43 protein-coding genes (1 of these 43 cut by a window edge) are annotated in these 57,671 nt (G+C 74.7%); 26 read left to right on the forward strand and 17 right to left on the reverse strand.

Going from position 1 to position 57,671, the window contains the following annotated elements:
• On the forward strand, positions 1–1,004 hold the final stretch of the coding sequence (locus ACFVUY_RS22370; protein WP_387732397.1) for an amino acid adenylation domain-containing protein. 4,558 nt of this gene lie to the left of the window's left edge; 1,004 of the gene's 5,562 nt are visible here — the last part of the coding sequence; its start codon lies off the left edge, out of view; the stop codon is at positions 1,002–1,004.
• On the forward strand, positions 1,001–4,153 hold the full coding sequence (locus ACFVUY_RS22375) for an amino acid adenylation domain-containing protein (RefSeq protein WP_387732399.1): 3,153 nt from the start codon (positions 1,001–1,003) through the stop codon (positions 4,151–4,153). Before ACFVUY_RS22370 ends, ACFVUY_RS22375 begins: the two co-directional genes overlap by 4 nt.
• A gap of 137 nt (positions 4,154–4,290) precedes the next feature.
• Here the strand turns inward: ACFVUY_RS22375 and ACFVUY_RS22380 are convergent, their stop codons facing one another.
• The 3 genes from ACFVUY_RS22380 to ACFVUY_RS22390 all read right to left on the reverse strand — a co-directional run bounded on the left by ACFVUY_RS22380 (position 4,291) and on the right by ACFVUY_RS22390 (position 8,774).
• Positions 4,291–7,437, reverse strand: coding sequence for an AMP-binding protein (locus ACFVUY_RS22380; protein ID WP_387732584.1), 3,147 nt, complete (start codon positions 7,435–7,437; stop codon positions 4,291–4,293).
• Positions 7,438–7,536: 99 nt separating this feature from the next.
• Positions 7,537–8,247, reverse strand: a complete 711-nt coding sequence (locus ACFVUY_RS22385; protein ID WP_387732402.1) for a phosphotransferase — start codon at positions 8,245–8,247, stop codon at positions 7,537–7,539.
• Positions 8,244–8,774, reverse strand: coding sequence for a GNAT family N-acetyltransferase (locus ACFVUY_RS22390; protein ID WP_387690173.1), 531 nt, complete (start codon positions 8,772–8,774; stop codon positions 8,244–8,246). Before ACFVUY_RS22390 ends, ACFVUY_RS22385 begins: the two co-directional genes overlap by 4 nt.
• 268 nt (positions 8,775–9,042) lie before the next feature.
• On the opposite strand from ACFVUY_RS22390, the gene ACFVUY_RS22395 reads away from it, so the two are divergent.
• Positions 9,043–10,320, forward strand: a complete 1,278-nt coding sequence (locus ACFVUY_RS22395; protein ID WP_387732404.1) for a hypothetical protein — start codon at positions 9,043–9,045, stop codon at positions 10,318–10,320.
• A gap of 180 nt (positions 10,321–10,500) precedes the next feature.
• On the opposite strand, the gene ACFVUY_RS22400 is transcribed toward ACFVUY_RS22395, so the two are convergent.
• Positions 10,501–10,839, reverse strand: coding sequence for a hypothetical protein (locus ACFVUY_RS22400; RefSeq protein WP_387732406.1), 339 nt, complete (start codon positions 10,837–10,839; stop codon positions 10,501–10,503).
• A 176-nt stretch (positions 10,840–11,015) separates the two neighbouring features.
• Here ACFVUY_RS22400 and ACFVUY_RS22405 point away from each other — a divergent pair, with 176 nt between their 5' ends.
• From ACFVUY_RS22405 to ACFVUY_RS22415, 3 genes are all read left to right on the forward strand, one after another.
• Positions 11,016–11,321, forward strand: a complete 306-nt coding sequence (locus ACFVUY_RS22405; protein WP_387732408.1) for a hypothetical protein — start codon at positions 11,016–11,018, stop codon at positions 11,319–11,321.
• A 135-nt stretch (positions 11,322–11,456) separates the two neighbouring features.
• A complete protein-coding gene (locus ACFVUY_RS22410) occupies positions 11,457–11,840 on the forward strand; it encodes a hypothetical protein (RefSeq protein ID WP_387732410.1) in 384 nt (127 codons plus the stop codon).
• A 69-nt stretch (positions 11,841–11,909) separates the two neighbouring features.
• Positions 11,910–13,379: a flavin-containing monooxygenase gene (locus tag ACFVUY_RS22415; protein WP_387732412.1), complete on the forward strand. Its 1,470-nt coding sequence runs from the start codon at positions 11,910–11,912 to the stop codon at positions 13,377–13,379.
• 78 nt (positions 13,380–13,457) lie between these two features.
• Here ACFVUY_RS22415 and ACFVUY_RS22420 read toward each other — a convergent pair whose 3' ends face one another.
• From ACFVUY_RS22420 to ACFVUY_RS22440, 5 genes are all read right to left on the reverse strand, one after another.
• The gene (locus ACFVUY_RS22420; protein WP_387732415.1) at positions 13,458–14,963 is read right to left on the reverse strand and encodes a condensation domain-containing protein; all 1,506 of its coding nucleotides are present in this window, start codon (positions 14,961–14,963) and stop codon (positions 13,458–13,460) included.
• Entirely contained in the window at positions 14,960–28,129 is a 13,170-nt protein-coding gene (locus tag ACFVUY_RS22425; RefSeq protein WP_387732417.1) for a MupA/Atu3671 family FMN-dependent luciferase-like monooxygenase, read from the reverse strand. Before ACFVUY_RS22425 ends, ACFVUY_RS22420 begins: the two co-directional genes overlap by 4 nt.
• Positions 28,130–28,400: 271 nt before the next feature.
• Positions 28,401–29,648, reverse strand: coding sequence for an MFS transporter (locus ACFVUY_RS22430; protein WP_387690188.1), 1,248 nt, complete (start codon positions 29,646–29,648; stop codon positions 28,401–28,403).
• A 216-nt stretch (positions 29,649–29,864) separates the two neighbouring features.
• Positions 29,865–30,032, reverse strand: a complete 168-nt coding sequence (locus ACFVUY_RS22435) for a hypothetical protein (RefSeq protein WP_387690190.1) — start codon at positions 30,030–30,032, stop codon at positions 29,865–29,867.
• Between the two features lie 198 nt (positions 30,033–30,230).
• On the reverse strand, positions 30,231–30,689 hold the full coding sequence (locus tag ACFVUY_RS22440) for a PaaI family thioesterase (protein ID WP_380548341.1): 459 nt from the start codon (positions 30,687–30,689) through the stop codon (positions 30,231–30,233).
• A gap of 397 nt (positions 30,690–31,086) precedes the next feature.
• On the opposite strand from ACFVUY_RS22440, the gene ACFVUY_RS22445 reads away from it, so the two are divergent.
• The 8 genes from ACFVUY_RS22445 to ACFVUY_RS22480 all read left to right on the forward strand — a co-directional run bounded on the left by ACFVUY_RS22445 (position 31,087) and on the right by ACFVUY_RS22480 (position 38,951).
• Positions 31,087–31,806 (forward strand): Phenylacetic acid catabolic protein, encoded by a 720-nt coding sequence (locus tag ACFVUY_RS22445; RefSeq protein WP_387690192.1) that lies wholly within the window; start codon positions 31,087–31,089, stop codon positions 31,804–31,806.
• Positions 31,807–31,854: 48 nt separating this feature from the next.
• A complete protein-coding gene (locus ACFVUY_RS22450; protein ID WP_387690194.1) occupies positions 31,855–32,973 on the forward strand; it encodes a radical SAM protein in 1,119 nt (372 codons plus the stop codon).
• A 100-nt stretch (positions 32,974–33,073) separates the two neighbouring features.
• Positions 33,074–33,328 carry an acyl carrier protein gene (locus tag ACFVUY_RS22455; RefSeq protein ID WP_387690196.1) on the forward strand — a complete coding sequence of 85 codons (255 nt, stop codon included), beginning with the start codon at positions 33,074–33,076 and terminating at the stop codon, positions 33,326–33,328.
• Positions 33,325–34,566 (forward strand): beta-ketoacyl-[acyl-carrier-protein] synthase family protein, encoded by a 1,242-nt coding sequence (locus tag ACFVUY_RS22460; protein WP_380636599.1) that lies wholly within the window; start codon positions 33,325–33,327, stop codon positions 34,564–34,566. The genes ACFVUY_RS22455 and ACFVUY_RS22460 overlap by 4 nt, the downstream gene beginning before the upstream one ends.
• Positions 34,566–35,378, forward strand: coding sequence for an enoyl-ACP reductase FabI (gene fabI, locus ACFVUY_RS22465; RefSeq protein ID WP_387732419.1), 813 nt, complete (start codon positions 34,566–34,568; stop codon positions 35,376–35,378). The genes ACFVUY_RS22460 and fabI overlap by 1 nt, the downstream gene beginning before the upstream one ends.
• Positions 35,375–36,340, forward strand: coding sequence for a beta-ketoacyl-ACP synthase 3 (locus tag ACFVUY_RS22470; RefSeq protein ID WP_387690201.1), 966 nt, complete (start codon positions 35,375–35,377; stop codon positions 36,338–36,340). The genes fabI and ACFVUY_RS22470 overlap by 4 nt, the downstream gene beginning before the upstream one ends.
• Positions 36,337–37,314, forward strand: coding sequence for an alpha/beta fold hydrolase (locus ACFVUY_RS22475; protein WP_387732421.1), 978 nt, complete (start codon positions 36,337–36,339; stop codon positions 37,312–37,314). Before ACFVUY_RS22470 ends, ACFVUY_RS22475 begins: the two co-directional genes overlap by 4 nt.
• 38 nt (positions 37,315–37,352) lie before the next feature.
• Positions 37,353–38,951, forward strand: a complete 1,599-nt coding sequence (locus ACFVUY_RS22480) for a long-chain fatty acid--CoA ligase (protein ID WP_387732424.1) — start codon at positions 37,353–37,355, stop codon at positions 38,949–38,951.
• A gap of 63 nt (positions 38,952–39,014) precedes the next feature.
• Here ACFVUY_RS22480 and ACFVUY_RS22485 read toward each other — a convergent pair whose 3' ends face one another.
• Positions 39,015–40,103 (reverse strand): branched-chain amino acid aminotransferase, encoded by a 1,089-nt coding sequence (locus tag ACFVUY_RS22485; RefSeq protein WP_387732427.1) that lies wholly within the window; start codon positions 40,101–40,103, stop codon positions 39,015–39,017.
• 172 nt (positions 40,104–40,275) lie between these two features.
• Positions 40,276–41,058, reverse strand: coding sequence for an NAD(P)-binding domain-containing protein (locus ACFVUY_RS22490; protein WP_387732430.1), 783 nt, complete (start codon positions 41,056–41,058; stop codon positions 40,276–40,278).
• Positions 41,059–41,290: 232 nt separating this feature from the next.
• On the opposite strand from ACFVUY_RS22490, the gene ACFVUY_RS22495 reads away from it, so the two are divergent.
• The 3 genes from ACFVUY_RS22495 to ACFVUY_RS22505 all read left to right on the forward strand — a co-directional run bounded on the left by ACFVUY_RS22495 (position 41,291) and on the right by ACFVUY_RS22505 (position 43,111).
• Entirely contained in the window at positions 41,291–41,587 is a 297-nt protein-coding gene (locus ACFVUY_RS22495; RefSeq protein ID WP_387732433.1) for a hypothetical protein, read from the forward strand.
• Positions 41,584–41,934: a DUF6300 family protein gene (locus ACFVUY_RS22500; protein WP_387732436.1), complete on the forward strand. Its 351-nt coding sequence runs from the start codon at positions 41,584–41,586 to the stop codon at positions 41,932–41,934. Before ACFVUY_RS22495 ends, ACFVUY_RS22500 begins: the two co-directional genes overlap by 4 nt.
• 193 nt (positions 41,935–42,127) lie before the next feature.
• Positions 42,128–43,111 carry an alpha/beta fold hydrolase gene (locus ACFVUY_RS22505; RefSeq protein ID WP_387732439.1) on the forward strand — a complete coding sequence of 328 codons (984 nt, stop codon included), beginning with the start codon at positions 42,128–42,130 and terminating at the stop codon, positions 43,109–43,111.
• Positions 43,112–43,198: 87 nt separating this feature from the next.
• Here the strand turns inward: ACFVUY_RS22505 and ACFVUY_RS22510 are convergent, their stop codons facing one another.
• Positions 43,199–44,065, reverse strand: coding sequence for an alpha/beta fold hydrolase (locus tag ACFVUY_RS22510; RefSeq protein WP_387732441.1), 867 nt, complete (start codon positions 44,063–44,065; stop codon positions 43,199–43,201).
• Between the two features lie 52 nt (positions 44,066–44,117).
• Between ACFVUY_RS22510 and ACFVUY_RS22515 the strand changes: the two genes are divergently transcribed.
• Positions 44,118–44,630, forward strand: coding sequence for a MarR family winged helix-turn-helix transcriptional regulator (locus ACFVUY_RS22515; RefSeq protein WP_387732443.1), 513 nt, complete (start codon positions 44,118–44,120; stop codon positions 44,628–44,630).
• A gap of 92 nt (positions 44,631–44,722) precedes the next feature.
• Here ACFVUY_RS22515 and ACFVUY_RS22520 read toward each other — a convergent pair whose 3' ends face one another.
• Positions 44,723–45,565: a universal stress protein gene (locus ACFVUY_RS22520; protein WP_387732445.1), complete on the reverse strand. Its 843-nt coding sequence runs from the start codon at positions 45,563–45,565 to the stop codon at positions 44,723–44,725.
• 10 nt (positions 45,566–45,575) lie between these two features.
• Entirely contained in the window at positions 45,576–45,968 is a 393-nt protein-coding gene (locus ACFVUY_RS22525) for a DUF302 domain-containing protein (protein ID WP_387690221.1), read from the reverse strand.
• A gap of 315 nt (positions 45,969–46,283) precedes the next feature.
• On the opposite strand from ACFVUY_RS22525, the gene ACFVUY_RS22530 reads away from it, so the two are divergent.
• The 5 genes from ACFVUY_RS22530 to ACFVUY_RS22550 all read left to right on the forward strand — a co-directional run bounded on the left by ACFVUY_RS22530 (position 46,284) and on the right by ACFVUY_RS22550 (position 52,584).
• A complete protein-coding gene (locus ACFVUY_RS22530) occupies positions 46,284–47,240 on the forward strand; it encodes an ATP-binding cassette domain-containing protein (RefSeq protein WP_387690223.1) in 957 nt (318 codons plus the stop codon).
• On the forward strand, positions 47,237–48,085 hold the full coding sequence (locus ACFVUY_RS22535) for an ABC transporter permease (protein ID WP_387690225.1): 849 nt from the start codon (positions 47,237–47,239) through the stop codon (positions 48,083–48,085). Before ACFVUY_RS22530 ends, ACFVUY_RS22535 begins: the two co-directional genes overlap by 4 nt.
• Before the next feature lie 248 nt (positions 48,086–48,333).
• Positions 48,334–49,722, forward strand: coding sequence for a sensor histidine kinase (locus ACFVUY_RS22540; RefSeq protein ID WP_387732586.1), 1,389 nt, complete (start codon positions 48,334–48,336; stop codon positions 49,720–49,722).
• Complete coding sequence (locus tag ACFVUY_RS22545; RefSeq protein ID WP_359898427.1) at positions 49,719–50,396, forward strand: response regulator transcription factor; 678 nt, start codon at positions 49,719–49,721, stop codon at positions 50,394–50,396. The genes ACFVUY_RS22540 and ACFVUY_RS22545 overlap by 4 nt, the downstream gene beginning before the upstream one ends.
• Before the next feature lie 130 nt (positions 50,397–50,526).
• Positions 50,527–52,584, forward strand: a complete 2,058-nt coding sequence (locus tag ACFVUY_RS22550) for a histidine kinase (RefSeq protein ID WP_387690227.1) — start codon at positions 50,527–50,529, stop codon at positions 52,582–52,584.
• A gap of 159 nt (positions 52,585–52,743) precedes the next feature.
• Here ACFVUY_RS22550 and ACFVUY_RS22555 read toward each other — a convergent pair whose 3' ends face one another.
• A complete protein-coding gene (locus ACFVUY_RS22555; RefSeq protein WP_387732448.1) occupies positions 52,744–52,950 on the reverse strand; it encodes a hypothetical protein in 207 nt (68 codons plus the stop codon).
• 399 nt (positions 52,951–53,349) lie between these two features.
• Here ACFVUY_RS22555 and ACFVUY_RS22560 point away from each other — a divergent pair, with 399 nt between their 5' ends.
• From ACFVUY_RS22560 to ACFVUY_RS22570, 3 genes are all read left to right on the forward strand, one after another.
• The gene (locus ACFVUY_RS22560; protein WP_387732450.1) at positions 53,350–53,967 is read left to right on the forward strand and encodes a TetR-like C-terminal domain-containing protein; all 618 of its coding nucleotides are present in this window, start codon (positions 53,350–53,352) and stop codon (positions 53,965–53,967) included.
• A 153-nt stretch (positions 53,968–54,120) separates the two neighbouring features.
• Positions 54,121–54,693: a hypothetical protein gene (locus ACFVUY_RS22565; protein ID WP_387732453.1), complete on the forward strand. Its 573-nt coding sequence runs from the start codon at positions 54,121–54,123 to the stop codon at positions 54,691–54,693.
• Positions 54,694–54,697: 4 nt separating this feature from the next.
• Positions 54,698–55,264 (forward strand): DUF6529 family protein, encoded by a 567-nt coding sequence (locus ACFVUY_RS22570; protein WP_387732455.1) that lies wholly within the window; start codon positions 54,698–54,700, stop codon positions 55,262–55,264.
• A 146-nt stretch (positions 55,265–55,410) separates the two neighbouring features.
• On the opposite strand, the gene ACFVUY_RS22575 is transcribed toward ACFVUY_RS22570, so the two are convergent.
• Both ACFVUY_RS22575 and ACFVUY_RS22580 read right to left on the reverse strand, forming a co-directional pair.
• Entirely contained in the window at positions 55,411–56,775 is a 1,365-nt protein-coding gene (locus tag ACFVUY_RS22575) for an FAD-dependent oxidoreductase (RefSeq protein WP_387690237.1), read from the reverse strand.
• Positions 56,776–56,891: 116 nt separating this feature from the next.
• Positions 56,892–57,662 (reverse strand): slipin family protein, encoded by a 771-nt coding sequence (locus ACFVUY_RS22580; RefSeq protein ID WP_387690239.1) that lies wholly within the window; start codon positions 57,660–57,662, stop codon positions 56,892–56,894.
• Positions 57,663–57,671 lie beyond the last annotated feature (9 nt).

The following is a 57,671-nucleotide window of genomic DNA, read 5'->3' on the forward strand; positions in this document are numbered from 1 at the left end:
CCAACGGCGTGGTCCAGATGGCCTTCGGCCTCGCCCAGTTCCTCGTCCCGCTGTTCGCCGTCGGCCTGCTCGCCGCCATCGGGCTCGGCGGCATCCTCGCCCTCGACGTGGCCGGCTACGCGGTCGCCATCGGCGTCACCCTGGCCGTGCGCTTCCCGGACGTGATGGGCTCCACCCGGCGGGAGAGCATTCCCGCCGAGATCCGCGAAGGCTTCCGACGGGCCCTCGGCAGCAGCCACTTCCGCGCGATGCTGCTGTACTTCGCGGTCCTGAACGTCTTCCTCTCCCCGCTGTTCCTGCTCACCACCCCGCTCGTGCTCTCCTTCGCCCCGCTCTCCGCGGCCGGCTGGGTGTCCACGGCGGCCGGCCTCGGCGCCGTGCTCGGCGGGATCACCCTGGTGGCCTGGGGCGGACCGCGCCGACGGAAGCTGCGCGGGGTGCTGCTCGCCACCCTGGCGGTCGCCGGGGCCTGCCTGCTCACCGGGCTGCGCCCGTCGATCTGGACGGTCGCCCTCGGCGCGTTCGGCATGACCTTCGCGCTCGCCCTGCTCAACGGCGCCTACGCGACCATCGTGCAGACCAAGGTGCCGCTGCGCTTCCACGGCCGGGTGATCGCGGTCAACACCATGGTCGCCTGGTCGACCCTGCCGGTCGGGTTCGCCGTCGTCGCCCCCTTCGGCCCCGGACTCCTCCAGCCGCTGATGGACCGCGGCGGCGCCCTCGCCTCCACCGTCGGCCGGCTCATCGGCACCGGCGACGGCCGCGGCATCGGACTGCTCTACCTGCTGTTCGGCCTCGCCATGGCCGCCCTCGCGCTGGTCTGCCTGGCCGTCCCGGTGCTGCGGCACTTCGACCGGGACGTCCCCGACGCCGAGCCCGACGACCTGGTCGGCCTCAAGGCCATCCAGGACCGGGCCGCCGGCACCGCCCGGCCGTCCGGCGACGCCGACGCCGACGCGCCCACCCTCCCGCACCGCTCCGAGACCGAGGTGACCGTCCGGTGACCACCACCGCCACCCACCCGTTGACCGCCGAACAGCGCCGGCTCTGGTTCCTCCAGCAGCTCCACCCGGACGACGCCGGCTTCAACATGTACCTCAACCGGCGCTGGACCGGGCCGATCGATCCGCGGGCCCTGCGCACCGCCCTCGGCCGGCTGGCCGAACGGCACGAGATCCTCCGCACCCGCTTCGGGTACGACGACCCCGAGGCCGCGGAGCCCGTCCAGCTGGTCCAGCCCCCCGCCGCGATCGACCTGATTACCCTCCGCCTGCCCGAGGGAGCCACCGAGGCGGACTTCACCGACGCCTGCCGCCCGTACGTCAACGCGCCGTTCGACCTCGCCGCCGCGCCGCCCCTGCGCGCGACCCTGATCAGCGCGGGGGAGCGGGAACACGCGGTCAGCGTCGTCGTCCACCACATCGTCGCCGACGGCTGGTCCTTCCGCACGATGTGGCGCGAACTGCTGGCCCTCTACCGCGAGGCGATCGGCGAGGCACCGGCCGAGCTGCCCGAACTCCCCTTGCAGTACGGCGACTTCGCCCGCGCCGAACAGGCCAGGACCGGCGGGGAGGCGGGCGAGGAAGCGTTCCGGTTCTGGGCGGACCGGCTCGCCGGCACCGGAGCGCTGCGCCTCCCGTTCGACCGGCCGAGACCGTCGGACCCCACCAGACCCGCCGGCTTCGTCACCGTCGACCTCGGCCCCGAGCTGACCGCCGCCCTCGACCGGCTGGCCCGCCAGGAGCGGTGCACCCCGTTCATGGTGCTGCTCACCGGCTACCAGTGCGTGCTCGCCCGCTGGACCGGCTGCCGGGACTTCGTGGTCGGCACCCCGCTGGCGGGCCGCACCGAGGCGGCGCACGAAGCGCTGCTCGGCTACTTCAACCGCACCGCGGTGATCAGGTCGGACCTGACCGGGGACCCCGACTTCCGCGGGGTGCTGAAGCGGACCAGGTCCGCCGCGCTCGCCGCCCTGAGCCGTCCCGACGCCCCGGCCGAGCGGCTCGCCGCCCACCTCGGCCTGCCCGCGGACACCGGAGCCGGACCGCTCTACCAGGCCGTCTTCGTCCACCAGAGCCAGAACGACCTCGCGGACGGCTCCGGCGAACCCGCGCTGCCCGCGGGCGTCCGCACCACGAGCATGGACTCCGGCTTCGAGCAGGCCAAGACCGACCTGCTGCTCGACAGCTGGCGCACCGCCGACGGCGGCATCACGCTCTCCTTCTGCTACGACCGCGAGCTCTTCGACCGGGAGACCGTCGAGGCGCTCGGCGGCCGGTGCCGCGAGCTGTACACGCGGATCGTCGAGGACCCGGAACTCCCCCTGCACGGCGACTGGTTCGTCGGAGCGCGGGAGCGGGCGGCACTGCTCGCCCTGGGCGCGGGGCCGACCGCTCCCGCCACCGTGCGAACGGTGCTGGAGCGGTTCGCGGACCAGGTCGCCGCGCGGCCGGACGCGCCCGCCCTGGACTGCGACGGCCGGACGCTGTCCTACGCCGAACTCGACCGGCGGTCCACCGAACTGGCGCACCGGCTCGGGCCGGTGGCGGGCCGGGTGGTCGCGGTGTCGATGGCGCCCTCCTTCGACCTGGTCGTCGCCCTGACCGCGGTCTGGAAGGCCGGCGCCGCCTACCTCCCGCTCGACCCGGCCCACCCCGAGGACCGCCGCGCCCTGATGGTCCGCGAGGCCGACGCCGTCCTCACCCTCACCGGCGCGGACCTGCCCGGCGCCGGTACCGCCGACCTGCCCGGCGCCGGGACCGCCGACCTCGCCCCGCCCGACCCGCGGGGCCCGGCCTACGTCCTCTACACCTCCGGATCCACCGGCACACCGAAGGCCGTCGCCGTCGACCACCCGGCGGTGTCCGCCCGGATCGACTGGATGACGGGCCCGGACGGCTACGCGCTGGGCCCCGCCGACCGGATCGTCCAGTTCGCCTCCCTCGGCTTCGACACCCACGTGGAGGAGCTCTGGCCGGCCCTGGCGGCCGGGGCGTGCGTCGTGCTGCTGCCCGGCGGCGGCCGGACCCTGCCCGACCTGCTGGACGGCCCGTCCGGCCGGTCCGTCACCGTGCTCGACCTGCCGACCGCCTACTGGGAGGAACTCGTCGGCCTCGGCGAGCAGACCCGCTGGCCGGAGGCACTGCGCCTGGTGGTCATCGGCGGTTCCGAGGCGCGCGCCGACACGGTCGCCCGGTGGCGCCGACGGCACGGGGACGCCGTCCGACTCGTGAACACCTACGGCCCCACCGAGGCCACCGTGATCGTCACCGCGGCCGAGCTGACGGCCGCCGACACCGAGCGCCGGCCCTCGCTGGGCCGCCCGCTGCCCGGGGTCGCGCTGCACGTGCTGGACGAGCGCGGCGGGCTGCTGCCCCGGGGAGCCGAGGGCGAGCTGTACATCGGCGGCAGCGGCCTGGCCCGGGGCTACCTGGGCCGGCCCGACCTCACCGCGACCGCCTTCGTGCCCGATCCGTTCCTCGGCGGCGTGATGTACCGCACCGGGGACCGCGCCCGGTGGCGGGCGGACGGCCGGCTGGAGTTCCTGGGGCGCGGCGACGCCCAGCTGAAGCTGCGCGGCTACCGGATCGAGCCCGCGGAGATCGAGTCCGCGCTGACCGCGCACCCGGCCGTCGCCCAGGCCGCCGTGCTGGTCCGCGACGGCCGGAGACTGCTGGCGTACGCCGTCCCGTGCCCGGGCGCCGAGCCCGGACCGGCCGAGCTGCGCGAGCACCTCGCCCTGCGGCTTCCCGCCTACATGGTCCCGGACACCGTGCTCACCCTGGCCCGGCTGCCGCTGACCCCGAACGGCAAACCCGACCTCGCGGCCCTGCCCGACCCCGGGCCGGCCGCCGGAGCGGGCTACGTCGCGCCGCGCACCGACGCCGAGCAGCTGGTCACCGACCTGTGGCAGGAGGTCCTCGGAGTCCCGCGGGTCGGGGTGTTCGACGACTTCCTCGCGCTCGGCGGGGACTCCCTCCTGGTCACCCGGGTCGCCGCGCGGATCCGGGCCGGGATCGGACTCGACATCCCCATCCGCGACGTGTTCGAGAGCAGCACACCGGCCGCCCTCGCGGCCCGGATCGAGGCGCTGCTGATCGCCGAGATCGACGCGCTCACCGAGGAGGAGGCGGCCGGGCGCCTCTCCGGCTGAACGGGCGGAGCCCGGCTTCCGCGCGCAGGGGAAGCCGGGCCCGAGGGCGTTCCGGGGGCGTTTCGAGGGAGTTCCGGGGGCGTTCCGGGGCGTTCCGGGGGTGCGGCCGTGATGGCCGCACCCCCGCTTTCCTCGTGTCAGATACCGGCCGCCCCGGCCAGCGCCGCGGCGAGGTCCTCGGCCAGCGCCGACACCGCCGCCGCCTCGAAGGCGTGCTCGTTGTACCGCAGCCAGCACCGCAGCGCGCCGTCCGGCTGCTCGGTGACCGCCAGCTCCGGGACGTGCCGGTCACCGCCCGGCAGCGGGTACGGCACCGTGGCGTTGCGGGGCAGCTCCCAGGCCGCGCAGGCCACCCCCGGCAGCTGGGCCGGCGCACTCCAGCTCTCGTACCTCAGCCAGGCCGCGAACGGCACCAGCGGGCTGAACTCCGCGAACGGGTAGAGCTGGTGGTCGAGCGCGGCGGTGGCGGCGGACCGGACCCGGTCGAGCAGTTCGGCGAAGCCCGGCGCGCCCGACACGTCCACCCGCACCAGCAGCGACTGCACGAAGCAGCCGACCGCCCGCTCCGCCTCCGGCCTGGTCCGGCCGGGCACCGGCGTCATGAGGACGAGGTCCGGCTGTCCGCTGCGGGCGGCCAGCAGGCCGCTCCAGACCGCCGCCACCGCCAGGAACGGCGTGGCCCCCAGCTCCGCCGCCCTGGCCCGCAGCGCGTCCGCCGCCTCCGGGAGCACCGTGAACGCGTGGGCGGCGCTCAGCACCACCTCGGTGTGCCGGCGCCCCGGGAAGGGGTCGATCGCGGCGGGCGCGTCCGCGAGCGCCGCCGCGAAGTGCGTCCGGGACGCCGGCCAGTGGGCGTTCGACCACTCCACCAGCTCGCGGTACTCCGGGCCGGGCCGGGCGGCCGGCACCCGGCGCCCGTGGCGCAGCGCCGAGTACGCCACCCCCAGCTCGCGCAGGAGCACGCCCAGCGACCAGCCGTCGCTGACGAGGTGGTGGACGGCCAGCAGGACGACGTGGTCCTCCGGTCCGCGGCTCACCACGGCCAGCCTGGTCATCGGCCCCGCGGCGACGTCCGTCAGCCGGTCGCGCACGGCGACCAGCCGCGCCGACACCTCGTCGTCGCTCGCGCCGGGTGCCTCCACCAGCACCACGTCCGCGTGCGGTTCGTCGTCCAGGACGGCCCGCAGCACCCCCGGTTCGGCGCCGGGCACCGGGACGAACCTGGTCCGCAGCGCGGGATGGCGGCGGATCGCCTCGTGCAGGGCGTCGGCCAGGACGTCCGTCCGCAGGGCCTCCGTCACCCGGAACATCACCGCCACCGCGCCGACGTTGCGGCCCGGGGCCTCGGCCATCCAGCGCAGGAAGTTCTCCTGCTGGGAGGTGAGCGGCAGATCGTGCGGCTGTGCGCGCAGCGAGCGGAGGAAGTCCGACACCTCGGCCCCGGACCGCTCCACCGGCCCGGCCGCCGAGGCTTCGGCCCGCTCCAGCCAGGCCGCCTGGGCGCGGAGCGAGGGGCGCTCGAAGACCAGCGCCGTGCGAGCCGCCACGCCGAACTCGGCGGAGATCGCGGCGGCCAGCTGGACCGCGCGGAACGAGTCCCCGCCGAGGGCGAAGAACTCCTCCTCCACCGCCCGGACCGGCCGTCCCAGCACCGTCCGCCACAGGCCGGCCAGGGCGAGCTCCCGCTCCGTCTCCGGGGCCCTTCCCGTCACCGGGGCGGGCTCGTCGAACGCGGTCCGCAGCTCGTGCTTGACCACCTTGCCGCTCGGGTTGCGGGGCAGGGAGTCCACCACCAGGATGCGCACCGGCAGTTCGGGCCTGGCGAGCCGCTCGCTCAGGAACAGCCGCAGACCGTCCGGATCGATTCCGCCCGGCAGCGGGACCACCGCGGCGACCGGCACCTGGCCCATCACCGGATGCGGCAGACCGAGCGCGGCCGCGTCGGCGACCTGCGGGTGCTCGTGCAGCACGGCCTCGATCCGCAGCGTCGAGACCTTCAGCGCACCGGACTTGACGATGTCGCTCTCCCGGTCGACCAGATGGAGGAAACCGTCCCCGTCCAGCCTGCCGAGGTCGCCCATGCGCACCCAGCCGTCCCGGAAGACGGTGTCGGAGGCCGCCCCGGCGTATCCGCGCGGCGGCCCGGGCTGACGCAGCCAGATCTCGCCGGTCCCGCCGGGCGGCACCGGCTCCCCGGCCTCGTCCAGGATCCGCAGGTCGGCCGGGTCGGTCGGGCGGCCCACCGAGCCGGGGCGGCCGGGGTCCACGATCGCGGAGATCTGGGCGGGGGAGGCCTCGGCCGAGGTGTAGGTGTTGACGACCGTCGCCTTCGGCAGCGCGGCGCTCAGCCCGGCGGCGACGGCCGGCGGCAGCGCGGCGGCGGTGGAACCGACCAGCAGGACGCTGCCGAGGTCCCGGCGGCCGGCCGTCCCGGAGTTCAGCAGTTCCACCGCCATCGACGGCACCAGGAAGACCGTGCCCGCGCCGAACTCCTCGACCACCCGCCCGAATTCCTCCGCGTCGAAGCGCGGCAGGCAGATCGTCGTGGGCTGCGCGGTCAGCGCGTTCACCAGAACCGCCTGGGCGGCGTTGGTGCCGATCGGGAAGGCGTGCACCGCGTGCAGTGAGTGCGCGTACGGGCGGGGCCGGGGGTTGAGGACCAGACCGGCGGTCAGGCTCGCGTGCGCGGCCCGGACGCCCTTCGGGGTGCCGGTCGTGCCGGAGGTCCCGATGATCTGGGCCAGGTCGCCGGGGGCGACCCGGTGCGGCGGCTCGATCCGGTCCGGGGCGCCGTCCGTCGGGTCGAGACCGTCGAGCCCGGCTTCCAAGCCGTCGAGCGCGAAGGTGGGCAGCGTGGTGCGCGGGCCGTTCCCGGCGATCGCCCAGCGCGCCCCGGCCGCCTCGACGAGCCGCTCCACATCGGCCGGGGCCAGGTCCTCGCGGATCACCAGCCCGGCCGCGCCCGCGTAGTGGGCGGCCAGGAACGCCACGGCGTACGCGTCCCACTCCCGGTTGGTGAACAGCAGCGCCACCGTGTCCCCGGGCCGCACGCCCGCCCGGGCCAGCCCGTGCGCGGCCCGCACCGCCCGCTCGCGCCACCGGCCGTAGGTGAGGCTCCCGCCGCCGGGCACGAGCAGCGCGGTGCGTTCGGGATGGAGCGCCGCCCGGTGGTCCAGGAGCGCCGGAAGCGTGAGCGGGACGGGGACGGGCTGGGCGCTGATGACGACTCCCGGGGGGCTTTCGGAGCGCGGCGGACCGATGCCGGAGGAAGATCGGCCGCTGATTGGTCCAGACCGTATCGGAACGGTGAAGGCGGGCGCCAGATCCGTTCACAGTTCGTCACGACCCTTGGCACGCGGGCCCGGAACGTTGCCCCACCGGGGTCAGGAGGGCGGCCCCGGCTGCTCCGGCCAGCCCGCCGTCAGGCGCCCGCGCTCCTGCCACTGGCGCACCCCCGGCCCGTCCGGGTCACCCCGGCGGCAGAACTCCTCCAGCCCGGCGCACCGGGCGAGCATGGCCGCCCGGCGCCGCGGCCAGGGCGGCACCGGCTGCCCGTACGCGTCGAAGAGGTGGTGCAGGGCGCCCGCCCGGGCCGGGTGGTGCATGCGGACGATCCACTCGCACCAGGCCAGGTCCTCCACCGGCTCGCCGAGACGGGCGAACTCCCAGTCCAGCAGGCCGGTGACGGCGAAGGTCGCCGGGTCCAGCAGCAGGTTGTTGGGCCCGAAGTCCCCGTGCACCAGCACCGACCCCGGGGGCGCCGGACCGTCGCCGGCCACGCCGGGGTCGACGGCCAGGAGCCGTCGCAGCACCCGCCCGCAGGCGGCCAGGACCTGAGCGCCGTGCCCGGCGTCCAGCAGGTCCTGCGCGGGCACTCCGGGCAGGTGGCCGAGCGTGATGGCGCCCGGCTCGGTGCCGAGCACCGGGGGAACCGGCAGCAGCCCGTGCAGCAGGGTCAGCAGCCGGTGCTCGCGCCGGCGCCGCTCCTCGGCGTCCGGACCTTCGTAGCGTTTCACCACAACGGTGCCGTCGCCCGCGGTGCGGTTGGTCCAGCCGTGCGGGAGGGCCCGCAGCCCGGACGGGCCCTCGCTCACCCGCGCCACTCCTCGGCCAGCAGTCCGAGCACCATCTGGTCCACGAACTCCCCGTACGCCCAGGCGGCTTGGCGCAGCCGCCCCTCGACGGTGAAGCCGACGCCGGTGGCGGCCCGGAGCATCGGGGCGTTGTCCGCCAGCGTCTCCAGCTGCAGGCGCCGCAGGCCGAGCACCGGGAAGGCGTAGTCGCAGAGCACCCGCAGGACGTCCGGTGCGAGCCCGCGCCCCCGGTGTCCCGGCAGCAGGGCGAGGCCCACGTGGGCGCTGCGGTTGTGGGCGTCGATGCCCCACAGCAGCGCCTCGCCGGCCAGCTCCCCGGAGGCCGTCTCGACCACGGAGAAGCACGCCGCCTCGTCGGACGGCCCGGCGACCACGTACGGGGAGTCCGCCGAGCCCGGGGAGATGGGCCGCCAGGGGCGGGAGTCGGCCCGCGAGCGGGTCGCCACGTCGTCGTACAGCTCGGCCAGGAGCACCGGGAGGTCGGCGTCGTGACGGGCCCGGAGGGTGATGCGAGTGCCTTGTAACATGTCACATATTTACCACTGATGGGGCTGCCGTGACCAACGGGTTTTCCGGTGCCAGTCGGCTTTCCGGGGCCGACAACTTCTCCGGGGTCGCGGCGCCGGGCCGACGGCCGGTCGGGTGGTCCGAGCGGCTGGGGTCGCCAACCCCCGTGCTCTCGGGGCGGGTTGATGCTCGTCACTCGACGGTGGCGTGCTCCCGCCCCGCGCGGTTCACCCGGACGGCACCGTGTGTTGACCCCCGGGGGGAACGCGGCTCGATTACAAGATTCGTATGAGAAACATCCACTACGGAGCCGGTGGAATCGCCGCCTCGGCCGCCTTGGCGGCCCTTCTCGTCTGCGCCCCGCGACAGGCGTCGGCGGCCCCCGGAATCCACACATTCGACTACAAGGGCGCGCCCGAGCAGTACGCGGTCCCCGACGGGATCTGCGAGCTGGTGGTGCGGGCCTCCGGCGGAGCGGGAGGGGACGCCGTCTACGGGTCGCCCGGCGGGAAGGGCGGTCAGGTCCGAGCCACGGTCCGGGTCACGAGCGGTCAGGTGCTGACCGTCGACGTGGGGCAGGCGGGCAGCGGAGGCGACCTCTCCGTCCCCAGCAGCATGGCCTACGGCGGGTACGGCGGTGGCGGCCAGGGCGGCTCCTACAACGCGGAGCACCGGCCCGGCAACGGCGCCATCGGTGCCGGCGGCGGAGGCGCCACCACCGTGACGACGGGTGGCAGCGCACTGATCATCGCGGGCGGCGGCGGCGGAGGCGCCGGCAGCTTCACCAACGACGGAACCGCGCGGGGCGGCGACGGCGGGCAGGCCGGAACCGACGGGGCCGACACCGGGCAGAGCGCGGCGGGCAAGGGCGGCAAGTCCGGCGGCAGCGGGGGAGCGGGTGGCGCGGGCGGAACCGCCACCACCGGGTCCGACCGTGACGGCTTCGCCGGCGGCAGCGCCACCGGCACCAAGGGCGGCGACGCGGCCATCAACGTCGGCGACCCCCACATGGGCACCGGCGGCGGAGGCGGCGGCGGGGCCCACGGGGGCGGCGCGGGCGGCTCCTCCACGGAGGGCACGCTCGACGGCGGCGGGGGAGGCGGCGGCTCCAGCCTCGGTCCGGCCTCCGCGACCTTCACCACCGGAGCGCGCGGCGGCAACGGGGAGGTCGTGATCGAGGAGGTCGCCTGCGCCACCCCCTCGCCGTCCCCGTCCCCGTCCTCCACCGCGACCTCCTCGCCCAGCCACTCGCCGTCACCGACGGCTTCTCCCACCCATTCGCCGTCCCCGACCTCCTCGCCCAGCCACTCGCCGTCACCGACGGCTTCTCCCACCCACTCGCAGTCCCCGACCACCGGCCCGAGCCACACGGCGTCCGGCGGCCCGTCGCCCACGGGTGGCCCGAGCCACCACCACTCGCCCGGTCCGGTGCCCGGCCACGGTGGGGGCCAGCTTCCCGAGACCGGGAGCAGCACACCGGCCCTCCTGATGAGTGCACTGCTCTGCGTGGGCGTCGGTGCCGCCGTGTTCCGTCTCGCCCGCCGGAACGGTCGCCGGCGCTCCTGACGGCGGCGTGGCCCACGGAGTCCACCCGCTGCACGGGAAGTCGGCCGGTCCGACTTTCCGTGCGGCGGAAGCCCCTTGTGCTGATCGCGGTCCTCCGCGTCCGTCGCCTCAGGTCGCCGGGCCGAGGCCCTCCGGGAGGCGGTCAACGCCTGTGCCCTCGTCGCGTGTGCGCCTCGCCCATCACGCCGTTCGCGTGGACCGGGCGGTGCAATGGTGGCAGTAGACGACATCGACCGGCCCACCGGAGCGAGCCCGTGCCACGGCCCGCGCGCACGACACGGCGGACAGCACGCCGAGGGCGAGCAGCACCACGCCGACAGCGTGCCCACCGAGCAGCGGTTTCGCGGCCAGGACGAGGAGCACCACCGCCGCCAGGAACCGCACGACACCCCGGCCCCGGAGCACGGGCCGGTACCGCTCGCGGAACACGGTGATCTCTGTCGTCTCCTCGCACCGAGGGCAGCCCGCCCCGTCGGTCCCGCCAACCTGCGTCGTTTCCAACAACAGCTCATCCGTCACACGGCAACCCTACGGCTTAGGTCCAGGGCGGCTCGACCCCGTCGCTCAAGTCGGGCCGTCGAACCGGATGTCACCTGCCGGGGCCGGGCGACTGCCCTCGGCGGAGCCCGCCCCCGGCCGAGGCGGCCGGGCGGAACTGTGCTGTGATGGGGGTCTGATCAGCCAAGGAGGACGTCGTGACCGTCGAGTCGCACAAGGACTGCGGTCCGGTGTACACCCTCAGCCCGGACGAGCCGGTGTTCGTGTCGAAGCGAGTGCGTCGCGGGCAGCCCGTCATGAGTGTCCACCTCGACGAGGACGGTGACTGGCAGGCGTTCTCGGGGACCGAGCCGCGCTGGTGGAAGGGCGGCCCCAGGCTGGTGCATGCCGCGCACCTGCTGGAGAGCGACCCCTCGATGGCCGCCCTGCCGGCGCTTCCGCTCAATCACTGGGCGACGCGCGAGGACGCCTCGTCGATGGCGTGGCAGGTCTTCCGGGGCTGACCGGGCCCCGCGGCGGCCCCGGAGCGGTCGCCCGGCCCGCGCCGGCGCGCCGACGGCCTGTGAGCGGACATCTGATCTCCCTGTCCGGTGTGACAAGTCGTATCTCGTTCGGGCTCGTCGACGTAGAGTGGGCGGGTGTCAGCTGATCTTGGAGACCGACCGAAGCCCAAGCCGTTCGATGAGTGGCGGGACATCTATGACGTCCTTGAACAGGTGCGGCAGCGGCCCGGCATGTTCGTGCGCAACGGCTCGCTGGACGACTTGGGCCTGCTCTTCTCGGGGTACGGCCTCGCCCTGCGGATTCACGGGGTCGACGAGCAGTTCGATTTCGATCCGGTCGGCCCGTTCCAGCAGTGGCTGTGCTGGACGCGCGGTTGGCCGATGAGCCTCAGCTGGTACCAGTTCATCGAGCGGAACGCCGGCGCGGTTCCGCCGCTGGAGGCGTTCTTTCAGCTGCTTGACGAGTGGCGGGCGAGCGTGGCCGCCGAGAACTCGGAAGCAGCGGAAACGGCTTCCTGACAGGCCGTTGAACGGACACGGTCGGGGAAAGACGGTACCCGCGCCCGCGCGGTGGGCGACAGTGGATGCATGACCGCGAACCACGCCACCGTCCTCATCATCGGTGCCGGCCTCTCCGGCATCGGCGTCGCCTGCCGCCTGCGCCGGGAGCTTCCGGACCGGGACTTCGCGATCCTGGAGCGCCGCGACGGCATCGGCGGCACCTGGGACCTCTTCCGCTACCCCGGCGTCCGCTCGGACTCGGACATGTTCTCCTTCGGCTACGAGTTCCGCCCGTGGGACGGGCTCCAGGTGCTCGCCGACGGCGCGTCGATCCGCACCTACGTCGCGGCCACCGCCAGGGAGTACGGCGTCGACGAGTCGATCCACTACGGGCTCCGGGTCCTGGCCGCCGACTGGTCGGGCGAGCGGCAGCAGTGGACGGTGACCGCGCTGCACGAGGCGAGCGGCGAGCGGCAGACCTGGACCTGCTCGTTCCTCGTCACCTGCACCGGCTACTACGACTACGACCGGGGCCACCTGCCCGAGTTCCCCGGCGTCGGGCAGTTCGAGGGCGTGCGGATCCACCCGCAGCACTGGCCCCGGGACTTCGACTACGCGGGGAAGAAGGTCGTCGTCATCGGCAGCGGCGCCACGGCCGTGACCCTCGTTCCGGCGATGGCGGGCACGGCGGAGCACGTGACGATGCTGCAGCGCTCCCCGTCTTACGTCTTCTCGCTGCCGTCGACCGACCGGATCACCGCGTGGCAGCGGAAGGTCCTGGCGGCGCCCCTGGTCCACCGGATGACGCGCAGGCGCAACATCAGGCTGCAGCGCCTCCTCTTCAACGCCTCCCGGCGCTTCCCCCGGGCCGTGCGCGGGCTGCTGCTGGCGGGCGTGCGCCGCGGGGTCGGCAAGGGCTTCGACATGACCCACTTCAGCCCGAGGTACGACCCGTGGGACGAGCGGCTGTGCGCGGTACCGGACGGCGACCTCTTCACGGTGCTCCGCGAGGGCAGGGCCTCCGTGGTCACGGACACCATCGAGACCTTCACCGCCACGGGCATCAGGCTCGCGTCCGGCCGGGAGCTGGCGGCGGACGTCGTCGTCACGGCCACCGGCCTGAACCTGCAGGCCCTCGGCGGCGCGTCGATCAGTGTCGACGGCGAGGTGCGCGGCCTGCACGACGTCTGCACGTACAAGAGCGTCATGCTGGAGGGGATCCCCAACCTGGCGTGGGTCTTCGGCTACACCAACGCCTCGTGGACCCTGAAGGTCGACGTCGCCGCCGCCTACCTGGTGCGGCTGCTGAAGCACATGGACGCCACCGGCCGGACCGTCGCCGTGCCCGTCGACCGTGCGGCCAACGCGACCGGGGACGGCGTCGTCGACGAGCTCTCGTCGGGTTACATCCGGCGCGCGAAGGACGCGATGCCGCGCCAGGGACGGGACTTCCCGTGGCGGATGGTCATGGACTACCGGCACGACCGGAAGGTCCTGCTCTCCGACCCGATCGAGGACGGCGTCCTCCGGTTCACCGGTGCCCCGGACGGCAGTTGATCCGCCACTGGGTTCCCGGGAGTCCCGGACGGGTGGGCCCCGGCGGACGGCGTACCGTCCACCGGGGCCCACCGGGTGTCACGCGAGCGGGACCTCCAACTGCCGGGCCAGGTCCGCGACCAGGGCGTCCAGCCAGCCCCGGACGGTGCCCGGGTCGAACAGGTCGGCGTCGTACTCGACCTGCCCCAGGTAGCCGTCGGCGTCCGGGGTGAGCGAGAACGCGCAGTCGGCGCGGGCGGAGTGGCCGGGGATGTCCTCGATCTCGGCGGTCAGGCCGGGGAGGTCGAGGGCGATGGGCGGGGTGCTCTGCACGGCGAGCACGATCTGCGGGTACCCGACGGGCATGGGGACGCCGCGCTCCCGCAGCGGTTCGACCAGCAGGCCGAACGGCATCAGGGAGTGGTCGAGGGCGGAGGCGATCGCCTCGGCGGCGCGGTCCACCAGGCCCGCGAACCCGCTCTCGCCCCGGGTCGGCACCAGGATCGGCATGCTGCTGGTGAGCAGGCCGACCACCTGCTCGTCGACCGGCCGCCGGCGGTTGGCGTTGGAGAGCAGGATCAGCACCTCCGGCGCGCCGCTGAGCGAGCCGAGCAGCCGGGCGAACGCGGCGACCACGACGGCCGAGGCGGTGGCGGAGCGCGCGGCGGCGTAGCGCCCGATCTCCTCGGCCACGGCTGCCGGGATCCGGAACTCGGCCGTCTCACCGTGCCCGGAGCGCCGTTCGGGACGGGGCCGGTCGGTGGGCACGTCCACCGAGAGCGAGGCGCCGCCGAGGGCCTTGGCCCAGTGGTCGGCGGCCGCCGCCATGGAGGCCCGGTTGACGACCGTCCGCTCCCAGCAGGCGTGGTCGGTCATCCGGCCGGCCTCTCCCGGCAGCGGCCCGCCCGTGCGGTAGAGCGCGCTCAGGTCGGCCAGCACGGTGGCCAGCGACCAGCCGTCGAGCGCGATGTGGTGGATGGTCAGCAGCAGCACCCACTCCTGCGCCGCCGGGCGCAGCAGTCGGGCGCGCAGCAGCGGGGGCGCAGTCAGGTCGAACGGGCGGCCGACCTCGGCCTCCAGGGCCGCGGCGAGGGCCGCGTCCCGTTCGGCGGGGGCGAGCCCGCGCAGGTCCTCGACCGGGACGTCCAGCGGGGTGTTCGGCAGCACCTGCTGGAGCCCGCCGAGCTCGGTGTCCACGAACCGGGTCCGCAGGCTCTCGTGCCGCTCGGTGACCGCCGTCAGCGCGGCGGCCAGCCGCCCGGGCTCCAGCGGCCCGCGCAGGGTGATCCGCTGGAGGATGTTCCACACCGCGGGGTCGGCCGCGTCGCCGTGGGCCTTGTGCAGTCGCCACTGGGTCACCCCGGCCGGTGCGGCGGACAGGGCCTCCCCGGCGCCGCTCAGGGTGGTCAGCAGCCGGTCGCGGTGGGCCCGGACGAGGCCGGTGACCTCCTCGTCCATCGCTCCGGCGGGGGCCAGGTAGCCGAGCCGCTCGCCGGTGGTGCGCAGCACGATCTCGCGTTCGTCGAGCAGGCGCAGCAGCCGCGCCCAGCCGTCCTCCGCCGTGCTCGCCGCGTCCTCTCCTCGAACGTCCTCCGCCGTGCTCACAGGGTCCCCTCCTCGAAGGCCGGGGCCGGGTGCTGCTCGGCGGCCGGCTCGTGGGCGGCCATCGCGCGGACGGTCGGGCGGCGGAAGAAGTCCAGCACGCCGATCCGCAGCCCGGTCTCCTCGCGGACCCGGTTCAGCAGCCGGGTGGCGGCCAGCGAGTGCCCGCCCAGGTCGAAGAAGGAGGTCTCCACCCCGACGGGGCGGCCGAGCTCCTCCTCCCAGAGTCGCTGTACGGTCCGTTCCAGCTCGGTGGCCGGCGCGGCCTCGGGCTCGTCCGCGCCGAGCGGGCGCGGCTCCGGCAGGGCGGCGGTGTCGAGCTTGCCGTGGGCGTTGAACGGCAGGGCGTCGACGGTGGCCCAGAGCCCGGGCACCATGTAGTCGGGCAGCAGGTCGGCCAGCCGGTCGGCGACCCGGGGCAGGTCGGCGGCCGAGCATCCGACGTACCCGGCGAGCACGGTGCCCGCCGCGGTGCGGCGCGCCGTCACGGCGGAGGCGTGCACGCCGGGAACGCCGCGCAGCACGGTCTCGATCTCGCCCGGCTCGACCCGGTAGCCGCGCACCTTGACCTGGCGGTCGGCCCGGCCGAGGTACTCCAGCCGGCCGTCCGGGCGCCAGCGGCCGAGGTCGCCGGTGCGGTAGCTCGGGCCGTCGGGGGTGTCGGTGAAGACGGCGGCGCTCTCCTCGTCGCGGCCGATGTAGCCGATGCCGACCTGGACGCCGAGGGCGTGGATCTCGCCGACCGCTCCGGCCGGCACCCGGCGTCCGGCGGGGTCGCGCAGCACGATCCGGCTGCCCGGGGTCGGGCGGCCGATCGGCGCGTACTCCGGGCCGTCCGGGTCGATCTCGCCGGCCGTCAGCGCGTGGGTCTCGGTCGGGCCGTAGTGGTTGATCAGCCGGCAGCCGGGGTTGCGGCTGAGGAAGGCCCGCAGCCCGGGGGTGACCAGCACCTGCTCGCCGCCCGAGATCAGCTCCCGTAGGTGCGGCACGGGCTCCTCGCCGAGCGCGTCGGCCAGGGCGGCCAGCGGCGTGTACGGCAGGTGGAGCCGCTCGGCGCGGGTGGAGCGGACCACGGCGGCCAGCGCCGTCACGTCGTATCGGGTCTCCTCCTCGATCAGCAGCAGGGTGCCGCCGCCGGCCAGCGTGGTGAGGATCTCCTGGACGCTGACGTCGAAGCCGCAGGAGGCGTACTGGAGGGTGCGGGCCGCGGGGTGGTCGGCGACGTTCCAGGCCACGAAGTGGGCCAGGGCGAGGGAGTGCATCAGCACGCCCTTGGGGCGGCCGGTGGAGCCGGAGGTGTAGAGCAGGTAGGCGGGGGCCTGCGCCGAGGGGGCGGGCAGCGGGGGCAGTTCGGCGGCGGCGTCGCCGGGGGCGGTGGCGGTGAGCACCGTCGGCACGGTCAGGCCGAGCTCCGCGGGGGCGTCGTCGGTGGTGGTGAGCAGGACGACCGGTGCGCTGTCCTCGACGATCAGCCGGCAGCGCTCGGGGCCCTGCAGCACGTCGACGGGTACGTGGACGGCGCCGAGGCGCAGGATGGCCAGCAGTCCGGCCACCAGGTCGACCGAGCGGGGCAGCAGGACGCCCACCCGGCTGCCCTCGCGGACGCCGGCCGCCAGCAGCCGGCCGGCCAGGTCGTCCGCCCGGGCCAGCAGCGTCCGGTAGTCCGTCCCGGTGCCGTCGGCGGCGACCACCGCGGTCTGCTCGGGCCGTCCGGCCGCGGTCGCGGCGATGGTGGCCAGCGGGTGCTCGGGTTCCCGGACGGCCGGGGGGCCGCACTCCAGGGCGGTGTCGGCCTCGGTGGCGGACACGGCGGTGAGTTCGGCGAGGGGGCGCTCCGGGTCGGCGACCGCGGCGGTGAGCAGCCGCTCGAAGGCGCCGAGCAGCCGGTCGACGGTGGCCCGGTCGAAGAGGGTGTCGGCGTACTCGACGTGGCAGCGGATGCCGTCGGGCAGGCTGGTCAGGAAGAGCGTCAGGTCGAAGGCGGAGCGGTCCGCGACGTGGTCCAGCGGACGGGCCGTCACCCCGGGCAGGTCCAGTTCGAAGACCATGTGGTTCTCGAACTCGACCATGACCTGGAACAGCGGGTTGCGGCTGGTGTCGCGCTGCGGGTTCAGCTCCTGCACCAGCACCTCGAAGGGCAGCTGCTGGTGCTCGTAGGCGTCCAGTGCGGTGGAGCGGACCCGGCCGAGCGCCTCGGCGAAGGCCGGCTCACCGGAGAGGTCCAGGCGCAGCGCCAGGGTGTTGACGAAGAACCCGACCAGGTCCTCGGTGCCGTCGGCCCGGTTGGCCACCGGGGTGCCCAGCACGATCTCGTCCTGGCTGGCGTACCGCTGCAGGACACCGGCGAAGCCGGTCAGCAGCACCATGAACAGGGTGGAGCGCTTGGACCGGGCCAACTCCCGCAGGCTGTCGGAGAGTTCGGCGGGCAGGTGGTGGACGAAGGAGCGGCCGCGGCCGTCCGGCACCGCCGGGCGCGGCCGGTCGGTGGGCAGGGACAGCACCGGCAGGTCGCCGCCGCCGAACACCTTGCGCCAGTGGGCGAGGCTCTCCTCGTACTCGCCGGCGGCCACCCGGGCCCGCTCGCGGGCGGCCTCGGTGGCCGGGCCGGTGGTGAGCACCGGGAGCCGGGCGGCCCGGTCCTCCCGGGCGGCCAGGTAGAGCTCGCCCAGCTCGCGGGTGATCACCACGGTGGACAGGGTGTCGATCACGATGTGGTGCATCGAGAGGACCAGGACGTGCCGGTCGGCGTCCCGCTCCAGCAGCAGGGCCCGGAACAGCGGGCCCTCGGCGAGGTCGAAGCGGTGGGCGCCCTCGGCGGTGACCAGGTCGGCCACCGGGTCCGGGCTGCCGCCGTCGGCCGTGATCCGCCGCAGCACCGGGCCGGCGGGCGGCGCCAGCACCTGCTGGAACGGTTCGCCGTCCTGCTCCCGGAAGACGGTGCGCAGCGCGACGTGGCGTTCGACCAGCCGGCGCAGCGCGGTGTCCAGGGCCTGCGGGTCGAGCGGGCCGTCCAGGGCGATCGCCTTGACCTCGTTGTACTGCCCGCCGTCGGGCAGCATCCGGTGCAGGAACCACATCCGCTGCTGGGCGTAGGACAGCGGCGCGCCGCGCAGGGTGTCCCGGCGCAGGACGTCGAGCTGGGGCAGGCCGGCCGCCACCAGGTCGGGGGAGAGCCCGAAGTCCACGAAGGCGGCGATCTCGTCGGCGCCGGCCGCCCGCAGCTCGGACAGCACCCCCTGGACGCTCTCCGGGGTGCCGATCAGCGCGCGGGAGGCGCAGTAGCGCTCGTACGCGCGCTCCAGCACGAACTCCAGGTCGTCCTCGCGGGCGCTCTTGAAGTCCAGGGTCAGGCCCAGGCTGTTGGCCATCTGCCCGAACAGCGAGAGCGAGGAGCGCAGGTAGTTGCAGAACGGCCGGTAGGCCTGCTCGCGGGCGGTGGCCAGGTCGGTGCCCAGGTAGGTGTGGACCAGCACGACCACCCGGCCGGCCTCCGGGTCGAGCCCGTGCTCGGCCCGGGTGCGCCGGTAGACCTCGATGTTCTCGGCGAGCTGGGAGATGTCCTGGGTCATCAGGTTGGTGATGACGCCGAGGTCGTGCCGGGCGGCCTCGCGGAAGCTGTCCGGGTTGCCGACGATCGCGGTGAACATGGGCGGCAGGTCCTGCAGGGGCCGCGGGTGCAGGGTCACCTCGATCGGCTCGCCGTTGCCGTTGCGGCCCTGGTACGGCTCGCCGCGCCACAGTGCCCGGACGGTGTCGATCTGCCGGTGCATCAGCTCCTTGTGGCCGCCGTAGTTCTCGGGGAAGAACAGGAAGTCGTTGGGGTGCCAGCCGCTGGCGCAGCCCAGGCCGACCCGGCCGCCGGACAGGTTGTCGACCACCGACCACTCCTCGGCCACCCGCACCGGGTGGTGCAGCGGCAGCACGGCGCAGCCCGCGTTCAGCCGGATCCGGCTGGTCTCCCGGGCCAGGGCGGCGGCCAGCACCGAGGGGTTGGGGAAGATGCCGCCGAAGGAGTGGAAGTGGCGCTCCGGCAGCCAGACCGAGTGGAAGTCGTGCCGGTCGGCGAAGCGGGCGCTCTCCAGGACGATGCGGTACTTCTCGTCCTCCGGGGAGTCCAGCGGGTAGTCGCCGAAGAAGTAGAGGCTGAAGTCCACCGGCCGCTGCGGGTCGCTGACCGGCTGGTACGGGATCGGCTCCGCCTGGCCGCGCACGGTCTCGGCGGGGGCGGGGAGTTCGGCGGCGGGCCGGGGGGCCGGCAGCCGGACGCCGGGCGAGGCCGGGAAGAAGCCGCCGCGCCGCAGGTCGCGCAGCGACTCGCGGACCGCGTCGATCACGAACTCCAGGTCGCCGTCGGTGTGGGCGGTGGAGAGGAAGAAGTTGCGCCACTCCCACACGTAGACCCCGCGGGTCAGCAGGTGCGGGAAGAGCAGCTCCATGTCGGCCCGGGGCTCGAAGCGGAAGAGCGAGCCGAAGTGGGCCAGGCGCAGCGGGAACTCCTCCTCCTCGAAGAAGCCGTTCAGGGTGGCCGCCAGCTCGTCGGTGCGGGCGTTCAGCCGCTCCTGGAGGCCGGGGCCGGCCGCCTTGAGGTGGCGCAGCACCGCTCCCGCGGCGGTCATCGCCAGCGGGTGCTGGATGTAGGTGCCGCCGAAGAAGGTGGTGTCCTTGGGCGGGTAGCTGTCGTCCCCGTAGTCCCAGTGGCCGCCGTCGATCCCGTCCATGATGTCGGCCCGCCCGGCGATCGCGCCGATCGGGTAGCCGCCGCCCAGTACCTTGCCGTAGGTGGACATGTCGGGGGTGACGCCCCAGAAGCCCTCGGCGCCGCGCAGGTGGGGCCGGAAGCCGGTGAGCATCTGGTCGAAGACCAGCACGATGCCGAGCCGGGTGGTCAGTTCGCGCAGCGAGCGGACGAAGTCGGCGGGCTGGCGGCCGGGGTGGCGGCTCTGCACCGGCTCGACCAGGACGGCGGCGATCCGGTCGCCGTGCTCCTCGATGGCCTTGAGGCTCTCCGGGTCGCCGTACCGCAGCACCAGCAGGTCGGCGACCGCGCTGCCGGGGATGCCGATGGACACCGGGACGGTCTCCCGGTCGGCGCCGCGGCCCAGCGTCCGGCCCAGGGTCTGGTCGGAGTGGCCGTGGTAGGAGCCCTCGAACATGACGATCTTGTCCCGGCCGGTGTGCGCGCGGGCCAGCCGGATCGCCCCGGCGTTCGCCTCGGTGCCGGAGTTGGCGAAGGCGACCCGCTCGGTGCCGGTCAGCTCGGCCAGCAGCTCGGCGGCCTCGCCGGTCTCCGGACCGCGCGGGCCCAGCCGCAGGCCCGAGGACAGGTGCTCGCGGACGGCCTCGGAGACGAACTCCGGGTCGTGGCCGAAGAGCAGGACGCCGAAGCCCATGGTGATGTCGACGTACGCGTTGCCGTCGACGTCCTCCAACCGGGAGCCCCGGGCCCGCCGGGCGGCGAGCGGGTAGAGCATCTCCTTGGTGCCGGAGCGGAAGCCGACCACGGCACGGCTGTCCGCCAGGGTGCGGCGGTGGCGGCGGGTGATCGCCTTGGAGGCGGTGGTGCGGGCGGTGAAGCGGGCGACCAGCTCGTCCACGTGGGCGCGCTGCTGGTCGGTCAGGCCGCCGGAGGCCATGCCGGACTCGCGGGAGACGGTCACCCGGGGGCCGTGCACCTGCGGGGCGGCCGCCTCGACGGCGGGGGCCTCGACGGCGGGTGCGGGGGCGGCCGGTGCGGGGGCGGGCGCCGCGACGGCGGGTGTCGGGGCCGGGGCGGTGACGGGTACGGCCGCCGCCGGGGGCAGGGCCGCGGGCACGGGCGCCGGGGGGAGTGCGGGGGCGCCGCCGGCCAGCAGGCCGAGCTGGTCGCGCATCAGGTCGGAGAACTGGCCGAGGAGCGCGAGCTGGCGCTCGATCAGGCCGGTGCCGTCGGTCACCGGCCGCAGCGCGGCGGGCACCGCCTGCGGGGCGGTGGGCGCGACGGGCACGGGCTGGGGAACCGGCACCGCGGCCGGTGCCTGGGCGGGCGGGGCCTGGACGGGCGGGGCCGGGTGGACGGCAGGAGCGCTCTGGGCCACCGGGGCGGCCTGGACGGCAACAGCAACGGCATCGGGTGCGGCAGCGGGAACGGCGGCCGGAGCGGGCACGGGCTCGGGCTCCGCCACGGGCTCCGGCTCGGCGGCCGGCAGCAGCGTGGCCAGCACCGCCGGCTCCAGCCGGGAGGCGATCAGCCCGGCCAGCCGGGCCGGGGTGTCGGCCGCCTCGAAGAGTTCGCGCATCGACACCCGGACCCGGAACGCGCGCTCCAGGTCGCGGATCATGTTGATCATCGAGAGCGAGTCGGCGCCCAGGTCGAAGAACGGCTCGTCCGTCCCGACCGAGGCCTCGTCGTAGCCGAGCTGGCGGGCCGTCTGCTCGACGACCTGGCGCAGGACGGCCTGCTCGGCGAGCTCATCGGGGCTCGGCGTCGGTGCGGCGGCCGGCGTCGCGGCCGGCGCGCTCTGCTGGGGTGGGTCCTGGTGCATGGCGGGGTCCTCGGTGGTGGGCCGGGCAGGGGCGGTGAACCAGTGGCGGCGGCGTTGGAAGACGGTGGTGGGCAGCGGGACGCGGCGGGCAGGCCCGTCCGGCCAGTCCCGGGCGGCGGCGAAGCGGGCCCAGTCGAGCGGCACGCCGTGCGACCACAGCGCAGCCGCGGCGGCGTCGAACTGCTGCTCCGGCGAGGCGCCGCGCCGGCCGCCGGCGACGAAGTGGCGGTGCGGCAGCTCCCGGCGGCCCATGCCGGTCAGCGTCGGGTGCGGGCCGAGCTCCAGGAACAGCTCGTGGTCCAGTCCGTCCAGCGCGGCGAGCACCTGGTCGAACCGGGCGGTCTCCCGGGTCTGCCGCAGGAAGTACTCGGGCGTCGGGACGGTCCCGGTGGCCAGCACCTCGCCGCCGAGGTTGCTGACCAGCGGGACGGCCAGCGGCCGCAGGCGCAGCCGGGCCAGCTGGTCGCGGAACGGGTCGAGCATCGGGTCGAGCAGGCGGGAGTGGAACGCCCGGTCGGCGGCCAGGCGTTCGGTGGTCACCCCGTCGGCGGCCAGTACGGCCTCGGCGGCGGCGATCTCGCGCGGCGGGCCGGCCAGCACGCACTGGCCCTTGCCGTTGACCACGGCCAGGTCCACCCCGGGCAGCCAGTCGCCGAGCCCGGCCAGCCGGTCCGGGCCGGCCGAGACCACCGTCATGGCTCCCGGTTCGGTCAGCCGGTGCATCAGCCGGCCGCGCAGCGCCGTCAGGAACATCCCGTCGGCCAGGTCGAGCGCGCCGGCCGCGTGGAAGGCCGCGTACTCCCCGGCGCTGTGCCCGGCGACCGCGGCGGGACGCACGCCGAGCTCCTGCCAGAGCCGCAGGGTGGCCGCCTGGAGGGCGAACAGCGCGGGCTGCGCCGCCTCGGTGGTCCAGGTGTCCTCGGTGCCCTGCGCGGCGGGGTCGAGCAGCAGCGGCAGCAGCGGCTCGTCCCAGGCCTCGCGGTGCAGCCGGTCGCACTCCTCCAGGACGGCGCGGAAGACCGGGAAGGCCGCGTGCAGTTCGGCGGCCATGCCCCGGTACTGGGAGCCCTGGCCGGTGAAGAGCAGCACCGGGCGGACCTCGCCGCGCCCGGTCTCGCGGTGGGCCGCGCCGGCGGTGGGCCGGCCCGCCAGGAAGGCGTCCAGTCCCTTGCGCAGGGCGGCCGGGTCGGGGCCGGCGACGGCCAGCCGGTGGCGCAGCGCGCGCCGGCCGGCGCCGAGGGTGAGCGGCAGGTCGCCGGGGGCGAGGGCGGGTTCGGCGTCCAGCCGGTCGCGGAGCAGTCCGGCCAGCTCGGTGAGGCCCTGGGCGGTGCGGGCCGACAGCGGCAGCACGGTCGGGGCCGGCCGCGGCGCGGGCACCGCGGCGGCGGCCGGGGCCTGCTCCAGCACCAGGTGGGCGTTGGTGCCGCCGACGCCCAGGGCGCTGACCCCGGCCCGGCGCGGGGTGGGGCCGTCCGGCCAGTCCCGGCGCTCGGCGGCGAGCCGGAACGGGCTGCCGGCCAGCTCCAGCGCGGGGTTGGGGCTGGTGAAGTTCACCAGCGGCGGGACGGTGCCGTGCCGCAGCACCAGCAGCGCCTTGATCAGGCCCGCCATTCCGGCGCAGGTGTCCAGGTGGCCGATGTTGGGCTTGACCGAGCCGAGCGAGCAGAACCCGGCGGCCTCGGTCCGGGCCCGGAACGCCTGGGCCAGCGCCCGGAACTCGATCGGGTCGCCGAGCGGGGTGCCGGTGCCGTGGGCCTCGATGTAGCCGATGCTCTCGGCCGGTACGCCCGCGAGGTCCAGGGCCCGGCCTACCACGGCCGCCTGCCCGTCCACGCTGGGCGCGGTGTAGCCGACCTTCCGGCCGCCGTCGTTGTTGACGGCCGAGCCGAGGATCACCCCGTGCACGGTGTCGCCGTCGGCGAGCGCCCGGTCGAGGCGCTTGAGCAGGACGGCGGCGACGCCGTTGCCGCCGACGGTGCCGCCCGCCTCGGCGTCGAAGGCCCGGCAGGCGCCGTCGGGGGAGAGGATCGACCCCTCCTCGTAGCGGTAGCCGGCGGCCTGCGGGATGTGCAGGGCGGCGGCCCCGGCGAGAGCGAGCTCGCAGTCGCCCGCCAGCAGGGACTGCACGGCCAGGTGCACCGCGACCAGCGAGGTGGAGCAGGCCGTCTGCACGCCGATCGCCGGTCCGGTGAGGCCCAGCCGGTAGGCGACCCGGGTGGCGGCGAAGTCCGCCTGGTTGCCGATCGCGGTCTGCAGGGCGGCCACCGGTTCGGCCGGGTCGGCGGTGGCGGCCAGGGTGTGCTGGTAGTAGTTGCGCAGCGCGTACAGGGTCATCCCGGTGCCGGCGAAGACCCCGACCCGGCGCTCCGGGTCCGGCGCGTCGTAGCCGCCGTCCTCCAGGGCCTGGCGGCAGATCTCCAGCAGCAGGCGCTGCTGCGGGTCCATCAGCGCGGCCTCGGTGCCGCTGATGCCGAACGCCTCGGCGTCGAAACGGTCGACGTCGGTGAGCGCCCCGGTGACCGGGACGAAGTCGGGGTGGCGGTACTCCTCCGGGCGCAGTCCGGCGGCCGCCAGCTCCTCCTCGGTGAACCGGGTGGTGCTGCGGACGCCCTCGACGATGTTCCGCCAGTACTGCTCGGGGGTGTCGGCGCCCGGCAGGCGCAGCGCCAGGCCGACGATCGCCACCCGGCGGTCGTCGCCCGGCCCGGCGTCGGCGGCGGAGGCGGGGGAGCGGAGCGGAGCGGTGGGTGCGGCCGGTTCGGCGGCCAGGTGCTCGATCAGGGCGTCCACGGTGGGGTGGCGGAACAGCTCGGTGGGCGCCGGGGGCGTGGGCAGCACGGCGCCGAGCGCGCCGTGCACCCGCATCAACTGGAGGGAGCCGATGCCGAGTTCGGCGAGCGGGCGGCCCGGGTCCAGCGGGGTGTCCAGGACGGACTCGAAGGCGTCCAGGACGAGTCGGCGCAGCCCGGACGGTGCGGTCCGGCCGGCTGCTGCGGTGCCCGGTGCCGTGGCGGACGGTGCCGCGGTGCCCGGAGCCGTCGTGGACGGCGCCGGGGCGGCGGCGGTCACCGGGCGGGGCGCGGTGGCGCGCAGCCGGCGCCGGGCGGCGGGGGAGCTCGGGTCAGGACCGGCGTACCGGTGGCCCGGGGCGCCGGCCAGCAGCAGGGCGGCCAGTCGGCGCCCGTGGGCGGCGCTCAGCACGGCGATGCCCCGGCCGGTGGCGGCCTGCTCGTTCTCCGTGTCGCGGTTCATGCCGATCCCGCGCCACAGGCCCCAGGAGATCGTCCAGGCCGGGGTGCCGCTCTCCCGGCGCAGCCGCTCGACGGTGCTCTCCAGGTAGCGGTTGGCGGCGGCGTAGCCGGTGGAGCCGACCGCCTCCTGGAGGCCGATCATCGAGGAGAAGGCGACGAACTGTGCTCCGGGTCGTTCCTTGACCAGCTCGATGAGGTGGTCGGTGCCCTCGGCCTTGGTCCGGACGGCCTCCCGCCAGTCCTCGGTGCCGGTGTCGGCGAGGAGCGCGAGCCGGTAGCCGCCGGCCAGGTGGAGCACGCCGTCCAGCGGTGCCTGCCACTCCCGCTCGGCCTCGGCGACGGCCTCCGCCAACTGCTGACGGTTCGTCACATCGGCCTGGCGGTAGCCGACCTGACCGCCCTGGGCGGCCAGTCGGCGCAGTGCGGCCCGGCGTTCGGCCGCCTCGGCGGTCGGGGCGTCCAGGTCGCTGCGGCCGACGATCAGCAGTCGGGAGCCGTACTCGCGCAGCAGCCCGGGCAGCAGCTCGGCGGCTATCCCGCCGAGGCCGCCGGTGACGAGGTAGCGGGCGCCGGGGGTGAGCAGCGAGCAGCCCGCCCCGGCCGGCCCGGAGGCGGCCTCGGCCGTCTCCAGCCGGGGGACCCAGGGGCGGCCGGCGCGCCAGGCGGATTCGGGTTCGGGCCGGGGGTCGGTGAGCAGGGCGAGCAGGGCGGCGGCCTGGTCCGCGGCCGGTGCCTCGCCCGGCAGGTCGAGGTGCCGGGCGGCGGGCACCAGTTGTTCGGCGCGCGCCCCGGCGGTCAGCGCCGCGGTCAACGCGGCCGTGGGCCTGGGGAGTTCTCCGGGGAGTACGGCGTGCAGCCCGGTGCTGACCGAGACCAGCTCGCTGAGCGGCGGCCGGGCCGGGAGCGCCCGGAGCAGGGCGAGCAGCGACTCGTCCGGCCGGTCGGGTCCGTCGGCGGTCGCGCTCCAGAGGTAGACCAGCCGGTCGGCCGTCCGGTCCCCGAGGGCCCGCAGCCAGTCCTCGGGGTCGGTGGTCGGCGGCCGGTCCACCACCAGGGCGTTCGGCAGGGCGGCGGCCAGGGCCTCGGTGAGGGTGCCGGGGCCGGACGGGCCGAGCAGCAGGATCGTTTCCTCCGCCAGCGGAGCGGCCACGGCCTCCGGAACCGGGCGGGGTTCCCAGCCGAGTCGCCGCACGCAGTCCGGCAGCGTCCGGGAGTTGGCCTCGGCCAGGTCCAGCGCCACGACGTGGTCGTCGAGTTCGCCGTCCAGCAGCCGGCGGCGCAGCGCGGTGCGCTGGATCTTGCCGCTGGTGGTGCGGGGGAAATCGGCCGCCGGGACGGGGAGCACCAGGGCGGGCGCGGGCTGTCGGCGGGCCGCCAGCAGCTGCCGCACCTCGGCGGCGACGGGCGGCGCGGGGGCCTGCGGGTCGCTCTGGACGTAGGCGATCACCAGCTGCTCGGTGCCGGTGCGTTCGTCCGGTACCCCGAAGGCCGCGACGTGGCCGGAGCGCACCCCCGCCACGGAGGCCACCACGTCCTCCAGCTCGTGGCAGAAGTAGTGCACGCCGTTGACGATGATGATCTCCTTGCGACGGCCGGTGAGCACCACCTCGCCGTCGGTCAGGAAGGCGAGGTCCCCGGTGTCGAACCAGTCGTCGCCGACGAAGGCCTCCTGGTTGGCGGCCGGGTTGTTCAGGTACCCCGGCGTCACCCGGCCGGAACGGACCTGGAGCCGGCCGACCCAGTGCTCGGGCAGCGCCCGCCCGTTGTCGTCGGTGACCCGCATCCGAGTGCCGGGCGCGGGCCGTCCCATGCTGAGGAAGCCGGTGCCGCGCTCGGCCGAGTCCGGGTCGGCGGGCTCCAGCCGGCCGCTGAGCGAGTCGGTGCGCACCAGCCGGCGGGAGCCGTCCTCGTGGTAGCGCTTGTAGGTGATCGCCGTGCAGGTCTCGGCCATGCCCCAGCCCAGCAGCAGGTGCTCGGGGCGGACGCCGAACGGGGCGGTGGCGGCCAGGAACTCGTCCAGCACCGCCTCGGTGCACTGCTCGCCGGCGTTGATCAGCGACTTGACCGCGGACAGGTCCCAGTGGCGTCCGGGCCCGGCGGCCCGGACGGCCTCGGCGACCAGCCGGTAGCCGAAGTTGGGCGACCAGGAGTGCGCGCCCCGGTAGCGCTCCAGCGCGTCCAGCCAGACCAGCGGGTCGGCGAGGACGAGTTCGGTGGGAACCTGCACCTGGTCGGCGGCCAGTACCACGTCGCGCAGGTGGAACATCAGCAGTCCGGCGACGTGGTCCAGGGGCAGCCAGTTGACCGTGGTGTCGGCCGGGTCGCAGCCGTTCGCGACGGCTCCGGCGGTGTACTCCAGGATGCCGCGGTGGGTGATCTGTACCGCCTTGGACCGCCCGGTGCTGCCGGAGGACAGCTGGAGGATCGCGACGTCGCCGGGGGCGGGGGCGTGTTCGGCGGCCGCCGGCCGGTCGCCGTCGACGGGCCGGTCGACGGGTCGGTCGACGGCGATCACCCGCAGGCCCGGCGCCGGGTACAGCTCCCCGAGCCGCTCCAGGCCGTCCACCGCAGGCCCGCAGGCGAGCACCGGCGGCTCCTCCAGGGTCTGCCAGGCGTGCCAGAGCTTCTCCAGGACGGGGTTGCGCTCGTGGTAGTCCGGCGGGCGGGCCACCGTCACCGGCTGCACCCCGCCCAGCAGGCAGGCCCACAGGGTGGGGAAGTAGAGCTCCGGTTCCGGGACCTGGAGGATCACCCGGTCCCCGGCCCGCACTCCGGCGGAGGCCAGGATGGCGAGGATCTCGCGCGATCGGGCGAGGAGTTGACGGTAGGTCAGCCGGGTGGCCGCGCCGCCCGCCCGGACCAGGTGCAGCCCCCGGTCGGGGTGCAGGGCGGCGGCGCGCAGCAGCGCCTCGGGCAGCGTCCGGGGCGCGTCCGGCGCGGGGGCGGGCAGTGGGGCGCCGACGGCCTCCGTCCCGGGGCCCGCGGGCGTGGCCGCCGGCTCCGCCGGGGCGGAGCCGGCCGTCGCCGACGCCTCCCCGAACGGCCGCCAGTGGTCGGTGAGTTCACGCAGGTGGCGGAGGGCGGGACCGGGCGAGGCCGGGGCCCGGGTGAGTGCGGCGGCCAGGGCGGCGGCGTCGGGTTCGCCCTCGGGGGTGCGGACGATGCCGTCCAGGAGGTGCACCTCGGCGCTCGGATCGGCGTCCAGCAGGGCCGCGGCGGCCCGGCGGCGCAGGGCCTCGGGATCGCCGTCGACGGCGGGCACCAAGTAGGCCAGCAGGCCTGGGCGGCCGTTCCCGCGCTCGACGGGCAGCAGCGCGCAGTCGGCGATCTCGGGGCGCAGCAGCAGTCGGGCTTCCAGGGTTCGCAGCCGGCCGTGGTCGGGACCGGTGGGGCTCATGACGTTCGGCACCTTTCGGATCGGTGCCGGGGCGCGGGTGTGGGCCGCCCCGGGTCAGGGAGGGGAGCGGAGACGGGTGGCGCTTACGGCGCGGGGGCGCCGGGGCGGTACGGGGGAAAGCTCGGTGTCGCGTACGGCGCGGGCGCCGGAGGGCGGTGCGAAGGAGCGGTGTCGCGTACGGCGTGGGGGTGCCGCGGTTGTGGTGCGTCGGGCCGGTGCCGGGTACGGCGCGGGGCGCCGGGGTGGTGGCGGGGGCCGGTGGGCGGGCCGCTCAGCGGCGGCGGGTGCGGGCGACCAGGACGAGGAAGGCGAGCGCCAGCACGATCGGGACGGCGTGCGAGACGCCGACCACGGTCAGCGGGCTGACCACCGCCAGCAGTGAGCCGCTCAGCAGCATCCCGGTGCCCATGCCGACGTTCTCGGCGGACGCGAGGATGCCGAAGGCCTCGCCGCGCCGCTCGTCGGCGAGGGCCTGGATCCGGGTGGTGTAGGAGATCTCGGTGAAGCCGTCGCCGAGGCCGGCGCCGATCGCGACCAGCAGGAAGAGCGGGGTCGGGAGGTCGGTGAAGACCAGGATGAAGCAGGCGGACATCAGGCAGGTGCCCAGCGCGAAGCCGCGCTCGCCGGGCTCGATGCCCCGGCGCAGCATGAACCGGGAGACCAGCTGCTGGGCGCCGAGGTTGCCGATCGCCCAGGTGGCCCAGAAGGTGCCGAGCAGTGCGGCCGGGTTGTCGGGGGAGGACAGGTTGGCGAAGACCGGCAGGCTGATGTTGTGGGCGGCGGAGCCGAAGGCGTCCAGCAGTCGGATCCCCGCCATGGCGCCCACCACCGGAGCGGCCCGCAGGACGACCAGTGCCTGCCACCGGGGGCCGCGCTTCCCGGCCGCCGGCGCGGGTTCCTCCGGCCGGGCCGCGGGTTCCTCCGCCGGGGCGGCCCGGGTGGGCAGGGGCAGTCGGATCACCAGTGCCCCGAACAGGACGAAGCTGGCCGCGTCGATGAGCAGCGCGGCCCGGAATCCGGCCCAGGCCACCACCACGCCCGCGGAGGCGAAGCCGAGCACCATCGCCGTCGAACGGCAGCTCGCCATCAGGCTGTTGGCCCGGGCGCGGCGCTCGGCGCCGACCATCTCGGGGATGCTGGTCCGCAGCGCGACCGAGGCCACCGCGGCGGCGCCGCCGAGGACCAGGGCGAGCGGGTAGAGCACGGGGATGCGCATCGAGGCCGGGACGAGGGCGACGACGACCAGTGCCAGCGCCTGGGCGAGGGCGCAGCCCGTCATCAGCCGCCGTCGCTCCAGCCGTGCCACCAGTCGTCCGGCGACCAGCCCGCCGGCGAGGCCGCCGCCCAGTCGCAGGACCAGGTACCCGGCCGTGCCGAGGGCGTTGCCGGCCGCCTCGTAGGCGAACAGGCTCAGCGCGACCAGGTCGAGCTGGCTCCCGTACATGTTCAGGGCGTCGCCTGCGGCCAGCCGGTAGAAGACCCGGGGCAGCTTGCTCGTGGTCTGGTGCGTTGCTTCCAATGCAGTGTCCGGCACCGTGGTCCCCCCGGGCACGCCATATATGGCGGTTCAGTGTGACATTGCACCGCAACCTAGAGGGTGAACAGGTTCCAGATCAATGCTTAGATCATTTCCTGTCCAAAAGATCGCGCACTCGGCCGACTTACTGTCATCTTTCGCGCCACTCTGGCCAGTTGTTGGCGTACGGACAGACGGGCGGGATGGTCGACGCGGGGGTCAGCGGCGGCCGAAGAGCCGGCCGAACCAGCCCTTGCCCGCGCTGCCCCGGGTGGCGCAGTCGCAGCGGGCGGACGCGGGCACCCCGGCCAGGACCTGCTCCACGTGCATGCCGCACCCGGCGAAGGTCGGCTTCCCGCAGGTGCGGCAGGCGACTCGTCGGCACATCTCGTTCTCCGTTCTCCGGGCCCCCAGGGGTGGGGCCGTCCTGCCAATATACCCCACCCCGTATTCGTAATGTCGGATTCGTCCGGCCGCCGGGGCCGGAACGGCGGCAGGGCGAAGCCGGTGCGCGGAGAACCGGCGTGCAGGGATCCGGTGCGCGGAGAAGGGGTGCGCAGAGAAGGGGTGCCGAGGAGGGGGCGGTCAGGCCGTCCCGGGCCGGGCCTGCGGAATCGCGTAGGTCAGCGTGGCGCTGGCCACCAGGACGCCGTCGGCGTCCAGCAGCTCGGCCAGGACCACGCACAGCCGGCGCCCGAACTTGGCCGTCCTGGCGTGCACGCGCAGCGCCCCGGGGCGCGGCCGGTTGAGGAAGCTGATCTGCAGCGAGCTGGTCAGCGCCATCAGGGTGGGCCCGAGCCGGGCGTTGATCAGGAGGAACGCGGCCAGGTCGCACAGCCCGGCCTGCTCCGGGCCCGAGACGGTGCCGCCCGGGCGGGTGCGCAGCCGGTCGCCGTCCACCGCCATGGTCAGGGCGTGGCCGTCCACGTCGGTCACCCGGCAGGCGGCGTAGTCGGGGAACTGGTCGGTGATCAGCTCATTGAGCCGGTCGGGGCCCAGGAGGACGTCGACGGTGGCGACCGCCGTGTTCGAGTCGGTGGTCATGGGGGCCAGCGTAACCGTCGGCCCGGCGGTACGCCGGGAGCGGTCCAGGCCTGCTTCCGGCCAGCTTCGTTCTCCGTGGTCAACCGCCAAGATCCGTTACAGGAACGATAATTGCGCATGTCGTGCCGGTGTCGCGGTGGCCGGAACCAGTCCCTCCGGCAGTGTCGGGTGGCCGAATCCGTTCGGCACGATTCGTGAGGGACCTTGTTCGGCCCAAAAAGCAGCACCTACGCTCCGAGGAAGTTCAGCGGAGCCGCCAAGCGCTCCGCCGGCCGCTGGGGGGCGGCGCCCTTTTCCTTGTGGTCGTCATCGAGAGCCTCGGTGGAAACCGCCCCGGCCGCTCCCGCCCGACCATGTCCTGCTTCGGATTCCTGCTTCAGAGACGGGGTGTTGTGCCATGGGGATTTCCATTCTGGACGACGAGGCGGTGGTGGTCCGCACGCCCGACGAGTTCCTCGCGATGCCGGAGGAGTACCGGGAGATCGCGATCCGCGGCATGGTGGTCAACACCGAGGGCGAGCTCTCCGGCGGCGACGACTACGTGCAGGTCTTCCTGCCGCTGGCCCCCGACGCGGAGGAGCGGCAGGTCTGCGCCGAGCGCGCCGCCGAGGAGTACGACCACTACAAGATCGGCAAGCGGGTCCTCGCCGAGATCGGCGTGGACACCGGCTACATGGAGAAGCAGACCCTGGCCGAGCGGAACCTGTTCCGGGCCCAGGAGTTCCACAACTGCACCACCTGGGCCGAGCGCGGGATCTTCTCCTACATCGGGGAGGAGACGGCCATGGTGATGATCTCCGAGTTCGCGCAGAGCAGCTACCGCCCCTGGGCCGACGCGGTGCGCACCATCATCCTCGACGAGAAGGTGCACATCGCCCACGGCGCCCGGGTGTGCCGCAACCTCGCCGCCACCGACGACGGCCGCGAGCAGCTCCAGCAGGCCCTGGACCGGCTGTGGCCGACCTTCATCCGGATCTTCGGCAGCCCGCGCTCCGAGCGCGCCAGGCTGGCCGTCCGCTTCGGCCTGCGACAGACCACCAACGGCGAGGCCTGCGACCTGTGGCGGGAGAAGGTCACCCCGCGCATCAAGAACCTGGGTCTGCGCCTCCCGGAGTAGCAGTCGCAGCAGCACGCCGATCCCGCGACTCCCGAGGAGCCCATCGCCATGGCAACACCCGTCACCATCGAACAGCGCCCGCTGAGCCGGCGCGAGGCCAAGGCGCGAACCGCCGAACTCCTCGCCGACCGGCCCGACCTGGCCGAACGCCTGCACCGGCTGCGCCGGCTGGGGCGCGAGGTCCGGTCCTGCGAGGTCCACCTCACCAACACCTGCAACATCCGCTGCAAGGGCTGCTGGTACTTCGAGGGCGGCTTCGACACGGCCGTCAAGGAACTCTCCGACCTGGACCGCATCCGGGCCTTCGCCCGCAAGCTGGCCGACGACGGCGTCAACCAGGCCACCCTGATCGGCGGCGAGCCCACCCTCGTCCCGCGCCGGGTCGAGGCCTTCGTCGAACAGCTGCCGTACATCACCATCTCCACCAACGGCCTGCGCCCGATGCCCAAGCAGGGCTTCGAGAAGATCGCCATCGCGGTCAGCATCTTCGGCGGCGGCCCGCTCGACGACGACCTGCGCGCGATCCGGGTCAACGGCTCCAAGTTCACCGGCCTGTTCGACACCGCGCTCAAGCACTACCGCGACGACCAGCGGGTGCTGTTCATCTACGCGCTCTCCGAGGCCGGGGTCGAGCACATCGAGCCCACCGTGCGGAAGATCGCCGAGAACGGCAACATCGTCACCTTCAACTTCTACAGCGAGCACGGCACCGAGACCCCGCTGAAGATCGCCAACGAGCAGCGGGTGCTGGACGAGGCGCAGCGGGTCAAGGACCTCTACCCGCACGCGGTGGTGAGCCACCCGTACTTCATCCGGACCCTGGTGACCGGCCGGACGCACTGGGGCGGCCGCTTCGGCTACGACGTCTGCCCCAGCCTCAGCGTCGACGCCCCCGAGCACGAGGACCGCGTCGCCAACGGCAACCCGGTCATCCCCGGCTTCAACGTCTGGGGCGCCGACTACGAGTCGCTCCAGTTCTGCTGCACCTCCGGCGACTGCGGCGGCTGCCGGGACAGCCAGGCCGTCTACAGCTGGCTGGTGGTCAGCGCCAACCGCTTCCTGGACGACGCGGCCCGGCTGGAGCAGTGGCTGGACATCGCCGAGAGCTACTGGCGCCAGTGGCACTGGGCCCCGTACCACGCGAGCAAGGCCGGCACCACGGCCTGAGCCCACCGCCCCCCGCGCGCCGTCCCCGGCCACCGCCCCCGCGGCACCGCCCGTACGTCCCCCGCACCGCCACCGCCGCCCCGCGCGGCCGAGGAGAGCCATGCCCGACACACTGGACCGCACCGCCATCGAGAACTTCGTCGTCGACGCCCTGGTCGACCTCGGCGTCGAACGCGAGGGCATCGTCGAGGACGCCGCCCTGGACGAGCTGGAGATCGACTCGCTCGACATGGTCGAGCTCAGCCAGTCCATCCGCAAGCAGCTGGGCATCCCGGTGAAGCCCAAGGACTTCGACCGGCTGTACACCGTCGGCGAGGTGCTCGCCCTGTGCCGCCACAAGGCCGGGCTGGAGTGACGCCCCGGGCCGTCGTCACGGGCCTGGGCGCGGTGACCCCGCTGGGCGTGGGCGCCGACGAGCTGCACCGGCGCGCGGTGGCCGGCGAGAGCGGGCTCGCCGACGGGCTCGGGCTGTGCCGGGACTTCCGGCCCGCCGACCACCTGTCGCGCCAGCAGATCCGCCGCACCGACCGCTTCACCCAGCTCGCGCTCGTGGCCGCCGCCGAGGCCCTGGCCCAGGCCGGATGGACGGACGGCCCGCCGCCCTACCCCGCCGAGCGGGTCGCCTGCGTGGTCGGCTGCGCGCTCGGCGGGACGGCGAGCTTCGAGAGCCAGGCCGAGGTGCTCCGGCAGCAGGGCGGGGACTTCGTCTCCCCGCTCATGGTGCCCGCCATGATGGCCAACGCCGGGGCCTCGCAGATCGCCCAGCGGTACGGCTTCCGGGGCGAGGCGCTCTGCCTGGCCTCGGCCTGCAGCAGCGCGACCCAGGCGATCGGCACCGCCCTGCTGCTGCTCGCCGCCGGCGCCGCCGACGCGGTGGTGGTCGGCGGCGCCGAGGCCTCCACCTCCGACCTGGTGCGGGCCGCCTTCCGGACCGCCGGCGCGCTGTCCGAGAGCGGCCGCTCGGTGCCCTTCGACCGCGACCGGGACGGCCTGCTGATCGGCGAGGGCGCCGGAATCCTGGTGCTGGAGACGGCCGCGGGCGCCGCCGCCCGCGGCGCCACCGTGCTCGGCGAGGTGCTCGGCTACGGCGCCACCTGCGACGCCCACCACCTCACCGCCCCGGACCCGACCGGCGAGCCCGCGGCCCGCGCCGTCACCCTGGCGCTCGACGCGGCCGGGGTCACCCCCGGACAGCTCGGCTACCTCAACGCCCACGGCACCGGCACCGTCCTCAACGACCGCTCGGAGTGCGAGGCGCTGCGGCTGGCCCTCGGACCGGCCCTGGAAGGGATCCCGCTGTCCTCCACCAAGTCCTGCACCGGCCACCTCTTCGGCGCGGCCGGCGCGGTCGAGGCCATCGCCACCCTGCAGGCGCTGCGCCACGCCACCGCCCCGCCCACCGTCGGGCTTCGTGAGCCCGACGAGAAGCTCGGCCCGCTGAACCTGATCCACCGCGCCACCGCGCTCGCCGCCCCCACCCTGCCCGGCGGCCGCCGGGCGGGGCTCTCCACCTCCTTCGGGTTCGGCGGACACAACGCGGCCCTGGTGCTGGCGGCAGCCGACGCGATCGGTACGACGAAAGGCCAGGAGTGATGCTCGGCTTCCACGGACGCCGCTATCTGATCACCGGGGTGCTCAACCAGGACTCCATCGCCTGGCACACCGCCAGGGCGCTCCAGGAGGCGGGCGCGGAGGTCCTGCTCACCGGCTTCGGCCGGGCCCGGCGGATCACCGAGAAGGCGGCGGACGTCCTGCCCCGCCCCACCGAGGTGCTGGAACTGGACGTCACCCGGCCCGAGGACTTCGCCCGGCTGGTCAAGGAACTGGAGCAGCGCTGGGGCGGGGTCGACGGTGTGCTGCACGCCGTCGCCGCCGCCCGGCAGACGGCGCTGAGCGGCAACTTCCTCACCACCCCGCCCGAGGCCGCCGGACAGGCGCTGCACACCGCCGCCGTCTCCCTGCACTCGCTGACCACCGCGCTCGCCCCGCTGCTCACCGCCGACGGACGGCGCGGCAGCGTCGTCGGGCTGGACTTCGACGCCAGCGGCGCCTGGGCCGGCTACGACTGGATGGGCGTGAGCAAGGCGGCCCTCGGCGCGGTCTGCCGCTACCTGGCGATGTACCTCGGGCCGTCCGGCATCCGGGTCAACCTGGTGGCGGCCGGCCCGGTGGAGACCGTCGCCGGGCAGGCGATCAGCACCTTCGACCGGATCGCCGACCGCTGGCAGGCCGAGGCCCCGCTCGGCTGGGACCGCGGCGACCCGGCCGTGGTGGTCGGACCGGTGCTGTTCCTGCTCTCCGACCTCGCGGCCACCGTCAGCGGGGAGATCCTGCACGCGGACGGCGGGATGCACGCCGTCCGGATGGGCACCGGCCCGGCCTTCGCGGACGGGGGCACGGCATGACGGCCGCCATCGTGGGCGTGGGCGCGGCACTGCCCGAACGCGTCGTCCCCAACGCGTACTTCGAGCGGATCGGCGCCTCCCCGGAGTGGATCGTCAAACGGACCGGCATCGAGGAGCGCCGCTTCCTCGCGCCGGACGGCCGGCTCGCCGACCTCGTGGTGGCCGCCGCCGAGCAGGCGCTGCGCAGCGCCGGGCGCACCGCCGCGAGCATCCGGCACGTCGTGGTCGCCACCATCACCCCCGACCGGGTCACCCCCGGGGTGTCGGTGGAGGTCGCCGCCCGGCTCGGGATGCCGCAGGCCACCGCCTTCGACCTGCACGCGGCCTGCGCCGGGTTCGTCTACGGCCTGGACCACGCCGCCGCGCTGATCGAGACCGGCCGGGCCGGGGCGGTGCTGGTCTGCGGCGCCGACGCGCTGACCCGGATCACCGACCACGAGGACCGCGGCACCGCGGTGCTGCTGGCCGACGGCGCCGGCGCCGCCGTGATCGCCGACGTGCCCGGCGCGCCCGAACCGTGCTTCTCGCTCGGCAGCGACGGCGAGCAGATCCCGCTGCTCTACGCCGACCGGGACGACCGCAAGCTGCGGATGGACGGCCGGGAGGTGTTCGACCACGCGGTGGAGAAGATGTCCGCCGCCACCCGGGAGGTGCTCGACCGGCGCGGCCTGACCTGCGAGGACCTCGACCTGTTCGTCGCCCACCAGGCCAACGCCCGGATCGTGCGCGCGGTCGGCAAGGAGGTGGGGCTGCCCCCGGAGCGGCTCTACCTGAACGTCCACCGGGTCGCCAACACCTCGGCGGCCTCGATCCCGCTGGGCCTCACCCACGCCCGCGAGGAGGGCCTGCTGGACGGCCCGAAACTGCTCGGCCTCGCCGCCTTCGGCGCGGGCATCACCTGGGGCGCCGGGGTGATCGGCTGGCGGCCGGGCGCCGGCGCCGACCGGGAGGCGCGGGCGTGAAGACCCCCCGGTTCCCCGTGATCGCCGAGATCGCCGCGCCCGACGGGGCCCGGCTCACCGTCCGGGCACTGGCCCGGCCCGAACCGGCCGCCCCGGTGGTGATCGTCCTGCCGGCGATGGGAACGGCCGCCCGGCACTACACCCCGCTGGTCCGCGCCCTGCACGCGGCCGGTCTGAGCGTGGCCACCTGCGACCTGCGCGGCCACGGCGAGAGCCGGCCGGTGCCGCGGCACGGGGTCGCCTTCGGCTTCCGCGAGCTGGTCGAGCACGACTTCGGGGCGGTGCTCGACGCCGTCGCCGGGGCGTTCCCCGGCGCGCCGCGCCTCCTGCTCGGGCACAGCCTGGGCGGGCAGCTGGGCCTGGTGCACTGCGGCGTCCTCCGGCCCCGGCTCGCCGGCGCGGTGCTGGTGGCCAGCGGATCGGCCTGGTACCGGACCTTCGGCCCGCGGGCGGGCCTGCGACGGCTGGCACTGAGCCAGTTCTCGGTCGTCGCCTCGGCGGTGGTCGGGTACTGGCCGGGCGAGCGGTTCGGCTTCGGCGGCCGCGAGTCGGCCCGGCTGATGCGGGACTGGGCGCGGCAGATGCGCACCGGCCGCTACCGGGTGCGCGGCGCGGTCACCGACTACGAACGGGCGCTGGCCCGGGTCGACCTGCCGGTGCTGGCCGTGGACGTGCAGGGCGACGAGCTCGCGCCGCCGCGGGCCGTCGACCACCTGTGCGCCAAGCTGCCGTCGGCCCGGGTGGAACGCTGGAGCTACACCGCCGAACAGGCGGACGGCCGCCCGCTGGACCACTTCCGCTGGATCCGGCACAACCGCGGGCTGGTGGAGCGGATCGCGCCGTGGATGCTGGCCGCCGCCTCGGGCTCCGCCGCTGCCGCCGCCGCGGGTGCCGCCTCGGGCTCCGGCGAGAGCGTCGGTGAGCGCACCGGCGAGAGCGCCGCGCCGCGCGGCGGCGTCCGACCGACCGTATGACGATGAGACCGAGCCCCGCCGCCCCGAGGAGCGCCCGCATGTCCGCCGTCCCCGACCCGTCCGACAGAAACGCCGACGCGCCGCACGGCGGCCCCGGCCGGCCGCCCGGCCTCCCGGGCGACCCGCACGGCATTCCCGACCTGCTCACCGCGACCGCCGCGCGCTGCCCGGAGCACCCCGTCCTGCGGCTCGACGAGGAGGTGCTGAGCTTCGCCGACCTGGACGCGCTCAGCGCCCGGGCCGCGCACTGGCTGGCCGGGCTCGGTGTCGCGCCCGGCGACCGGGTCGCCGTGCTGCTGCCCAACGTGCCGCAGTTCGCGGTGCTGTACTACGGCATCCTGCGCGCCGGCGCGGTGGTCGTCCCGATGAACCCGCTGCTCAAGGCCCGGGAGATCGAGCACTGCCTCGCCGACGCCGGGGCAGCCGTGCTGCTCGCCTGGCACGCGGGCACCGAGCAGGCGGTCGAGGGCGCGCGGCGCACCGGCACCCTGCTGGTCCCGGTCGAGCCCTCCGCGCTCGCCGCGACGCTCGCGGAACAGCCGGACGGCCCGCCGCGGACCGCGGGACGCGGGGGAGAGGACACCGCGGTCATCCTCTACACCTCCGGCACCACCGGGGCGCCCAAGGGCGCCGAACTGACCCACCGCAACATCGTGGCCAACGTCCGGGCCGGCGTCCAGGTGCTGGGGATGGTGGAGCGGGACGTGATCTTCGGCGGGCTGCCGCTGTTCCACTCCTTCGGCCAGGTGATCGGCCTCAACTGCGCGGTGGCCGTCGGGGCCTGCATGACCCTGGTGCCGCGCTTCGACCCGCAGGGCGCGCTCTCGGTGATCCAGCGCGACCGGGTGAGCGTCTTCCTCGGCGTCCCCACCATGTACACCCTGATGCTGACCCACCCGCAGCGCGCCGGGTACGACGTCTCCTCGCTGCGGGTGTGCCTGGGTGGCGGCGCGTCGATGCCGCCGGAGGTGCTGCGCGGCTTCGAGACCGACTTCGACTGCGTGGTGCTGGAGGGCTACGGGCTGTCCGAGTCCTCGCCGCTGGCCTGCGCCAACCGGAGCGACCGCGAGCGGATCGCGGGCACCATCGGCATCCCGATCGAGGGCGTGCGGATGCGCATCGTCGACGAGTCGGGCACCGAGGTGCCGGACGGCACGGTCGGCGAGGTGGTGATCCGGGGCCACAACGTGATGAAGGGCTACTGGCGCCGCCCCGACACCACCGCGCAGACCGTCCGGGACGGCTGGCTGCACACCGGGGACCTCGGCACCCGCGACGAGCGGGGCGACTTCCGGATCGTCGACCGCCGCAAGGACGTCGTGATCCGCGGCGGCTTCAACGTCTACCCGCGGGAGGTGGAGGACGTGCTGTACGAGCACCCGGCGGTCGCCGAGGCCACGGTGATCGGCGTCCCCCACCCCACGCTCGGCCAGGAGGTGGCCGCCGCCGTGGTCCTGCGCGCGGGCGCCTCGGCTACCCCGGAGGAGATCCGCGGCTTCGTCCGGGAGCGGGTGGCGCCGTACAAGTACCCGCGGCTGGTCTGGACGGTCGACGCGCTGCCCAAGGGGCCGACCGGGAAGATCCTCAAGCGCGAGGTCGTCGTGCCCGAGGAGGAGTCGGGCCGGCTCAAGAGCTGAGCGGGCCCCGGCGCCGGACGGACCCCGGCGGGCCGGGCGGCCCGGTCGGGCCGCCCGGGGTGGTCAGACCACCCGCCGCATCCAGCCGTGGACGTCCTCGGCGCGCCCGTACTGGATGTCCAGCACGTGCTCGCGGATCGCGACGGTCTGCTTGCCGGGCGAGCCGGTGCCGACGGTGAACTCGTAGCCCTCGCCCTTGAATCCGACGATCGGGGTGACCACCGCGGCCGTCCCGGCGGCGAACACCTCGGTGATCGTGCCGTCGGCGGCACCGGCCCGCAGCTCGGAGAGGGTGATCGAGCGCTCCACCGGGGTCAGCCCGAACTCGCCCGCCAGCGCCAGGATCGAGTCCCGGGTGACCCCGTCGAGGATGTTGCCCAGCGCGGGGGTGACCAGCTCGCCGGCCGAGGTGACCAGGCACAGGTTCATCGTGCCGGACTCCTCCAGGTCGCCCTCGCCGCCGGTGTCGTCCAGGAACAGCACCTGGTCGCAGCCGTGCTTGCGGGACTCCAACTGCGCGGCCAGGCTGGAGGCGTAGTTGCCGCCGCACTTGGCGGCGCCGGTGCCGCCCCGCCCGGCGCGGGTGTAGTTGCTGCTGACCCAGAGCGTGATGCCGGTGACGCCGCCGGGGAAGTACGGGCCGGCCGGGCTGGCGATGACCGAGTAGGCGATCTGCTCGGCGGGCCGGACGCCGAGGAAGGCCTCCGAGGCGAACATGAACGGCCGCAGGTAGAGGCTCTTCTCGTCGGCGGAGTCCGGCACCCACGCCTCGTCCGCGCGGACCAGTTCCCCGACGCTGTCGAGGAAGTCCTCCTCAGGCAGCACCGGCAGGGCGAGCCGCTCGGCGGAGCGGGCGAAGCGGCGGGCGTTGAACTCCGGGCGGAACAGCCAGACGCTGCCGTCGGCGTGGCGGTAGGCCTTGAGTCCCTCGAAGATCTCCTGGGCGTAGTGCAGCACGGCGGCGCTCGGGTGCATCGAGTACGGCACCAGCGCGGTGACCTTGCGGTCGTGCCAGCCCCCGGCGGGCGTCCAGGTGGCCGTGGCCATGTGGTCGGTGAAGAATTTGCCGAACCCCGGCGCGGCGAGGATGGTGCGTCGCTCCTCCTCGGCGACGGGATCGGTCGTCCGGAACAGAGGGAATGCGCGACTCATCGTCAACTCCTCGACACCACTGTGGAATCTGTGCGAACCGGCGCCAATGACCGGCGCCATACCCGTCATGCTAACGGTCGTCAGCCGGACGTGATACGCCGCGACCCGGCCGAGCCTCGATCCGTCGGCTCCCGCGGGGGCCGGCGGATCGCGGGATTCCGGAGTTCCCGGCCTACCGGTGGCCGGTGCGGAGGTCGCCGACCAGGCCGTCGAGGGCGGTGCGCAGGGCCCCGGAGTTGGCCTCGTCGAACCAGCTGGTGCGGATGCGCTCGTTGCTCCCGCCCGGGGTCTCGTGCTCGGCCGCGAGGCGCTCCAGCGAGCGGGTCCCGTCGCCGAGCGAGCGGCCGACGTCCTGGTAGACGCCGCGGACGAAGCGGTCGGCGTCCCCGGCGGGAATGCCCTGGTCGACGGCCCAGGAGACGAGCGTGGTGAGGAACGCGTAGTGGGTGGTCTGGGTCGAGGTCAGTGCGGACAGGACGCTGAGCGCGACCTCGTCCGCGACCGGGAGCGCCCCGCCCAACCGCTCGAACAGGGCGTCCGCGTCGGGGTGCGAGGGGTGGACCACGGTGAGGCAGCGGCGCTCGCGCACGGTGGGCAGCGGGATGGCGTGGGTCACCGCCGCGTCGGTGGCCAGCACCCGGCGCAGCTCCCCGGTGCCGACGCCGGGCACCACATTGACCACGACCCGGTCGTCGGGCACGTGCAGGCCGGTCAGAGCCTCGCGCCAGTCCTGGCGGCGCAGGGCGATGATCACCAGCTCGGAGCCGTCCACCACCTCCTGGTTGCCGGCGCACACCCGTACGTCCTCGTACCGCTCGGCCAGCTCGGCCGCGGTCCGCGCGCCCCGCGGCGAGAGCAGGACCTCCGGCCCCGGGTCGTCCCCGTGGCGCAGGCCCGTCACGATGGCCCGGCCGATCTCGCCCACTCCGATGATGCCGACGCGCTTCACGGTCACTGCCTCCGGTGTGCGTGGTGGTCGCACGGGCAGCTCGTGCTGCCCGTCGCGATCTTCTCCGCAGTAGTGTGACCACCGCGCCGCCCCGCGACACGCCGTCGCCGGCCCGGGCGCGAACCGACCCGGTACGCCCCGCCGGAACTCCCGCGCGCGGCCGGCTCTTCGACGACCGGCGGCACACCGCACCGTCCGAGGTGTCATCGACACGCGCGGTGACGGGTAGACCGTACGGGTGAACACCTTCGGCAGGACCAAGGCCATGAACGCCGTCGAGGACTCCTCCCGCAGCCCGGGCCGTGCCCGCGCGCGGGGCGGGCGCACCGTCAAGGTGCTGGCGCCCGACCGGATCGGCGGGTCCCTCCCGCCCGGGGGAGGCGGCCGCGACTCCCCGAGGACCGCGATCGGCGCCCCGCGTGCGAGCGTGCGCGACGCCGCCTTCGCGTCCGGTACCGGGATCGCGTCCGGCACCGGGACCGCGTCCGGTGGCGGTGGCGGTGGCGGTGGCGAGGCCGGGGTGGGTCCGGCATGACGCCTCCGAACGAAACCTCTCCCCTCGTCATGGTCCGCACCGCTGTCCTCCCGCCCTGCCGACGCTGCGGAATCCCGGCCCTCCTGACCGCCCGTTATCCGCACTCCTGGCCGAATCAGGCCGGGAAGCAGGTGACCGGCTTCAAGGAGACCGCTCTCTGCCCCGCCTGCGACGAGGGCGACCCGGCGGCGACCGGCCTCCTCACCCTCCTCGGCGCCCCGGTCCCCGGCCGCCTCGCCGAACTCTGGGCACTCGTTCACCAGTGGGTGAGCGCCGTCCGCCACCGCACACCCGACCTGGCGGACCTGGAGGACGAGGCCGCCCGGTTCAGATCCGGGGAGCTCTGAACGCGCTGGGCCGAACGGTGGTCCGCCCGCGTCGATCGACGTGGTGCGGAACGCCGTCGAAACCGGATGCCGCCGTACGGAAACTCGAACAGCGGTGCGGATTCACCCGTGTGCGCAGCGTGGTGTGCTGCCCGGACGGGGGTGTGGGCAGGGTGGTTCCAGCCCCCTCTCACCTCGCTGAAAGGCAGGAACCATGGGCATATCGCTGTCCCGCCGTTCGATCTCCTCCGCCGCCGTGGTGGCGCTCGCGACCTGTGCGGTCGCCGCCACCGCGCCGCCCGCGTCGGCCGCCCAGGACGGCGGCAGGCCGGGCGGCGGCGGGAGGCCGACGGTGGTCCTGGTGCACGGTGCGTTCGCGGACGCCTCCGGGTGGAACGACGTCGCCACGCGCCTCATGGACGACGGATTCACCGTCCTCGCCCCGCCCAACGAACTGCGCGGTCTGACCGAGGACGCCGCCTACGTGGCCAGTCTGCTCAAGAGCATCAGCGGCCCGATCGTGCTGGCCGGCCACTCCTACGGCGGAGCCGTCATCACCCAGGCCGCCGCCGGGAACCCGAACGTCAAGGCTCTGGTCTACGTGTCGGCGTTCGCGCCCGACGTGGGCGAGTCCCCGGCCGAACTGTCGACGAAGTTCGCGGGCAGTGACCTCGCCACCGCGCTCAACCCCGTCCCCTTCACGGGCACCGGCGGCGGCGGAGTCGACCTCTACATCCAGAACGAGAAGTTCCGCGCCGTCTTCGCCGCCGACCTGCCGGAGTCCCGCACCCGGCTGATGGCCGCCGAGCAGCGCCCCGTCTCCCAGGTCGGGTTCGCCGAGAAGGCCACCGCCGCCGCCTGGCGCGACATCCCGTCGTGGTTCGTCGTCTCCCGGCAGGACCGGGCCATCGCCCCCGACCTGGAGCGCTTCGAGTCCAGGCGCGCCAAGTCGCGCACGGTCGAGATCGACTCCTCGCACGTGTCGATGATGTCCCATCCCGACGACATCGTCCGCCAGATCCGCGAGGCCGCGGGCGCCGCGGGTGGCGCCGCCGGTGGCGCTGCCGCGGCCCCGGCCGAGCTCGCGGCGACCGGCTCCCACGGGCGGGCCGTCGCCGCGGTCGGCGCGGTCGGCGCCGCCGCGCTGCTGTCCGGCTCGGTACTCACCCGGATCACCCGCCGGCGCGGCACCCGCTGAGCGGCCGGCCCGGCCGGGCCGACCAGGGGCCCCGTCCCCTGCCGATCGCGCCCGGCCGGGCCGTCCCGCGCGCGCCGACGTCGTGTCTCAGAGCGTCGGCCGTACGGCGGTGAAGTCGCGCAGGACGGCCCAGACGGCGGCGGGCTGCTCCTCCTGGGCGAAGTGCCCGGCGTCGGCGACCACCGCGGTGGTGAGTTCGCGGACGCCCGCGGCGCGGAAGCCCCGGGCGTAGGCCTCGATGTCGCCGCCCTCGCGGTCGCCGCGGACGTACAGCAGAGGTGTGTCGGCCGGGACGGCGGCGGCCTCGGCGTTGTCCCGGGCGTCCTGGGGGAAGGCGCGGTAGAGATCGAATCCCGCGGTGAGCGCGGCGGGGCTCGCGTAGGCGGCGGCGTGCGCCGCGCGGGACTCGGGGGTGATCCGGGCGGGGTCGACCGACAGCACGTCGTAGAAGTGGTCGAAGTAGACCGCCTGCCGGCCCTGGACGAGGGCCTCCGGCAGGTCGGGTACCGCGTGCAGGCCGAAGTGCCAGATGTACGGGTTGCGCAGCACCTCGTTCCACGGGTCGACGCCGGGGATCACGGTGTTCATCACGACGACGCGCTCGACGCCGGTGAACCGCCGCAGGTAGGCGTAGGCCGCCATCCCGCCGGCGTCGTGGCCCACCAGGGTGGTGCCGGTGAGACCGAGTTCCCGGACCAGTGCGTGGACCGTCCCGGCCAGCCGGCGCTTCGACCCGCCCTCGACGGCCCCGGTGGAGCCGCCGATCCCGGGCAGGTCCACGGCGATGGTCCGGGCTTCGCCGCCGGCCGCCTCCATCACCCCCAGCCAGGTCCGCCAGGACTCCGGCCAGCCGTGCAGGAACAGGAAGGGGCGGGCGTCGGTGGGGCCGGACTCCACCACGTGGAGCGAGCGGTCACCGATGGCCACGGTCGAGTGGCGCAGCTCAATAGACATGATTCATGTCTATCAAACGACATGGGGCATGTCCATTGACTAGGCTGACCCCATGAGCGGCGACAACGACCGGCCGGACGTACCGGACACACCGGACACACCTGGTGCGGTGGACGCACCGGAGCGACCGGCCTTCGAACGCGGCACCGGCTTCCTGCTGGCGCGGCTGGGATCCCTCACGGCCCGCTCCTGGGCGGCCTTCCTCGGCGAGCACCGGCTGACCCAGGGCCAGTACGCCGTGCTGGTCGCCCTCGACCGGCACGGTCCGGTGGTCCAGCGGAGGCTGGCCGAACTCGTCGCCGTGGACGCCCGCAACCTCGTCCCGGTCCTCGACCAGCTGGCGGACCGGCAGCTCGCCGAACGCCGTCCGCACGACACCGACCGGCGCCGCCGCGTCGTCACCCTGACGGACCGGGGGAGCGCCCTGGTCGGGACGATCGCCGCCGCGGCCGCCGCCGAGCAGGAGCGGTTCCTCGGCGCCCTGACCGCGGCCGAACGCCGGCACCTCAACGGGCTGCTCCAGCGGCTCTACGCCGCGCACGTGCCGGCCGACGGCCCGGAGTAGGGCCGGCCGCCGCTCCGTCGCCGCCCCGGTCGGACGCTCCCGGCCGCCGTGTCTCGCCGCCCCGTCGCTGCCCCTCGCCGCCCGCTCGCCGCTCAGGCGTGCCGGACGAGGGCGACCGGGCAGACCGCGTGGTGGATCGCGGCGTGCGCCACCGGGCCGAGGTGGGCGCCGAACAGGGTGCGGCGGGTGCGGCGGCCGACCACGAGCAGCCGGGCCCCGTCCGCCGCGTCCACCAGGTCGACGGAGCGGCTGCCCTGGATCAGGTCGGCGGTCACCGAGACCTCGGGGTGGCGCTCCCGCCAGGGGGCCAGCTGCTCGGCGAACCGGGCCCGGTCGACGGAGGAGAGCTCGCCCAGCCCGCCGACGGCCTGGAGTGCCGTGTACTGGCTGGAGACCGGCGGCGACCAGACGTGCACCACCCGCAGCGGGGCCCCGCGCCGGGCGGCCGCGTCGAAGGCGAAGGCCAGCACGTCGTCCATCGGGTGGGTCAGGTCGAGGCCCACCAGCACCGGGCCGTCCGACTCGACCGCCTCCGCCCGGACCAGCACCACCGGACAGCTCGCCCGGCGCAGCACCTCATGGCTCACCGAGCCGACCAGGAAGCCGCGCACCGCGCCCAGCCCGCGCGAGCCCAGGACGAGTAGGCCGGCCGAGTTCGCGGCCGCCTCCAGCGCCTCGGCCGGATCGGTCGGGACGATCGCCGAGGTGACCGGCCCGACACCGGCCAGCGGGCGCAACTCATCCGCCCGGAGGGCGAGTTGGTCCAGCGCGTGCCGGTAGGTCTCCTCGCTGCCGACCACGTCCTGGTGCGGCCACGGCCAGGCCTGCAGGAGATCGAGCGGGCAGCCGCGGCGCTGCGCCTCGCGGGCGGCCCACTCGGTGGCGGCGCGGCTCTCGGGGGAGCCGTCGAATCCGGCGACGACGGGTGCGGTCATGGTCTGCTCCTCATCCGCGCAGCGCGTCCAGGGCGGCGGTCAGCCGCCGTGCCGCCTCCTCGGCGACCTCGCCCAGCCCGCCGCCCGGGCCGGCCAGGGTGACCATGGTCTGCGGGTCGACGGCCTCCACCACCGTGGCCCCGCCGTCCGCCCGGACCACCACGTTGCAGGGCAGCAGCAGCCCGATCCGGCGGTCGGCCTGGAGGGCGCGGTGGGCGAGGGCGGGGTTGCAGGCGCCGAGGATCAGGTAGTCCTCGATCTCCGCGCCGATCTTCTCGCGCAGCGTCGCCCGGACGTCGATGGTGGTCAGGACGCCGAAGCCCTGCTCCTTGAGCGCGGCGGTGACCGTCTCCACCGCCTGCGCGAACGGCCGGTCGAGCCGCACGCCGAGACCGTAGTCCATGGTTCCTCCAGAAGAATCCGGGCGGCCCCAGTATCGGCGGACGCCGCCCCCGCCGCCTCCCGGAGCGAGCGGCGGCGCGGTGTTCGCGGCGGCGGTGCCCTACGGCGGGGACCGCCGGACGCTGCCGGCGGAGGTCCGGGCGGTGCTGGCGGAGCACCGCCGACCGGCTGCTGTGGTGGGGTGTCGGGGTGGTACCGCGGTACTACGGGCGCGCCGATGATCGGACTCCGGTACCACGGATCGGAGCCGACTCCGCACGTAGCGTGGTGCACGAGGGCGGCCGGACGGACCGGCCCCGGAGCACAGAGGTGAGCGATGATCGAGGCGCACCGGCTGACGAAGCGGTACGGGGAGAAGACGGCCGTGGACCAGCTGGACTTCACGGTCCGGCCGGGGACGGTGACGGGCTTCCTCGGGCCGAACGGCGCGGGCAAGTCCACCACGATGCGGATGATCGTCGGGCTGGACGCCCCCACCAGCGGTTCGGTGAGGGTCAACGGCCGCCGCTACGCCGAGCACGCGGCGCCGCTCCAGGAGGTCGGCGCGCTGCTGGAGGCCAAGTCGATCCACCCGGGCCGCTCGGCCTTCCACCACCTGATGGCCCAGGCCCACACCCACGGCATCCCGCGCCGACGGGTCGAGGAGGTCATCGAGCTGACCGGGCTGTCGTCGGTGGCCCGCAAGCGCGCCGGGGCGTTCTCGCTCGGCATGGGCCAGCGGCTCGGGATCGCCTCGGCCCTGCTGGGCGACCCGGCCACGGTGATGCTGGACGAGCCGGTCAACGGCCTCGACCCCGAGGGCGTGCTGTGGATCCGCAACCTGCTCACCTCGCTCGCCGCCGAGGGCCGCACCGTCTTCGTCTCCTCGCACCTGATGAGCGAGATGGCCCTGGTCGCCGACCACCTGATCGTCGTCGGCCGGGGCCGGCTGCTGGCCGACACGACCGTGCAGGACCTGGTCCGCCAGGCCGGCGGCGACGTGGTCAAGGTGGTCAGCGCCGACCCGGCCCTGCTGCGCACCGCGCTGGCCGGCCCCGGTGTGGAGGTCACCGGCCGGGCGGGCTCGGAGGAACTGCTGGTCAGCGGACGCACGGCCCGCGAGATCGGCCTGGCCGCCGCCGAGCGGGGCATCGCCCTGTTCGAGCTCACCCCGCGGACGGTCTCCCTGGAGGAGGCGTTCATGGACCTGACCCGCGACGCTGTCGAGTACCACGGCACGACCACCACCGCCGCCGGCGCCCCCGCCGGCGAGACCCCGAGGAGTGCGGCATGACCACCATCGCACCGAGCCAGATGCCCGCCTCCGGCGACCTGCGGCCCACGCGCCCCGCGTACCGGGTGACGGCGGTGCGGGTGCTGCGTTCCGAGTGGGCGAAGCTGTGGTCGCTGCGCTCCACCTGGATCACCCTCGGGCTGGCCCTGCTCTTCCTGGTCGGCTTCGGCCTGATCGCCGCCTACCAGTTCAAGTCACGGATGACCTCCGGCCGTCCGATGGACCGGGACTTCGCGAGCGCGAGCACACTGAGCCTCTCCCTGTTCGGCACCAACTTCGCCCAGCTGGCCCTCGGCGTCCTCGGTGTGCTGGTCGCCGCCGGCGAGTACTCGACCGGCATGATCCGCTCGACGCTGGCCGCCGTGCCGCGCCGACTGCCGGTGCTCTGGTCCAAGGCCGCCGTGTACGGGCTGATCGCGCTGGTGCTCGGCACCGTCGGGGTGTTCGCCGTCTTCGTCGCCGACAGCGGCGTCCTCTCCGGAACCCGGGTGGCGATGACCCTCTCCGACGCCGGGGTGGTCCGCGGCCTGCTGGGCGCCGGGCTCTACCTCGCGCTGGTCGGTGTGATCGGCGTCGCGCTCGGCGCGCTGCTGCGCTCGGTGGCCGGCGGCATCGCGGTGCTGGTGGCCACGCTGATGCTGGTCCCCGGGCTGACCGCGCTGCTGCCCAGCTCCTGGCAGAGCCACCTCAGCCCCTACCTGCCCAGCCACGCGGGCGAGGCGATGTTCGCCCTGCACCACGACTCGACCACGCTCTCGCCGACGGTGGGGCTGGCCGTCTTCCTCGGCTGGATGGTCCTCGCCCTCGGTGCGGCGGCCGTGCGGCTGGTGCGCACCGACGCCTGAGAGACTCGGAGCGGAGACGATCCATCGCGGCGCCGGGAGCAACCGGCGCCGCACCCACGACCTCGACAGCCCGGCCGACCAGGGAGGTGCCACCGGTGAGTGAGCACGCCGCCACCACGAGCCCGTTCGCGGCCGGAGGTGCCCGGGCCGACGATCCCCGGGCCTCCGACCCCCGAGCGGGTGACTCCCGGGCCGGTCACTCCCGGGCCGGTGACCCCCGGGCCGGCGACGCGCCGGCCGCCGACGTCCTGTCCGGCCACCCGCTGTACGTCCGCCTGGCCCGGATCGGCCAGCGGCTTCGACAGGGGGACCGCGACCGCCCCTGGGTGCTGGACGCCGCGGTGGTGGCCGTCGCCTTCCTGCTGTTCTGCCTGCCCGACCTCTTTCCCGGTCACGTCGAGGCCGGCGGGCGCGAGCACCGGATCGTGCTCGCCCGGCTGCCGCTGCCGCAGACCCTGGCCCTGCAGGCCGGCCTGGTGCTGCCGCTGCTGTGGCGCCGCCGACGGCCCACGGCGGCCTTCGCCGCGATCATGGCCGTCTTCGTCCTGCAGTGGTCCCTGGACGTCGGTCTGCGCGCCGACGCCGCCCTGCTGGTCGCCCTCTACAGCCTGGCGCTGCACGGCCGGCTGCGGCACCTGGCGTGGTCCTGTGCGGCCATGGCGGTGGCCGTGGCCCTGGTCGCGGTGGCCGTCTCCGGTGGTGGGCTGCCGGTCGGCGACGCCCTGTTCTTCCTGTTCAGCGCGGCGACGGCGGCCGTGGCCCTGGGCATCGCGGTGCGCGTCCGGCGCGCCCAGCTCGCCGGGCTGCGGGAGCGGGCCGCCCGGCTGGAGATCGAGCGCGACCAGCGCAGCCGGCTGGCCACCGCGACCGAGCGTGCCCGGGTGGCCCGGGAGATGCACGACATCGTCGGCCACAACCTGTCCGTCATCGTCACCCTGGCCGACGGCGGCGCGTACGCGGCGCAGGCCAACCCCGAGCGCGGCAGGGAGGCCCTGCTGCTGATCGGGGACACCAGCCGGCAGGCGTTCGGCGAACTGCGGCGGATGCTCGGCGTGCTGCGCGACCAGGGGGACCAGGCCGCCGAGTACACGCCGCAGCCCGGCATCGCCGACCTCGACGGGCTGTGCGCCCGCATCCGCGCCGCCGGGCCTCAGGTGGTGTACACGGCCGCCGGCGCCCTGGACCGACCGGACCGCGGCGTCCAGCTGATGGCCTACCGCATCGTCCAGGAGGCGCTCACCAACGCCCTCAAGCACGCGGGGCCGGAGACCCGCGCCCATGTGACGCTGACCGTCGACGCCGAGCGGCTGCGGATCCGCGTCGAGGACACCGGCCGGCCCGGCGGCCCCCGCTGGCACGGTCGCACGGACGGCTACGGCCACGGCCTGGCCGGGATGCGCGAACGCGCGGCCCTGTACGGCGGCAGCGTCACGGCAGGTCCCGTCCCCGGTGCAGGATGGACCGTGGAGGCCGTTCTGGACCTCACCCCCGGGCCGGACCCCACCTCCGGCGCGGACCCGACCGGCGCGGACCCCACCGCGGACCCTGGCTCCACCGCAGACCCTGGCCCCACGGCGGACCGGGGCCCCGGAGCGGACCCGGACCTCACCCCCGACCCGACAGGCGGCCCGACGTGACCACCGTCCTCATCGTGGACGACCAGCCCTTGCAGCGTTACGGCTTCCGGATGCTGCTGGAGAGCCAGCCCGACACCGAGGTGGTCGGCGAGGCGGCCCACGGCGGCGAGGCCGTCCGGCTGGCCGCCGACCTGCGCCCCGACGTCGTCCTGATGGACATCCGGATGCCCGGCATGGACGGGATCGAGGCCACCCGCCGCATCGTCGCGACCGGCGGGCGCTCCCGCATCCTGGTGCTGACCACCTTCGACCTCGACGAGTACGCGCACGCCGCGCTGCGTGCCGGTGCCAGCGGCTTCCTGCTCAAGGACGCCCGTCCGGAGGAACTGCTGGCCGGCATCCGCGCCGTCTCCGGGGGCGACGCCGTGGTCGCCCCCGCGATCACCCGGCGGCTGCTCGACGCCTACGCCCACCGCCTGCCGGTCCGCCCGCCCGGCGCCGAGCCCGTCGCGGATCCGCGGCTGGACGCCCTGACCGATCGCGAGCGCGAGATCCTGGTCGCCATCGCCCACGGCTGGTCCAACAACGAGATCGCCCAGCGCCTGGTGCTGGCGGAGTCGACCGTCAAGACGCACGTCAGCCGGGTGCTGTCGAAGATCGGTGCCCGGGACCGCGTCCAGGCCGTGATCTTCGCCTACGACCGCGGCCTGACCCGCCCCAACCCGCCCGTCTGACCGGCCCGGGGCCCGCCGCCGCGGCGGCGGGGCCGCCACGGGGCCGGCGGGGCTGCTGCCTCATGCGCCCGGGACAACAGGTGGCGCAGACTTCAGAGATCCGGAGGTGCCCGGCGAAGAGAGGGCGGACATGGCTGCGGACAGCACACACAGAGCCTGGTGGCGGCCACGGTCCGGTCCGGCGGAGCGGCAGCTGGCCGCGGCCGGGCTGTGCGCGCTCGTCTGCCTGGTGGCCGGCGGCCTGTGGGCCGGGTACGTGGTGAGCCACCTCGGAACGCCCGGGATCTCCACGCCCGCCCGTCTTCTACCGGTTCTCGGCTACGGCCTGGCGTCCGTCGCCGGCGGGGTGCTGCTGCACGCCCACCGGCCCGGGAACCAGCTCGGCTGGGTGCTGCTCGCGTACGGGGCGACGCTGATCGTCCCGCTTGCCGCCGAGGCCCCGCTGTGGGTGGAGGGGGGTACCCCCCAGGCGGTCGGGGCCGTGGTGGTCCTGGTGTCGGTGGGCTACGCGGTCAGTGCCACCCTGTGGCACGCGCTGCCGCTGTGGCTGCCGAACGGGACGCTGCCGAGCAGGTGGTGGTGGTTCGCGATCGCCGCCGTGGGCCTGTGGAGGCTGGCCCCGGCCGGGTACTCCTTCTCCGACGCCACCGTGTTCGGCCAACCCAACCCGTTCGCCGGCAGCGCCTTCGCGAACTGGCTGGGGGCGCTCAACGACCGGCTGCTCGACGCCCAGCTCGTGGTGTACGTCGTGCTGACCGTCCTGGTGGTGCTCGTCCCGCTCGCCCGCATCCGCGGGGTGTCGCGGCGGCGCCGGCAGAACGTCCTGATCGCCCTCGGCGTCTACCTGCTCTGGGGCGGAGCCGAACTCGGCTACTTCTTCGACCAGAGCACGCCCTCGTACATCGCGTTCGCCGTCACGTCGGCGCTGTGGACGATCACCCTGGCCGCCGTCGTGGTCCGGGACGGCTCCTGGCGGCTCGACCGGGCGGCCCGGCGGATCCTGGTCGGCCTGCTGGTGGCCGCCGGGCTGGCGATGGTGTTCGTGGTGGTGGCCTGTCTGCTCTCCACCATGCTGATGCCCGGACGCGGCCTCGGGGCCCTGGTGGTGGTCGCCGCGGTCTTCGTGCTCGCGATCGGCCTGCCCCGGGGCGTGCGCGGGGCCTCCGGCCTCGTCGACCGCTGGTACTACGGCTCGCGCGCGCAGCCGTACCAGGTGCTGCGCAGTCTCGCCGGGAGGGTCAGCCAGACCGTCGACCCGCAGGAGGTGCCGGCCGTGCTGTGCCGTACCGTCAGCGACGAACTGCGGCTGCCCGGCGTGGAGTTGACCGTCTCCACGCGCAGTGGCGAACGGCCGCTGGCCGCCGTCGGGGAGCTCTCCGGCAGCGGCGAGGGCTTCCCGCTGGTGCACCGGGGGGACCAGATCGGCCGACTCACCGTCGCCCCGCGGCAGGGCCAGCGCGTGCTCGACGACAGCGACCGCGACATCCTGCGCTCGCTCGCGGACCAGGCCGCGCCCGCCGTCGCCTCGCTCCAGCTGATGGAGGACCTGCGGGCCAGCCGCGAGCGGATCGTCGCGGCCCGCGAGGAGGAGCGCCGCCAGCTGCGCCGGGACATCCACGACGGCCTCGGCCCGATGCTGGCCGGCCTGCGGCTGCGGCTGCAGGCCGCCGCCGCGGTGGACGACCCGGCGCTCTTCTCCAGCGTGCTGGACCGGGTCGCGGACGACCTCGCCTCGGCGGTCCGGGAGGTCCGGCGGATCACCGACCGGCTCGGGCCCACCGCGCTGGGCGACTACGGCCTGTCCCTGGCGCTGAGCCGCCTCGCCGAGACCTTCAGCGGCCCGGACCTCGCCGTCACCACCCGGCTCGAGCCCGACCCGCTGCCGGCGCTGCCCGCCGCCGTCGAGGTCGCGGTCTACCGGATCACCGCCGAGGCGCTCAACAACGTGCTGCGCCACGCGCAGGCGGCCCGCGCCACGGTGTCCGTCCGGGCGGAGAGCGGGCAGCTGGTGCTCGACGTCGAGGACGACGGGCAGGGCCCGGGCCACGGGCTTCCCGTGCACCCGGGAGTGGGACTGCAGTCGATGTCCGAGCGGGCCGCGGAGATCGGCGGCAGCTGCACCGTGGACGCCCTGCGGCGCGGTACCCGGGTGCACGCGGTGCTCCCGCGCCGGCCCGCGGGCCGGTGACGGCGAGCGGCCCGTCGTCCGCAGCCGTCCGGTGCGGTGGGGGCACCGCGTGCACCCGGGGGGAGGGCGCCCGGCACGTGAAAGGGCCCCCGGCGCGACGGGTGACGGCCGGGGGCGGGACGGGAATTCCAGGAATAGGGGAATCGGGGAAGAGAGGGGTCAACAGACGTTCGGGGGTGTGCAGCGACCGTGGCTGGTGGCGGTCATGCCGGAGCCGGGGCCGTGGTGCCGTTTCGCTTCCGAGGCGCTCTCGGCGCCGGAGATCCGGCACCTGCACGCCCTGGCGGCGGCGACGATGCTCACCACGGCGAAGACCGCGGCGGCGCCGGCGGCTGCCAGCGCCATGCCGGCCGTTCTCTCGGTCATAGGGTCCTCCACGGGGTTCCGCAGGCGGGTCCACTTCGACCTGCTCCTCCATGCCACCGCCGGTCCCGCCCCAGCCGCATGGGGCCACGGTCCTGTCCAGGTCCTGTCGTGCGGAAGGGGTGCGCCGGGGGCGGCGCGGGTCCGGGCTCGGGGAGCCTCTTCTCGAAGCGTATCGAGGGGGGAACCCATCGCAACTCGAACACCAGAGCGGATCGTGCGCCGGGGGCGACGCCGGGAACGGGTTCGTTCACTAACATCGACAGTGGGGTCCAGGTGATCTCCGCGACCGGGGAAAGTGCTTCACCGTTCGCGCGGCCGGACCGGGACCTCCCCGGGAACCGCGGCCGCACGCGTGGAGCGACGGGACCGAGGAAAGGCGACTGAAGAAGGTGCGCAACCATGACCGCTGAGACGGACACCGGGCACGGGCCGGTGACGGCCGCCCCGCTGCGGCGGCGCGGCGAGGCGCTGGAGAGCGCCATCTACGAGGCGGTCCTCCAGCAGCTCACCACCGACGGCTACGCCCGGCTGACCATGGAGGGGGTGGCCGCCGCCGCGCAGACCGGCAAGGCCGCGCTCTACCGCCGCTGGTCCTCCAAGGAGGAGCTGGTCAAGGATGCGCTGCGGGCCAGCCTGCCGCCGTCCGGCCCGGCCCCCGACACCGGCAGCCTGCGCGGGGACCTGCTGGAGGTGGTCACCAGGCTGCGCGCCGCGATGGTCAGCGAGATCGGCGCCGCCGTGCGGGCCGTCATGAGCGAGCTCGACCACCAGCGGGCGCACGCCTTCCTGGAGATCGTGCTGGAGCGGGTCGTCCAGCCGACGACCGCGCTGATCGCCGAGGTGCTGGACCGCGGCACCACCCGCGGCGAGGTCCGGCCCGGGGCGGTCACCCCGCTGGTCACCGACCTGGTGCCGGCGCTGATGCTGTACCGGATCAAGATGTGCGGCGGGGACGCGGTGCGGCTCGATCCGGCGGAGATCGTGGACGAGCTGCTGCTGCCGATCGTCCGTCCCTGACCGGCACGCGGACCGGCCGCGAGCCGCTGCTGTCGGCCATCAGGGTCAACGGTCGCCTCGCCTTGCCCGCCTGCTGGCGTGCCTGGTGAAGCGGCCGAGCCTGTTCGCGCTGAAGTGGTGGCACCAGTTCCCACCCCGGCCGGAGAGAAGCCCATGAGAATTTCCCGTACGGTGACCGCCACGGCCGCCGTCGTCGCCCTGATCACCGTGGTGTGCGGCGGCTGCTCCAGCAGCAAGAAGTCGACACCCGAGGCAAGCCCGACACCCGCGGCGACCTCCGCGGCGAGCCCCTCCGGCAGTCAGTCCGCCGAAGCGACCCCGACGGGGAGCGCGAGCCCCTCCGCCGGAGCCGGCGCTGCTGCCGCCACGGTCTCGGCGACCACCGTCGGCAAGTACCAGAACATCCTGGTCGACGCCCGAGGCAAGACGCTCTACCTGTTCGAGGCGGACACCTCGCCCACGTCGACCTGCTACGACGCCTGCGCCACCGCCTGGCCCCCCGCCCTGACCACCGGCACCCCCACCGCCACCAACGGCGTCGACCAGGCCAAGCTCTCCACGAGCACCCGCAAGGACGGCACGACCCAGATCGTCTACAACGGCCACCCGCTCTACTACTTCGAGGGCGACACGGCGCAGGGCGACACCAACGGCGAGGAGTCCAGCGCCTTCGGTGCCACGTGGTACGTGGTCAACACCTCGGGTAACAAGGTCGAGGGCAGCTGAGCGGATGAACGGCGTCGAACGGTCGTCCCGCCCTCGGCGGGCCTCCGGCCTCCTGTGGGCAGCGCTGCCGGTGGCCGTGACGGCCGGCCTCTTCTGGTACGGCCGGGCGCACACACCCGACTACGCGAGCAGCCTCTTCGGCCGCCGGTTCGACGACGCCAACCAGCTCAAGGCCCAGCTCGGCACCGCCCTGCTGGGCCTCGCGCTGGTCCAGCTCCTGCTGGCGCTCCGGATGTACGGCCGGCTGCCCGGCCTGCCCACCGCACCCCGGTCGGTCCGGACCGGGCACCGGCTGGTCGGCCTGGCCGCGTTCCTGCTGTCCCTCCCGATCGCCTACCACTGCCTCACGGCCTACGGCGTGCAGCTGACGGACAGTCGGATCGCCGTGCACTCGTTCGCCGGATGCTTCCTCTACGGCGCGTTCGTCGCCAAGGTCATCGTGGTCCGCCACCGCCGGCTGCCCGGCTGGGCCCTGCCCACGGCAGGCGGTGCCCTGCTCGTCCTGATCGCCCTGCTCTGGTACAGCGCCGCGCTCTGGCGCCTCAACGGCTACCACGTGCCGGGTCTGTGAGCCGTCCCCGGCGGCCCTTGTGCCTCCGGGCGCTGTCGGTGAAGTGCGAGTGACCGGGGGCGGCGGTTCCGACGGGCAGCCCGGCACTCCGGATCGCCCCGCCGAGCACGGGCTCGGCGGGGCGACATGATCAGGACCTCGAAGGCTCAGGCCCCGCTGTGGCGGAGCATGTCCTCGCGCTCGACGACCTTGACCCGCTCGCGCTGCTCGGCCTCGCCGAGCGCGCGCTCGTGGGCGTCCAGCAGCTTCCAGCCGTCCCAGGTGGTGAAGCGGACGCCCTGGGCGCGCAGGTGCTCCTCGACGGCCGCCGGGTCCGGCTCGACGGCGCCGGGCAGGCGGTCGGCGGCGTGGTCGTCCAGCAGGCAGGCGACGGTCTCGTTGGCGTCGCCCTTGGTGTGGCCGATCAGGCCGACCGGGCCGCGCTTGATCCAGCCGGTGACGTACGTGGCGGTGCGGTGCGAGCCGTCGCCGTCCAGGACCCGTCCGGCCTGGTGCGGAACGGTGCCCGAGGCCGGGTCGAAGGGCAGCTTGGGCAGCTCGTCGGAGTAGTAGCCGACCGCCCGGTAGACCGACTGCACGTCCCAGTCGGTGAAGCCGCCGGTGCCGCGCACATTGCCGGTGCCGTCCAGCTCGGTGCGCTCGGTGCGCAGGCCGACCACCCGGCCGTCCTCGCCGAGCACCTCCACCGGGGACTCGAAGAAGTGCAGGAACACCCGGTGCGGGCGGTCGCCGACGTCGCGGATCGCCCAGTTCTCCAGCGTCGAGGCGACCAGGTCCACGTGCTTGACCGAGCGGCGCTCGGCGATCGAGCCCTCGTCGTACTCGATGTCCTCGGGGGCGACGATCACCTCGATCGTGGGGGAGTGGTCCAGCTCGCGCAGCTCCATCGGGCTGAACTTGGCCTGGGCGGGGCCGCGGCGGCCGAAGACGTGCACCTCGACGGCCCGGTTGCGCTTCAGGCCCTCGTACACGTTCGGCGGGATCTCGGTGGGCAGCAGTTCGTCGGCGGTCTTGGCGAGCACCCGGGCGACGTCCAGGGCGACGTTGCCGACGCCGAGGACGGCGACCTTCTCGGCCTCCAGCGGCCAGGTCCGGGGCACGTCCGGGTGGCCGTCGTACCAGGAGACGAAGTCGGCCGCGCCGTAGGAGCCGTCGAGGTGGATGCCGGGTATGTCCAGGGCGCGGTCGGCCGTCGCGCCGGTGGAGAACACCACGGCGTCGTAGAAGCGGTGCAGGTCGTCCAGGGCGAGGTCGTTCGGGTAGTCGACGTTGCCGAACAGCCGGACCTGGGGCTTGTCGAGCACCTGGTTCAGGGCGGTGACGATGCCCTTGATGCGCGGGTGGTCGGGCGCGACCCCGTAGCGGATCAGGCCGAACGGAGCGGGCATCCGCTCGAACAGGTCGATCGAGACACCGGGGTCCTGGGCGGCGTCGGACTTCAGCAGGGCGTCCGCGGCGTAGATGCCGGCGGGGCCGGCTCCGACGATCGCGACTCGGATCGGGCGGGGCATGACGAGTGGTCCTCCGGTCGGGCGCGATGCAACAAAGGTTAGCCGAACCTTTGTAGCAAACCCTACGGATGACCTGCGAAGCAGGCGGTGGTGATCTATGGGGCCATAGGCCCGGCCTATGCCCCGGGGTCGGCGGCCCGGGCGGCGGCGGAGGCCTCGAAGAAGCGCAGCAGCTCCACCGGGAACGGCAGCACCAGCGTCGAGTTCTTCTCCGCCGCGACCTCGACCACGGTCTGGAGCAGCCGCAGCTGCATCGCCGCCGGGGTCTCGCTCATCCTGCCCGCCGCCTCGGCGAGCTTGGTGGCGGCCTGGAACTCGCCGTCGGCGGTGATGATCCGGGCCCGGCGCTCGCGGTCCGCCTCGGCCTGGCGGGCCATCGAGCGCTTCATCGAGTCCGGCAGGCTGACGTCCTTGATCTCCACCCGGTCGATCTGCACGCCCCAGCCGGTGGCCGGGCTCTCCAGCATCACCTCCAGCCCCTGGTGGAGGTTCTCCCGGCCGGAGAGCAGGTCGTCCAGCTCGCTCTTGCCGATGACGGAGCGCAGCGAGGTCTGGGCGACCTGGAGCATGGCGAAGGAGTAGTTCTGGACGTCCACGGTGGCCCTGACCGGGTCCACCACCCGGAAGTACAGCACCGCGTCGACGCTCACCGAGACGTTGTCCTTGGTGATGCCCTCCTGCGCCGGCACCGGCATGGTGACCACCTGGACGTTGACCTTGCGCATCCGGTCCAGCACCGGCAGCAGCAGGCTCGGTCCCGGCTGGCGGACCTGCCCGCTCACCCGGCCGAGCCGGAACACCACACCGCGCTCGTACTGCTGGACCACCCGCACACCGGTCGCCAGCCAGAGCAGGAGCACCACGGCGACGATCACGACAACTGCCACGATTCCGGC

The organism is Kitasatospora sp. NPDC058063 (assembly GCF_042885395.1).
In the GTDB taxonomy this organism is placed as follows: domain Bacteria; phylum Actinomycetota; class Actinomycetes; order Streptomycetales; family Streptomycetaceae; genus Kitasatospora; species Kitasatospora lactacystinica.

What these genes read in the sequence shown, in the direction of transcription:
- ACFVUY_RS22500 (WP_387732436.1), top strand. Translation starts at nt 41,584, where the DNA reads ATGACGCCTCCGAACGAAACCTCTCCCCTCGTCATGGTCCGCACCGCT.
- ACFVUY_RS22470 (WP_387690201.1), top strand. Translation starts at nt 35,375, where the DNA reads ATGACGGCCGCCATCGTGGGCGTGGGCGCGGCACTGCCCGAACGCGTC.
- fabI (WP_387732419.1), top strand. Translation starts at nt 34,566, where the DNA reads ATGCTCGGCTTCCACGGACGCCGCTATCTGATCACCGGGGTGCTCAAC.
- ACFVUY_RS22390 (WP_387690173.1), bottom strand. Translation starts at nt 8,774, where the DNA reads ATGTTACAAGGCACTCGCATCACCCTCCGGGCCCGTCACGACGCCGAC.
- ACFVUY_RS22565 (WP_387732453.1), top strand. Translation starts at nt 54,121, where the DNA reads ATGAGAATTTCCCGTACGGTGACCGCCACGGCCGCCGTCGTCGCCCTG.
- ACFVUY_RS22505 (WP_387732439.1), top strand. Translation starts at nt 42,128, where the DNA reads ATGGGCATATCGCTGTCCCGCCGTTCGATCTCCTCCGCCGCCGTGGTG.
- ACFVUY_RS22570 (WP_387732455.1), top strand. Translation starts at nt 54,698, where the DNA reads ATGAACGGCGTCGAACGGTCGTCCCGCCCTCGGCGGGCCTCCGGCCTC.
- ACFVUY_RS22425 (WP_387732417.1), bottom strand. Translation starts at nt 28,129, where the DNA reads ATGAGCCCCACCGGTCCCGACCACGGCCGGCTGCGAACCCTGGAAGCC.
- ACFVUY_RS22485 (WP_387732427.1), bottom strand. Translation starts at nt 40,103, where the DNA reads ATGAGTCGCGCATTCCCTCTGTTCCGGACGACCGATCCCGTCGCCGAG.
- ACFVUY_RS22440 (WP_380548341.1), bottom strand. Translation starts at nt 30,689, where the DNA reads ATGACCACCGACTCGAACACGGCGGTCGCCACCGTCGACGTCCTCCTG.
- ACFVUY_RS22435 (WP_387690190.1), bottom strand. Translation starts at nt 30,032, where the DNA reads ATGTGCCGACGAGTCGCCTGCCGCACCTGCGGGAAGCCGACCTTCGCC.
- ACFVUY_RS22550 (WP_387690227.1), top strand. Translation starts at nt 50,527, where the DNA reads ATGGCTGCGGACAGCACACACAGAGCCTGGTGGCGGCCACGGTCCGGT.
- ACFVUY_RS22515 (WP_387732443.1), top strand. Translation starts at nt 44,118, where the DNA reads ATGAGCGGCGACAACGACCGGCCGGACGTACCGGACACACCGGACACA.
- ACFVUY_RS22480 (WP_387732424.1), top strand. Translation starts at nt 37,353, where the DNA reads ATGTCCGCCGTCCCCGACCCGTCCGACAGAAACGCCGACGCGCCGCAC.
- ACFVUY_RS22445 (WP_387690192.1), top strand. Translation starts at nt 31,087, where the DNA reads ATGGGGATTTCCATTCTGGACGACGAGGCGGTGGTGGTCCGCACGCCC.
- ACFVUY_RS22520 (WP_387732445.1), bottom strand. Translation starts at nt 45,565, where the DNA reads ATGACCGCACCCGTCGTCGCCGGATTCGACGGCTCCCCCGAGAGCCGC.
- ACFVUY_RS22525 (WP_387690221.1), bottom strand. Translation starts at nt 45,968, where the DNA reads ATGGACTACGGTCTCGGCGTGCGGCTCGACCGGCCGTTCGCGCAGGCG.
- ACFVUY_RS22395 (WP_387732404.1), top strand. Translation starts at nt 9,043, where the DNA reads ATGAGAAACATCCACTACGGAGCCGGTGGAATCGCCGCCTCGGCCGCC.
- ACFVUY_RS22530 (WP_387690223.1), top strand. Translation starts at nt 46,284, where the DNA reads ATGATCGAGGCGCACCGGCTGACGAAGCGGTACGGGGAGAAGACGGCC.
- ACFVUY_RS22555 (WP_387732448.1), bottom strand. Translation starts at nt 52,950, where the DNA reads ATGACCGAGAGAACGGCCGGCATGGCGCTGGCAGCCGCCGGCGCCGCC.
- ACFVUY_RS22455 (WP_387690196.1), top strand. Translation starts at nt 33,074, where the DNA reads ATGCCCGACACACTGGACCGCACCGCCATCGAGAACTTCGTCGTCGAC.
- ACFVUY_RS22560 (WP_387732450.1), top strand. Translation starts at nt 53,350, where the DNA reads ATGACCGCTGAGACGGACACCGGGCACGGGCCGGTGACGGCCGCCCCG.
- ACFVUY_RS22535 (WP_387690225.1), top strand. Translation starts at nt 47,237, where the DNA reads ATGACCACCATCGCACCGAGCCAGATGCCCGCCTCCGGCGACCTGCGG.
- ACFVUY_RS22415 (WP_387732412.1), top strand. Translation starts at nt 11,910, where the DNA reads ATGACCGCGAACCACGCCACCGTCCTCATCATCGGTGCCGGCCTCTCC.
- ACFVUY_RS22510 (WP_387732441.1), bottom strand. Translation starts at nt 44,065, where the DNA reads ATGTCTATTGAGCTGCGCCACTCGACCGTGGCCATCGGTGACCGCTCG.
- ACFVUY_RS22450 (WP_387690194.1), top strand. Translation starts at nt 31,855, where the DNA reads ATGGCAACACCCGTCACCATCGAACAGCGCCCGCTGAGCCGGCGCGAG.
- ACFVUY_RS22575 (WP_387690237.1), bottom strand. Translation starts at nt 56,775, where the DNA reads ATGCCCCGCCCGATCCGAGTCGCGATCGTCGGAGCCGGCCCCGCCGGC.